This window comes from Shewanella sp. VB17 (genome assembly GCF_013248905.1).
GTDB lineage: Bacteria > Pseudomonadota > Gammaproteobacteria > Enterobacterales > Shewanellaceae > Shewanella.
Map to the genome: position 1 here is coordinate 4899537 of NZ_JABRVS010000001.1, position 57671 is coordinate 4957207.

Annotated in this window: 40 protein-coding genes, 1 tRNA gene and 3 rRNA genes (2 of these 44 cut by a window edge); 13 read left to right on the forward strand and 31 right to left on the reverse strand. The window is 41.4% G+C overall.

Features of this window, described 5'->3' with window-relative positions; translation table 11 throughout:
• From argH to argC, 5 genes are all read right to left on the reverse strand, one after another.
• Positions 1-1268: the 5' portion of an argininosuccinate lyase gene (gene argH, locus HQQ94_RS21150; protein WP_173296275.1), read on the reverse strand. 103 nt of this gene lie to the left of the window's left edge; the window shows 1268 of its 1371 coding nt (coding positions 1-1268); it begins with the start codon at positions 1266-1268; its stop codon lies beyond the left edge, outside the window.
• A 74-nt stretch (positions 1269-1342) separates the two neighbouring features.
• Positions 1343-2566 (reverse strand): argininosuccinate synthase, encoded by a 1224-nt coding sequence (locus HQQ94_RS21155; protein WP_173296276.1) that lies wholly within the window; start codon positions 2564-2566, stop codon positions 1343-1345.
• A gap of 69 nt (positions 2567-2635) precedes the next feature.
• Entirely contained in the window at positions 2636-3544 is a 909-nt protein-coding gene (locus tag HQQ94_RS21160) for an ornithine carbamoyltransferase (RefSeq protein ID WP_173296277.1), read from the reverse strand.
• A 105-nt stretch (positions 3545-3649) separates the two neighbouring features.
• On the reverse strand, positions 3650-4438 hold the full coding sequence (gene argB / locus HQQ94_RS21165; protein ID WP_173296755.1) for an acetylglutamate kinase: 789 nt from the start codon (positions 4436-4438) through the stop codon (positions 3650-3652).
• 20 nt (positions 4439-4458) lie between these two features.
• A complete protein-coding gene (gene argC / locus HQQ94_RS21170) occupies positions 4459-5439 on the reverse strand; it encodes an N-acetyl-gamma-glutamyl-phosphate reductase (RefSeq protein ID WP_173296756.1) in 981 nt (326 codons plus the stop codon).
• Between the two features lie 261 nt (positions 5440-5700).
• On the opposite strand from argC, the gene argE reads away from it, so the two are divergent.
• The 3 genes from argE (at position 5701) to HQQ94_RS21185 (ending at position 10177) form a co-directional block, all read left to right on the forward strand.
• Positions 5701-6852 carry an acetylornithine deacetylase gene (gene argE, locus HQQ94_RS21175; protein WP_173296278.1) on the forward strand — a complete coding sequence of 384 codons (1152 nt, stop codon included), beginning with the start codon at positions 5701-5703 and terminating at the stop codon, positions 6850-6852.
• Positions 6853-6998: 146 nt separating this feature from the next.
• A complete protein-coding gene (gene ppc, locus HQQ94_RS21180) occupies positions 6999-9635 on the forward strand; it encodes a phosphoenolpyruvate carboxylase (RefSeq protein ID WP_173296279.1) in 2637 nt (878 codons plus the stop codon).
• On the forward strand, positions 9635-10177 hold the full coding sequence (locus HQQ94_RS21185) for a DUF1439 domain-containing protein (RefSeq protein WP_173296280.1): 543 nt from the start codon (positions 9635-9637) through the stop codon (positions 10175-10177). The genes ppc and HQQ94_RS21185 overlap by 1 nt, the downstream gene beginning before the upstream one ends.
• Before the next feature lie 65 nt (positions 10178-10242).
• Here HQQ94_RS21185 and HQQ94_RS21190 read toward each other — a convergent pair whose 3' ends face one another.
• From HQQ94_RS21190 to HQQ94_RS21215, 6 genes are all read right to left on the reverse strand, one after another.
• Entirely contained in the window at positions 10243-11517 is a 1275-nt protein-coding gene (locus tag HQQ94_RS21190; RefSeq protein ID WP_173296281.1) for a CinA family nicotinamide mononucleotide deamidase-related protein, read from the reverse strand.
• Positions 11518-11989: 472 nt separating this feature from the next.
• Positions 11990-12105, reverse strand: a 5S ribosomal RNA gene (gene rrf, locus HQQ94_RS21195).
• A 167-nt stretch (positions 12106-12272) separates the two neighbouring features.
• Positions 12273-15190, reverse strand: a 23S ribosomal RNA gene (locus HQQ94_RS21200).
• A gap of 476 nt (positions 15191-15666) precedes the next feature.
• Positions 15667-17211, reverse strand: a 16S ribosomal RNA gene (locus tag HQQ94_RS21205).
• The 16S, 23S and 5S rRNA genes sit together here, the layout of an rRNA operon.
• A gap of 677 nt (positions 17212-17888) precedes the next feature.
• Positions 17889-18758 (reverse strand): cation diffusion facilitator family transporter, encoded by an 870-nt coding sequence (locus HQQ94_RS21210; protein ID WP_173296282.1) that lies wholly within the window; start codon positions 18756-18758, stop codon positions 17889-17891.
• Between the two features lie 88 nt (positions 18759-18846).
• Entirely contained in the window at positions 18847-19335 is a 489-nt protein-coding gene (locus HQQ94_RS21215) for a Spy/CpxP family protein refolding chaperone (RefSeq protein ID WP_173296283.1), read from the reverse strand.
• A 234-nt stretch (positions 19336-19569) separates the two neighbouring features.
• On the opposite strand from HQQ94_RS21215, the gene HQQ94_RS21220 reads away from it, so the two are divergent.
• The 3 genes from HQQ94_RS21220 to trmL all read left to right on the forward strand — a co-directional run bounded on the left by HQQ94_RS21220 (position 19570) and on the right by trmL (position 22220).
• Positions 19570-20253 (forward strand): response regulator, encoded by a 684-nt coding sequence (locus tag HQQ94_RS21220; RefSeq protein WP_173296284.1) that lies wholly within the window; start codon positions 19570-19572, stop codon positions 20251-20253.
• Positions 20241-21623, forward strand: a complete 1383-nt coding sequence (locus HQQ94_RS21225) for an ATP-binding protein (protein WP_173296285.1) — start codon at positions 20241-20243, stop codon at positions 21621-21623. Before HQQ94_RS21220 ends, HQQ94_RS21225 begins: the two co-directional genes overlap by 13 nt.
• 129 nt (positions 21624-21752) lie before the next feature.
• The gene (gene trmL / locus HQQ94_RS21230) at positions 21753-22220 is read left to right on the forward strand and encodes a tRNA (uridine(34)/cytosine(34)/5-carboxymethylaminomethyluridine(34)-2'-O)-methyltransferase TrmL (protein WP_173296286.1); all 468 of its coding nucleotides are present in this window, start codon (positions 21753-21755) and stop codon (positions 22218-22220) included.
• 49 nt (positions 22221-22269) lie between these two features.
• Here trmL and HQQ94_RS21235 read toward each other — a convergent pair whose 3' ends face one another.
• The 8 genes from HQQ94_RS21235 to HQQ94_RS21270 form a co-directional block, all read right to left on the reverse strand.
• Positions 22270-22758: a hypothetical protein gene (locus HQQ94_RS21235; protein ID WP_254304119.1), complete on the reverse strand. Its 489-nt coding sequence runs from the start codon at positions 22756-22758 to the stop codon at positions 22270-22272.
• 4 nt (positions 22759-22762) lie between these two features.
• Positions 22763-23335 carry a hypothetical protein gene (locus HQQ94_RS21240; RefSeq protein WP_309247264.1) on the reverse strand — a complete coding sequence of 191 codons (573 nt, stop codon included), beginning with the start codon at positions 23333-23335 and terminating at the stop codon, positions 22763-22765.
• Between the two features lie 163 nt (positions 23336-23498).
• Positions 23499-24944 (reverse strand): pitrilysin family protein, encoded by a 1446-nt coding sequence (locus HQQ94_RS21245; RefSeq protein ID WP_173296287.1) that lies wholly within the window; start codon positions 24942-24944, stop codon positions 23499-23501.
• Positions 24941-26269 carry a pitrilysin family protein gene (locus HQQ94_RS21250; RefSeq protein WP_173296288.1) on the reverse strand — a complete coding sequence of 443 codons (1329 nt, stop codon included), beginning with the start codon at positions 26267-26269 and terminating at the stop codon, positions 24941-24943. The genes HQQ94_RS21245 and HQQ94_RS21250 overlap by 4 nt, the downstream gene beginning before the upstream one ends.
• A gap of 166 nt (positions 26270-26435) precedes the next feature.
• Positions 26436-27074: a class I SAM-dependent methyltransferase gene (locus tag HQQ94_RS21255; protein WP_173296289.1), complete on the reverse strand. Its 639-nt coding sequence runs from the start codon at positions 27072-27074 to the stop codon at positions 26436-26438.
• 258 nt (positions 27075-27332) lie between these two features.
• Positions 27333-27689, reverse strand: a complete 357-nt coding sequence (locus tag HQQ94_RS21260; RefSeq protein ID WP_173296290.1) for a hypothetical protein — start codon at positions 27687-27689, stop codon at positions 27333-27335.
• 51 nt (positions 27690-27740) lie between these two features.
• Positions 27741-28334: a tRNA-uridine aminocarboxypropyltransferase gene (locus HQQ94_RS21265; RefSeq protein WP_173296291.1), complete on the reverse strand. Its 594-nt coding sequence runs from the start codon at positions 28332-28334 to the stop codon at positions 27741-27743.
• Between the two features lie 168 nt (positions 28335-28502).
• Entirely contained in the window at positions 28503-29705 is a 1203-nt protein-coding gene (locus HQQ94_RS21270) for a multidrug effflux MFS transporter (protein WP_173296292.1), read from the reverse strand.
• 106 nt (positions 29706-29811) lie between these two features.
• On the opposite strand from HQQ94_RS21270, the gene HQQ94_RS21275 reads away from it, so the two are divergent.
• Entirely contained in the window at positions 29812-30774 is a 963-nt protein-coding gene (locus tag HQQ94_RS21275; protein WP_173296293.1) for a LysR family transcriptional regulator, read from the forward strand.
• A 92-nt stretch (positions 30775-30866) separates the two neighbouring features.
• Here the strand turns inward: HQQ94_RS21275 and HQQ94_RS21280 are convergent, their stop codons facing one another.
• Positions 30867-32738 (reverse strand): methyl-accepting chemotaxis protein, encoded by a 1872-nt coding sequence (locus HQQ94_RS21280; RefSeq protein ID WP_173296294.1) that lies wholly within the window; start codon positions 32736-32738, stop codon positions 30867-30869.
• 81 nt (positions 32739-32819) lie between these two features.
• Positions 32820-34691: a methyl-accepting chemotaxis protein gene (locus HQQ94_RS21285; protein ID WP_173296295.1), complete on the reverse strand. Its 1872-nt coding sequence runs from the start codon at positions 34689-34691 to the stop codon at positions 32820-32822.
• Between the two features lie 434 nt (positions 34692-35125).
• On the opposite strand from HQQ94_RS21285, the gene HQQ94_RS21290 reads away from it, so the two are divergent.
• Positions 35126-35470 (forward strand): hypothetical protein, encoded by a 345-nt coding sequence (locus HQQ94_RS21290; protein ID WP_173296296.1) that lies wholly within the window; start codon positions 35126-35128, stop codon positions 35468-35470.
• Positions 35471-35588: 118 nt separating this feature from the next.
• On the opposite strand, the gene HQQ94_RS21295 is transcribed toward HQQ94_RS21290, so the two are convergent.
• From HQQ94_RS21295 to HQQ94_RS21310, 4 genes are all read right to left on the reverse strand, one after another.
• Entirely contained in the window at positions 35589-39116 is a 3528-nt protein-coding gene (locus HQQ94_RS21295; RefSeq protein WP_173296297.1) for a methyl-accepting chemotaxis protein, read from the reverse strand.
• 215 nt (positions 39117-39331) lie between these two features.
• Complete coding sequence (locus HQQ94_RS21300) at positions 39332-39775, reverse strand: type III secretion system chaperone (RefSeq protein ID WP_173296298.1); 444 nt, start codon at positions 39773-39775, stop codon at positions 39332-39334.
• Between the two features lie 43 nt (positions 39776-39818).
• Positions 39819-42569, reverse strand: a complete 2751-nt coding sequence (locus HQQ94_RS21305; protein WP_173296299.1) for a hypothetical protein — start codon at positions 42567-42569, stop codon at positions 39819-39821.
• A 498-nt stretch (positions 42570-43067) separates the two neighbouring features.
• Positions 43068-43158, reverse strand: a tRNA-Ser gene (locus HQQ94_RS21310).
• Between the two features lie 264 nt (positions 43159-43422).
• Between HQQ94_RS21310 and HQQ94_RS21315 the strand changes: the two genes are divergently transcribed.
• Positions 43423-43932: a TlpA disulfide reductase family protein gene (locus tag HQQ94_RS21315; RefSeq protein ID WP_173296300.1), complete on the forward strand. Its 510-nt coding sequence runs from the start codon at positions 43423-43425 to the stop codon at positions 43930-43932.
• Positions 43933-43968: 36 nt separating this feature from the next.
• Here HQQ94_RS21315 and HQQ94_RS21320 read toward each other — a convergent pair whose 3' ends face one another.
• Positions 43969-45405, reverse strand: a complete 1437-nt coding sequence (locus HQQ94_RS21320) for a PLP-dependent aminotransferase family protein (RefSeq protein ID WP_173296301.1) — start codon at positions 45403-45405, stop codon at positions 43969-43971.
• Between the two features lie 120 nt (positions 45406-45525).
• Between HQQ94_RS21320 and HQQ94_RS21325 the strand changes: the two genes are divergently transcribed.
• Positions 45526-46044, forward strand: a complete 519-nt coding sequence (locus tag HQQ94_RS21325) for a GNAT family N-acetyltransferase (protein WP_173296302.1) — start codon at positions 45526-45528, stop codon at positions 46042-46044.
• Positions 46045-46543: 499 nt separating this feature from the next.
• On the opposite strand, the gene HQQ94_RS21330 is transcribed toward HQQ94_RS21325, so the two are convergent.
• Together HQQ94_RS21330 and HQQ94_RS21335 are read right to left on the reverse strand one after the other, a co-directional pair.
• A complete protein-coding gene (locus HQQ94_RS21330) occupies positions 46544-47518 on the reverse strand; it encodes a chemotaxis protein (RefSeq protein WP_173296303.1) in 975 nt (324 codons plus the stop codon).
• 367 nt (positions 47519-47885) lie between these two features.
• Complete coding sequence (locus HQQ94_RS21335) at positions 47886-48359, reverse strand: hypothetical protein (protein ID WP_254304120.1); 474 nt, start codon at positions 48357-48359, stop codon at positions 47886-47888.
• A 226-nt stretch (positions 48360-48585) separates the two neighbouring features.
• Between HQQ94_RS21335 and ubiD the strand changes: the two genes are divergently transcribed.
• From ubiD to HQQ94_RS21350, 3 genes are all read left to right on the forward strand, one after another.
• Positions 48586-50067: a 4-hydroxy-3-polyprenylbenzoate decarboxylase gene (gene ubiD / locus HQQ94_RS21340; protein WP_173296304.1), complete on the forward strand. Its 1482-nt coding sequence runs from the start codon at positions 48586-48588 to the stop codon at positions 50065-50067.
• A 56-nt stretch (positions 50068-50123) separates the two neighbouring features.
• Positions 50124-50834: an NAD(P)H-flavin reductase gene (gene fre / locus HQQ94_RS21345; RefSeq protein WP_173296305.1), complete on the forward strand. Its 711-nt coding sequence runs from the start codon at positions 50124-50126 to the stop codon at positions 50832-50834.
• 211 nt (positions 50835-51045) lie between these two features.
• Positions 51046-51636 carry a GNAT family N-acetyltransferase gene (locus HQQ94_RS21350; protein WP_173296306.1) on the forward strand — a complete coding sequence of 197 codons (591 nt, stop codon included), beginning with the start codon at positions 51046-51048 and terminating at the stop codon, positions 51634-51636.
• A 5-nt stretch (positions 51637-51641) separates the two neighbouring features.
• Here HQQ94_RS21350 and HQQ94_RS21355 read toward each other — a convergent pair whose 3' ends face one another.
• The 3 genes from HQQ94_RS21355 to HQQ94_RS21365 form a co-directional block, all read right to left on the reverse strand.
• Positions 51642-55967: a PAS domain S-box protein gene (locus HQQ94_RS21355; protein WP_173296307.1), complete on the reverse strand. Its 4326-nt coding sequence runs from the start codon at positions 55965-55967 to the stop codon at positions 51642-51644.
• A gap of 130 nt (positions 55968-56097) precedes the next feature.
• On the reverse strand, positions 56098-56487 hold the full coding sequence (locus tag HQQ94_RS21360; protein WP_173296308.1) for a hypothetical protein: 390 nt from the start codon (positions 56485-56487) through the stop codon (positions 56098-56100).
• 172 nt (positions 56488-56659) lie between these two features.
• On the reverse strand, positions 56660-57671 hold the 3' portion of the coding sequence (locus HQQ94_RS21365) for a response regulator (protein WP_254304121.1). Its footprint extends 107 nt past the window's final position; 1012 of the gene's 1119 nt are visible here — the last part of the coding sequence; its start codon lies off the right edge, out of view — the gene reads right to left on this strand; the stop codon is at positions 56660-56662.

A 57671-nucleotide genomic window follows, 5' to 3' on the forward strand; every position in this document is an offset into this window, starting at 1 on the left:
TCGTATACATCTTGTTCTATAATGTCCGCAAAAGTTTGCAAGCGTTCAAGAGAGAAATCCTCTAACGCAACTTTCTCTTTTAGCGCATACACTACGACTTCACCGACCACATGATGTGCTTCTCTGAAAGGCATACCTTTAGCCACTAAATAGTCTGCTAATTCCGTTGAATTCGCATAACCTTGTTGAGCAGCCTGTAAGGTATTGTCGCGATTAACTTGTAAACCTGCCAGGACTAATGCTGCCATCTCCAAACAAATAGCCCAACTGTCCATCACATCGAATAAGCCCTCTTTATCTTCCTGCATATCTTTATTGTAGGCAAGAGGAAGGGCTTTCATCGTGGTTAAAATACCAATCAAACTACCATAAACTCGGCCAGTTTTACCACGGATAAGCTCAAGAGCATCTGGATTCTTCTTCTGTGGCATTAAAGATGAACCTGATGTCACCTCATCGTCAAGATCGATGAATCCAGCTTCACCGCTATTAAAAAAGATCAAGTCTTCAGCCATACGACTCAGATGCATCATGCTTATCGAAGCATCTGAACAGATTTCAACAACATGATCTCTGTCAGACACACTGTCTAAACTGTTCAATGTCGGGGATGCGAACCCTAGCGATGCAGCCAACTTATATCTATCCATTGGATAAGCGGTTCCCGCCAATGCTCCTGTGCCTAATGGGCAAGTATCTGCACGCTTAAGTGCATCTTCAAGACGGCTGATATCACGTTCAAACATTTCTACATAAGCCAAGCACCAATGACCAAAGGCAATCGGCTGGGCGCGCTGTAAATGAGTGTAACCTGGCATCACTGCATCAAGTTCACGTTCAGCCAAGGTGAGTAATGCTTTTCTTAGCTTCCCTAATAACTCAAGTTGCTGTTGTCCCTCTTTTTTGCACCAGAGCTTAAGATCTGTGGCCACTTGGTCATTACGTGAACGGCCAGTATGTAGCTTTTTACCTAAATCGCCCACTTTGGCAATCAAAGACTGCTCGACAAAACTGTGAATATCTTCGGCGCCGGAAGTCAAAATAAGCTCCGGTTTATCTTCAACTTCGCTCAACAGATCTTTCAGTGCCTGTTGAAGTTCATCACACTCAACTTGAGTCAATATGCCCACTTGTGTGATCGCACCAGCCCAAGCGATAGAGCCAACAATATCTTGCTCTATCAAGCGATAGTCTACCGGTAATGAATCATTGAATAATGTAAATAACGCACTGCTTTCTTGACTGAACCTTCCACCCCATAACGCCATACTGACTTCCTCTCTTTTCTGTAAAAAAGGGCGCCTAGCGCCCCATTAAATTCTATAGTGCTAAAACGGGTGAGCTATTTTGTATTAAGCGCTCTAATACGGCTCGCTAATGAATAAAGACGAATGAAACCTTCAGCATCTTTCTGGTTATAAACATTATCTTCACCAAATGTGGCAAACTCTTCGGAATAAAGGCTATTAGGTGAGCGCTTTTTAACAGCTTGGGCCTGTCCTTTGTATAGTTTAATGACCACTTCACCATTCACTAAGTTCGCTAATGGCTGAGATGCACCAAGCAAGGATTCACACAGGGGGGTAAACCAACGACCATCATAAACAAGATGCGCCATCTGGGCCCCAATCTGTTCCCGCCACTCACGACTACTCTTATCGAGTACCAATTCTTCAATGGCACGAAGTGCTGCAAACATCACTGTACCACCCGGAGTTTCATAACAGCCACGTGACTTCATACCAACTAATCTGTTCTCAGTAATATCGATTCGACCAACACCGTGAGCACCAGCAATATCATTGAGCATCATAAGCGCAGCATAAGGAGTCAATGCTTGGTCATTTACTTTGGTGATTCTTCCTTGCTCAATCTCAAGCGAAACATACTCTGGCTCATTGGGCGCCTCTTCAGGCGATACTGTCATGGTCCACACGCCCGCTGTAGGCTCGTTCCATGGATCTTCCAATTCGCCACCTTCATGGGAAATATGCCATGCATTAGCATCACGACTGTAGATTTTAGTCGCTGAGGCTGTTGTTTCTATATTACGTTCGGCAAGATAATCGAGTAAATCCTCACGACTGACCATTTCCCATTCACGCCAAGGTGCTATCACTTGTAAATCAGGAGCAAGAGCGGCGAAACAACCTTCAAAACGAACCTGATCATTTCCCTTACCAGTACAGCCATGACAAACCGCATCTGCACCGACTTTACGTGCAACTTCGACTTGAGCCTTCGCGATAATAGGCCTTGCCATCGACGTACCTAATAAATAAGTGCCTTCATAAATAGCCCCTGTTGCAATGGTTGGATAAATATAATCAGCAACTAACTCTTCCTTAAGATCGACAATATGGCACTCAGATGCTCCTGAAGAAATAGCCTTTTCATACAGGCCTTCCAACTCAACCTCTCCTTGGCCCACATCAGCACAAAATGCAATGATCTCACAATCATCATATGTCTCTTTCAACCAAGGGATAATAGCCGAAGTATCCAATCCACCTGAGTATGCTAGCACGACTTTTTTAACCTTGTTTGCTTTCATTTCTACTGACATCTTTTATTTCCTAACTCTTTAAATTTTGCTCACAAAGTGCCTCTGCGAGCCATGAATAGTGGGGGGAGATTACTGACCTAATAAAGTCACCAACACTGCATTTTGTGCATGCATACGATTTTCAGCCTGTTGCAGTATAAGCGACCCATCACCATCGACCACATCTGCGGTCACTTCAACGCCTCTATATGCTGGTAAGCAATGCATAAAATAACTGGCACCCGCTTGTTTCATCATGGAGCCATTGACTTGATAAGGCTTGAATTTCGCTTTTATTTCATCCAAATCGGTCTCATCGCCCATGGAAATCCAAGTATCTGTGTAAATAGCATCTTGCTTAGCTAATTGTTCAACATCCGATGTGAGTATTAGCTTACCGCCATGTTTAGTCGCTAACGCTTGAGCTTCGACAACAACTTGACCATCAGGAAAATGGCCCGGTGGACAAAGCACTGTCATCGTCGCACCTAAAATTGCTGCACCATACATCAAAGAATGAGTAACATTATTGCCATCCCCTACATAAGCAAGCTTTATTTGACTTAAATCATCAAATCGTTCTGATAAGGTCAAAAAGTCAGCCAATCCCTGACAAGGATGATAAAGATCAGACAGCGCATTAATAACAGGAACCGTACCGTGTTCAGCTAAGGTTTCGATTGTTGAATGTAGAAAAGTTCTCGCCACGATGGCATCCGCCCAACACGAAATATTAGCAGCAAAATCTGATACTGGCTCACGTTTCCCTAAAGCACCATTTTGTTGATCTAAATACAAACAGTGACCGCCTAGCTTATTTATACCAATATCGAAACTGACACGCGTTCTTAATGAAGGCTTTTCAAATAACATCACAACACTTTTACCGTCCAACGCGTGACGATATTGAGCAGGGTTGGACTTAATATTCTTCGCTAACACAAGTAACGCTTTGAGCTGCGCTTGAGATAGGTCTTTAATCGATAATAAATGGTTCATTGATACAATCCTCTAGCTGGTGATGTCACCGAGCTTTTCACTATACATCCCAAAATCACCTTAAAATGCTTAAGATTGCACCTTAACGTCTTTGGTATAATCTTATTAATTAGGTTGGATCTGCGTACCAACACTTTGTCCGTTCAAAAGAGCAATTAATTGTTCTGCACTTCGCCATGAAGCAACCTGCACAGTCTCCCCCATCAGTTCTGCAACATCTAATGCAGCTTCAACTTTCACCCTCATGCCTTTTTCAATCACACCTTTATGTATTAAATCATCGACTTGAGCTCTATTTAGGCTATGAATTAACTGGCCTTTACCATCGAGAACACCTGATACGTCCGATAGTAATATCAACTGGGCATCAACAAGTTTAGCGAGTACTGTTGCCGCTTGATCTGCATTGACATTGAGCTGCTGGCCACGGTCATCGATGGCTATCGAACTCACTATGGGTAACCAACCTTGAGATAAAATAAACTTGAGATAAGTTGCATTTTTAGGGCTAACCTCTCCCACAAAACCCAGATCAGCATCTTTAATTTTAGCCGTTACCGTATCACCGTCACCTAAGCTCATACCGATAGCAGCGACTCCAGCTTTGATCGCAGCAGCTTGTAATAACTTATTTGAGGTTCCAGCCAGCGCGCCAACGATCACCGGAATTTGTTCAGCAGGAGTGACTCGTAATCCATTGAGTTTTTGAGTCTGCATCCCATTTACCGTCAGCTGTTCATCAACCAAGCAACCACCACCATGGACTAAAATGAGTTGCTGTCCTTTAGCGATCATTTTAGCTGCGGTATCCATCAATCTTGCCATGCCCATTTCACACTGCAGTAGAGCACCGCCAACCTTTATAACCAATGTTTTATTATTTTTTTTCAGCATCATCGACTCGCTTATCTAATTTAATATTTAAAATGAATCTTTATGCATTGGTGGGCTTGACTTGCTGCCCCCTTCATCAAATTATCAATCGCACTCGCAACAACTAAATAACCAACCTTAGGATCAAACTTCCATCCAAGGTGACAGTTTGGCGTATTCGTCACATCATCAATCTTAGGAAATTGGTTATGCTTAACGGTGATAAGTGGGGCAGTATCATAAATGGCATAAGCTTTTTTGATATCCTCATCAGTAACGCCAGCCTTAAGCTGCACAGTTATCGTGGCTAAAATACCACGTTTAAAGTTACCTAAATGGGGAGTAAATATCACTTCCTGACCCAGCTGGGTGGCGATCTCTGGCTGGTGCCTATGACCCAGTACGCCATAAGGACTCAAACTCACTTCACAAAAGCTGGTATTTAATTGTGCCTTTCTGCCAGCCCCCGTAACCCCACTGACAGCATTGATAACAGGTAAAGCTGATGTTAACAAAGCACTCAAAGGTTTAAGTGCTGTTAATGATGCCGTGGGATAACAACCCGGAACGGCGATCATTTTACTATTGGCTATGTCAGCCGCATTCCATTCAGCTAAACCATAAATAGCATGAGATAATACATCAGGGTAATCATGCTCAAACCCATACCATTTTGGATATTGTGCCTTATCTGAAAATCGATAAGCACCACTGAGATCAAATACAGTTAAACCTTGCTCGAAAAACCAAGCCGCTAAATGTAAACTCACGCCATGATCAGTTGCAAGTACAACACCATCAGCTTGTTCAACAATCAGTGCTTTCGCTTTATCAGACAGAGGAGACAAAGACAGTGAAATATGACTATATGCAGGATAGAGACCTGACAGAGGTTTGCCCTTATCTGCACTATTTTCTGATACATACAAACCTTGAATCACTAAATTTTCATCAGCATCAATGAGTGAGGTAATTTGTGCACCCGTGTAACCACTGGCACCAATAATCGCAATGCTTTTCATAATCAGTAACTTCTTCATTAGGGGTTAATCATTTAAAATAAAAGAGGGGCAAACTTAAGCCTAGTAGAAATACCACTTTTGACTGTTTATCGTCGCAGGAAGTTTTTACGTATCGCTTTAATCATACATTTTTGTTGTAGGTGATTCATTTATACTCTCAATAATGACATTGTATTCTGGTGCTTATCCTAGCACTTTGATAGACTAACACAATAAACTAATTATGCAATATATTTGAATATGTATTTCAGTGGGATATTTATGAATTCATTCGCAGATCTAAAAAGTAATTTTAGCCAATTAATTGCCTCTCCTTCAATAAGTGCACTTGAAGAAAATCAAGACATGAGTAACCAAGGCGTTATTGACCTCTTGCAAACTTGGTTTGCAGAAGTAGGATTTACATGTACAGTTCAGCCTGTTGAGGACTCCCGAAATAAGCATAATTTAATTGCTACCTTCGGCTCAGGTAAAGGTGGGTTACTGCTGGCAGGCCATACCGATACCGTCCCTTTTGATGAAGGGCGTTGGAGCCAAGATCCCTTTACCTTAACCGAAAAAGACAACCGCTGGTACGGTCTAGGCACCTGTGACATGAAAGGGTTTTTCGCTCTCGTGCTTGAGGCCATTAAAGATATGCCACTGGCTCAATTTAAACGCCCACTTCATATTCTCGCCAGTGCAGACGAAGAGACAACCATGAATGGCGCAAAAGCCTTCGCACAGAAAAAGTCTATCGCACCTGATTATGCCATTATTGGTGAACCTACCAGCCTTAAGCCTGTATATATGCATAAAGGTCATCTCGCCCAAGGGATCCGAGTCATAGGTAAAAGCGGTCATTCCTCTGATCCTGCTAAAGGTATTAATGCCATTGAAATAATGCATCAAGTCATGGCACAGCTACTCAAACTTAAACAACATTTAGCAGATAATTATCGAGAAGAAGCGTTTAGCGTACCTTACCCTACGATGAATTTTGGCCACGTACATGGAGGGGATGCAGCAAATCGTATTTGTGGTTGCTGTGATCTTCATATCGATATTCGTCCACTTCCAGGACTTGAACTCGAGGTATTAGAGCAGTTAGTCATCAACTACCTTGCTCCCATAAATGAACAATATCTTGGCTGTGTCACCGTAGCCGCACTTTATCCTGGATCAGAACCTTTTGCAGACAATGCAGAAAATAGCTGGAGTAAACTCGTGGCAGAGCTGTCAGCAAGTGCTCCAGAAGTTGTAAATTATGCCACTGAAGCCCCCTACATCTCTAAGCTCGGATGCCAAACCTTGGTACTTGGACCTGGCAGCATCGAGCAAGCACATCAACCAGACGAATACTTAGAAACTAAATACCTAAACAAAACAGTGGACTTAATTAAACAACTTATCTATCACGCATGCATTAAATAACGAATAGCAGTAACACTTAATACCATCGCCTACCGATAAGTGGTGTAAAACACATAAGTTCACAATATCTCACACGCCAATATTGACCTTGACCATCAAGCCTAGGTATTGTGATAGATTAAGGTTAATTTTTTACTGGAGCGATAATGGCAGATATGTATGCGTCTTTAAGATCCAACGTCGGCACCTTGGGGCAAATCCTTGGTGAAACTATACGCACAAACTTAGACGATGCTTTTCTTGATAAAATTGAACAAATTCGTCAACTCGCTAAAAGCTCAAGACAAGGCGATGAAGCATCACGTGCAGAAATGCTTAAACTGCTTACAGCACTTCCTGACAATGAACTCGTTCCTTTCGCTAAAGCGTTCAATCAATTTCTCAACTTAGCTAACATCGCCGAACAGTTTCACACTATCAGCCGTAACTGCGATGAGTTTGTTTGTGTCCCAGATCCTGTAGAGCAACTATTAGGCAGAGTACTAAGCAGTAACATCGAACAAGATAAGATGCTGGAATGCTTACAAAACCTCGATATTGATCTGGTACTGACAGCACATCCAACAGAAATATCCCGCAGAACCTTAATCCAAAAATATTCATCAGTCATCGATAGCTTGACTGCTTTAGAAAACCCACAACTCACTGAGCGCGAGAAAAAGCAACAACACCTTCGGCTGCGTCAACTTATTGCCCAAATCTGGCACACGAATGAGATCAGGCACGAACGACCGACTCCAGTTGACGAAGCACGATGGGGATTAAGTACTATAGAGGTGTCACTGTGGCAGGCCATTCCCGACTTTCTTAGACAGCTCAATGAGCAAGTCGAGAATAAAACGGGTAAGCAGCTCCCAATTGATATTGCCCCAGTTCGTTTTTCAAGCTGGATGGGCGGCGATCGAGATGGTAATCCCTTTGTCACAGCCAAAGTAACCCAAGAAGTACTTAGCAGAAACCGTCATAGTGCAGCTCGTCTATACCTGAAAGATGTCGTCTTACTCGTTAACGAACTTTCAATGGAAGAAGCAAATGATGAACTATTAACATTGACTAATAATAGCCATGAACCTTATCGATATATGCTACGAGAAATCAGGCAGAAGCTAAGAAACACTATCGATTATTTAAATGAGAGATTGGCAGGTCACCAACCTGAGATTAACCTAAGTACTATAATCTGGCATGAAGACGATCTTAAAGCACCTTTAATGACGTTATATCAAAGCCTGACCGATTCTGGCATGAACTTAATCGCGAACGGTTTACTCCTCGATATGCTACGTCGTATCTCCTGTTTTGGTATCCATATGTTAAAGCTGGATATAAGACAAGATGCAGCACGGCACAGTGATGTTGTTGCAGAGCTAACTCGCTATTTAGGCATGGGAGATTTTAGCCACTGGGATGAGAGTGAGAAACAAGCTTTTCTTCTCAGAGAGCTCAGTAGTAAGCGGCCATTGATCCCACCCAACTGGCAACCGAGCGCCGAAGTCACAGAGGTCATCAGTACTTGCCGCCTAATAGCAACTCAACCAGCTCGTGCACTTGGCTCCTATGTGATCTCCATGGCTGCTAAACCATCAGATGTATTAACGGTTTTGTTGCTACTCAAAGAGACTGGCTGCCCCCACCCAATACGTGTTGTGCCATTGTTTGAAACCTTGGACGATCTGAATAATTCAGCTAACTGTATGTCTGCTCTATTTGCCATAGATTGGTACCGTGATTATACCAAAGGCCACCAAGAAATTATGATAGGTTATTCTGACTCAGCCAAAGATGCTGGTGTAATGGCAGCAGCCTGGGCACAATATCATGCCCAAGAAAAACTGGTGAAGATCAGTCATCAAGCCAATATAAAGCTCACTCTCTTCCATGGGCGAGGCGGCACAATTGGACGCGGAGGCGGACCGGCACACGAAGCTATACTGTCACAACCTCCAGGTTCGGTAGACGGACGTATTCGAGTCACTGAACAAGGTGAGATGATCCGCTTTAAGTTTGGCTTACCTAAACTCGCAGTACAAAGCCTAGCACTCTATACCTCAGCGGTAATGGAGGCTACACTACTGCCCCCTCCAGCACCTAAACCTGAGTGGCGGGCATGTATGCTACGACTCGCAAAAGAGTCTGTCGCTGCATATCGAAAAATAGTCCGAGAGGAACCTGATTTTGTTGCCTATTTCCGTGCAGCGACTCCTGAAGTCGAATTAGGTAAATTACCATTAGGTAGCCGTCCAGCAAAGCGTCGTGTTGATGGTGGTATTGAGTCACTACGTGCTATTCCATGGATCTTTGCCTGGTCACAAAATCGCTTAATGCTCCCAGCTTGGCTTGGTGCAGGCGAAGCATTACAAGCGGCCAGTGATAGAGGAGATATGGCACTGCTACAAGAGATGGAACAAGATTGGCCCTTCTTTAAAACAAGAATATCTATGCTAGAAATGGTTTATGCCAAGGCTGAGCCAAACTTAGCTAAGTACTATGAAACTTGTTTAGTTCCTGAAAACCTGCATCATCTTGGTGATGAATTGAGAGCTCGCTTGGCTACTGGCATTAAAGCCGTACTAACACTAACTCAGTCAGAAGCCCTAATGGAGCACACACCATGGAACCGAGAGTCGGTGGCATTACGCAACCCCTACATAGATCCACTTAACTTTATGCAAGCAGAGTTATTAGCCCGTACACGTAAAGATAAAATACAATCATCCAATGTTGAGTTAGCTCTGATGCTAACCATTGCAGGGGTTGCTGCTGGTATGAGAAATACAGGCTAATGGCATTATTACGCAACCTCATCCCTTACATGTTTTTACTACTAACAGGATGTGTTAGTCAATACAGCATCACAGAGAAAGAATTAGCAGGCTATCTTAATGATGAAATCCATTTCGAAGCCAAGGAAGGTAACCAACTCTTTGGGATCGAAATTAGGCTTAATAATATCGATGTAAAGCTAGGACATAAGACTGACACTATGTCAGTCACCGCTGACAGTCTCATTAAAGTTAACAGTCCACTCATGCCATTTAAAGCTGAGATGAAAACCACCTTTGAAGCCAAGCCTTGGTACGATGCTCCAAGCCATAGCATCTATTTAAAGCAGCTTAAACTGGTTAATATCGAATCTAAGCCTAAAGATGTCGGAAAGGCCATTAAACACATCACTCCACAAATGATGACTTTCCTGACTAAGTTCCTAGAAACTCAACCAGTTTACATACTAGACATCTCTAAATCTAATCAAGCTTTAATCGCTGAAATGACCAAAGAAATAGAGGTGCAACCTGGGAAATTAAAACTGATATTTAATAAATAAACTCAATTATATGTAAACTAAATGCAATCAACTTAGTTGATTGCATTTTTTATTTGACTGAAAGATCATTGGCTAAAACGTGAATAAGAGGAGTAATCAACAATAACGGCTTCACCTAACAACTCACGCCTCAGCATGTCATAAGCCACTGCTGTACTTAAAGCCTGCACTAAAGATCGAGAGCGGCTAGGAAACTTAAGCATCTGAGTGTACACACCCTCTTTAGTCGCCAAAGCAATGGCAACTGTGCCTACCGGTTTTTCATCACTCCCACCTTCAGGCCCTGCTATACCGCTTGTGGCGAGCGCATAATCACTGTCTAAAATTCCACGAGCACCTTTCGCCATTTCCTCAACAGTAGTGGTTGATACCGCTCCATAATCCTCTAACGTTTGAGGACTTACACCTAACACTTTCACCTTAGCCTCATTGCTATAAGTAACCAAACCTTGATGAAAGTAAGCAGAACTGCCAGCAAAGGCAACTAAACCGCTTGTTATCATGCCACCGGTGCAAGATTCAGCAACACTCAAACTTAAATTTGAATCAATAAGTTGATGATGAACGACTTTAGCTAACGTAGTGGTGTCTACAGCGACAACGCTATGACCTAATATTTGTCTCACTTCCGCTTCTATTTTTATAAGCGGGTTAATAGCAAAATACCCACGTGCAAATAATTTAATTTCGATATAAGGCATATGAGAGCGGTAACCTAGAGTGATCCCCTCAGGTAAAGAAATCACCTTAAGCTTATCCTCAAGTGCCGATTCACCTTGCCCTAAAGTCAAAAGTTTCTTAACACAAACCGGAGCTGATAGCGGAAATTTACTTTCAACGAAAGGAATAAATTGCTCTTTCACCATATGTTTGAATTCGAAAGGAACACCCGGCGTAAAAAATAACCAAGCACGATTAAATTTAACCGCAAAACCACATGCCGTCCCTACAGGGTTATCAATCATAATCGCTCCCTCAGGTAATAACGCCTGTTTAAGATTACTCACCGGCATCACTCTAGCACTTTTGGTAAACCACGCTTCCAGCTTAGTGCGCCACTCTTTACTCTCAATCAGTGGCACCCCCATTGCCAACGCCATTGCTTCGGTAGAGAGATCATCACTCGTGGGTCCCAGGCCGCCGTTGACCATAATAATATCAGCCTCGGTGCTACGCTCTTTAAATACTGCAATAAGATCTTCCAAACGATCACCCACAGTCATTCGCCGTTGGGACTCAATCCCCCTCTCCATCAAAGCATTGGCAAACCAAGCTGCATTGGTATCAACAATCTGTCCTGCTAATACTTCTTCACCCGTACAAATCATCTCGAGTTTCATTAATCATCCTTAAATTAATATTCAAAAATTTCAGCTAAAATAAGTAATCACTGGACGAATAGCAATACCTATTAACTTTTATCTGGCTAAAACGAAAAAAGCCCGTTGCGTTAGCAACAGGCTTTTTTGATTCTCGTTAAGAGAATTTTGTTTTCACTACTTTCTCTAACAAAGAGTCAAAGTGAAAACGAATTAGGCGCCTGGAAATGACCTACTCTCACATGGGGGTGAAGAAGTAGTGATTTGAATGCATAGCATTCAGCTACTTTGTAACGAGAGGCGGCACTGTCGCTGAACTGGGGAGCCCGCTTAGCGGCGGGTTGACATCGAGGTAGGCATTGCACGTACGTGCTTAAGTGGATAAGCCACCTGCCTAGAATAACATTAGATACGCCAAATGAAGTGTCAAACTATTAACAGTCCAAACGCAAAAAAGCCACCTTAATTAGGTGGCTTCTCTACTTAATTAGGCGCCTGGAAATGACCTACTCTCACATGGGGAGACCCCACACTACCATCGGCGCGATTGCGTTTCACTTCTGAGTTCGGGATGGGATCAGGTGGGGCCACAATGCTATGGTTTCCAGACTAAATTTGCGACTACTTTCAGCTTTTAAAAAGCTAAAGGTAAAAGAATTCGAAAAGCTGTTAAATAAATATAATTGAGTGTAACTTAAATCAAATTGGTATTCTTTTTCGCTCTGTAATCACTCATTAACCACAAACTTCTTAGAAGTAAAACCCATCTGGGTTGTATGGTTAAGCCTTACGAGTCATTAGTACAGGTTAGCTCAACGCCTCACAACGCTTACACACCCTGCCTATCAACGTCCTAGTCTCGAACGGCTCTTTAAAGGGATTAAATCCCTAGGGATGACTCATCTTAGGACTCGCTTCCCGCTTAGATGCTTTCAGCGGTTATCGATTCCGAACGTAGCTACCGGGCAATGCTATTGGCATAACAACCCGAACACCAGCGGTTCGTCCACTCCGGTCCTCTCGTACTAGGAGCAGCTTCCTTCAATCATCCAACGCCCACGGCAGATAGGGACCGAACTGTCTCACGACGTTCTGAACCCAGCTCGCGTACCACTTTAAATGGCGAACAGCCATACCCTTGGGACCGACTTCAGCCCCAGGATGTGATGAGCCGACATCGAGGTGCCAAACACCGCCGTCGATATGAACTCTTGGGCGGTATCAGCCTGTTATCCCCGGCGTACCTTTTATCCGTTGAGCGATGGCCCTTCCATTCAGAACCACCGGATCACTATGACCTACTTTCGTACCTGCTCGACGTGTATGTCTCGCAGTTAAGCTGGCTTATGCCATTGCACTAACCGTACGATGTCCGACCGTACTTAGCCAACCTTCGTGCTCCTCCGTTACTCTTTGGGAGGAGACCGCCCCAGTCAAACTACCCACCAGACACTGTCCTCAACCCCGATTCAGGGGCCAGAGTTAGAACATCAAAACTACAAGGGTGGTATTTCAAGGTTGACTCCATCAGAACTAGCGTCCCAACTTCATAGTCTCCCACCTATCCTACACATGTAGGTTCAATGTTCAGTGCCAAGCTATAGTAAAGGTGCACGGGGTCTTTCCGTCTAGCCGCGGGTATACGGCATCTTCACCGCAATTTCAACTTCACTGAGTCTCGGCTGGAGACAGCGTGGCCATCATTACGCCATTCGTGCAGGTCGGAACTTACCCGACAAGGAATTTCGCTACCTTAGGACCGTTATAGTTACGGCCGCCGTTTACCGGGGCTTCGATCATGAGCTTCTCCGAAGATAACCCAATCAATTAACCTTCCGGCACCGGGCAGGCGTCATACCGTATACTTCCTCTTGCGAGTTTGCACAGTACTGTGTTTTTGATAAACAGTTGCAGCCACCTGGTATCTGCGACTCCCGTCAGCTTAAAGAGCAAGTCTTATCACCAACAGGAGCGTACCTTCTCCCGAAGTTACGGTACCATTTTGCCTAGTTCCTTCAGCCGAGTTCTCTCAAGCGCCTTGGTATTCTCTACCCAACCACCTGTGTCGGTTTGGGGTACGATTCCTACTAACCTGAAGCTTAGAAGATTTTCCTGGAAGCATGGCATCAACTACTTCATCACCTTAGTGACTCGTCATCAGCTCTCAGCATCGCAATTTAATGCGTATTCCCGGATTTGCCTAAGAATACTGCCTACTACCTTAAACGCGGACAACCAACGCCGCGCTAGCCTAGCCTTCTCCGTCTCTCCATCGCAGTTAGCAGAAGTACGGGAATATTAACCCGTTTCCCATCGACTACGCCTTTCGGCCTCGCCTTAGGGGTCGACTCACCCTGCCCTGATTAACATTGGACAGGAACCCTTGGTCTTTCGGCGAGGGAGTTTTTCACTCCCTTTATCGTTACTCATGTCAGCATTCGCACTTCTGATACCTCCAGCGTGGGTTACCCCTTCACCTTCTACGGCTTACAGAACGCTCCTCTACCGCGTACATCAAAGATGCACACCCGTAGCTTCGGTGTATTGCTTAGCCCCGTTAAATCTTCCGCGCAGGCCGACTCGACTAGTGAGCTATTACGCTTTCTTTAAATGATGGCTGCTTCTAAGCCAACATCCTAGCTGTCTAAGCCTTCCCACATCGTTTCCCACTTAGCAATAACTGGGGACCTTAGCTGACGGTCTGGGTTGTTTCCCTTTTCACGACGGACGTTAGCACCCGCCGTGTGTCTCCCGAGTAGTACTCATTGGTATTCGGAGTTTGCAAAGGGTTGGTAAGTCGGGATGACCCCCTAGCCTTAACAGTGCTCTACCCCCAATGGTATTCGCTCGAGGCGCTACCTAAATAGCTTTCGAGGAGAACCAGATATCTCCCGGTTTGATTGGCCTTTCACCCCCATCCACAAGTCATCCGCTCATTTTTCAACATAAGTCGGTTCGGTCCTCCAATTGATGTTACTCAATCTTCAACCTGCCCATGGATAGATCACCGGGTTTCGGGTCTACACCTTGCAACTAAACGCGCAGTTAACACTCGGTTTCCCTACGGCTCCGCTATTCGCTTAACCTCGCTACAAAATGTAAGTCGCTGACCCATTATACAAAAGGTACGCAGTCACGGTTTCTTACCCATAAAGAGTTGAACCGCTCCCACTGCTTGTACGTATACGGTTTCAGGTTCTATTTCACTCCCCTCACAGGGGTTCTTTTCGCCTTTCCCTCACGGTACTGGTTCACTATCGGTCAGTCAGGAGTATTTAGCCTTGGAGGATGGTCCCCCCATGTTCAGACAAGATGTCACGTGTCCCGTCCTACTCGTTTTCATCTATGGTTAGTTTTCATGTACGGGGCTATCACCCTGTGCCGCTGTGCTTTCCAACACATTCCACTAACACCCCATAGACTTAAGGGCTAACCCCCGTTCGCTCGCCGCTACTAGGGGGATCTCGGTTGATTTCTTTTCCTCCGGGTACTTAGATGTTTCAGTTCCCCGGGTTCGCCTCACGACACTATGTATTCATGTCGTGATACATGCTTATGCATGTGGGTTTCCCCCATTCGGATATCGTTAGCTCAAATGCTTGTTACTAGCTCGCCAACGCTTTTCGCAAGTTACTACGTCCTTCATCGCCTCTGACTGCCAAGGCATCCACCGTATACGCTTAGTCACTTAACCATACAACCCACATAGGTTTTTATTCGCTTGCTACTTTGCCCTTATGCGGTGTTACTCAAGTTCGCTTGTCAGTTATGTAGCGTTGCTACATGCCTTTCTCGCTCACTTTCGCGCCTTGCCTAAGACCAAACTCGCTGCGCTAATATTATCTATTGTTCAAACGGGTAGTTTGAACGAGATGTATCGCAACTAATGGTGTTTACTTTCGCCAAAAGAATACTCTTGAACTCATTACCCTAAGGTAAATCATTCCGCACTTGATTTAAGTGTTTGAGAACTCAATTATTTATTTTCGCATTAATGCTATTAACAACAAACAACCTATAACATAAGCCATTCACTGTCCCTTTCACATTAACACTATCAGCTTTCCAAATTTTTAAAGAACAAGCATCACCGTAAAGGCGTGCCACTCGCTCTAACAAGAACAAGTTATCTGTGTGAACACTCAGCAAATATTGAGTTAGTCGTATAGGTAAGGAGGTGATCCAGCCCCAGGTTCCCCTAGGGCTACCTTGTTACGACTTCACCCCAGTCATGAACCACACCGTGGTAAACGCCCTCCCCGAAAGGTTAAGCTATCTACTTCTGGTGCAGCCCACTCCCATGGTGTGACGGGCGGTGTGTACAAGGCCCGGGAACGTATTCACCGTGGCATTCTGATCCACGATTACTAGCGATTCCGACTTCATGGAGTCGAGTTGCAGACTCCAATCCGGACTACGACCGGCTTTGTGAGATTAGCTCCACCTCGCGGCTTTGCAACCCTCTGTACCGACCATTGTAGCACGTGTGTAGCCCTACTCGTAAGGGCCATGATGACTTGACGTCGTCCCCACCTTCCTCCGGTTTATCACCGGCAGTCTCCCTAAAGTTCCCGGCATAACCCGCTGGCAAATAAGGATAAGGGTTGCGCTCGTTGCGGGACTTAACCCAACATTTCACAACACGAGCTGACGACAGCCATGCAGCACCTGTCTCTCAGTTCCCGAAGGCACCAAACCATCTCTGGTAAGTTCTGAGGATGTCAAGAGTAGGTAAGGTTCTTCGCGTTGCATCGAATTAAACCACATGCTCCACCGCTTGTGCGGGCCCCCGTCAATTCATTTGAGTTTTAACCTTGCGGCCGTACTCCCCAGGCGGTCTACTTAATGCGTTAGCTTGGGAACCCAGTAACTAAGTTACCAAATTCCGAGTAGACATCGTTTACGGCGTGGACTACCAGGGTATCTAATCCTGTTTGCTCCCCACGCTTTCGTACATGAGCGTCAGTCTTTGTCCAGGGGGCCGCCTTCGCCACCGGTATTCCTTCAGATCTCTACGCATTTCACCGCTACACCTGAAATTCTACCCCCCCTCTACAAGACTCTAGTTCCCCCAGTTCCAAATGCAATTCCCAGGTTGAGCCCGGGGCTTTCACATCTGGCTTAAAAAACCGCCTGCGTACGCTTTACGCCCAGTAATTCCGATTAACGCTTGCACCCCTCGTATTACCGCGGCTGCTGGCACGAAGTTAGCCGGTGCTTCTTCTGCGAGTAACGTCACAGCTAGCCGCTATTAACGACCAACCTTTCCTCCTCGCTGAAAGTGCTTTACAACCCGAAGGCCTTCTTCACACACGCGGCATGGCTGCATCAGGCTTTCGCCCATTGTGCAATATTCCCCACTGCTGCCTCCCGTAGGAGTCTGGGCCGTGTCTCAGTCCCAGTGTGGCTGATCATCCTCTCAGACCAGCTAGGGATCGTCGCCTAGGTGAGCCATTACCTCACCTACTAGCTAATCCCACCTAGACTCATCTAATCGCGGAAGGCCCGAAGGTCCCCTCCTTTCCCCCGTAGGGCGTATGCGGTATTAGCAGTCGTTTCCAACTGTTATCCCCCACGACTAGGCAGATATCTAGGCATTACTCACCCGTCCGCCGCTCGACGCCTGATAGCAAGCTATCTTCGTTTCCGCTCGACTTGCATGTGTTAGGCCTGCCGCCAGCGTTCAATCTGAGCCATGATCAAACTCTTCAATTAAAGTTTTTTTGCTAAACCCCGTTAAGGACTCAGCGGCTCAATGAATTCTGATGTCATTGACAACACTCATAAGAGCATTAACAACGATTGTACATATTGATTCAAACTACGTTCGAATCTATGAACACTCATTCATTGAGAAATTTTTTGACTGCCTCACTTTTTACTAGAAAAAAGAGGCAGTTTCGAATAACTCAATACCTGTGAGTGTCCACACAGATTTCTTGTCTCAAATTGTTAAAGAGCGTTAGTACCAATCTTTCAGATACTGCCGTTAGACGCTAGGTCGTTGGCTTGAGGAGGCGTATTCTACACTCTCCATCGTTGGCGTCAAGCGCTTATTTTAAGAAGATTTTCAATTGACGTTTTCTTGTACACTTTCGTGTTAGGCTACATCAATGAACCACTTAAACCGCTTTTCACCTGACTAAGCTTTCTATTGAAACTCAATCTCTAACACTGCTGCAAGTCCCTTACTCGTTAGCGTTTACGCTATCTCGTTGGCCTGCTGTGCCGTGTCAGTGGTTGCGCATTATAGGGATATCACCGCAGAGTACAAGCGCTTTTTTCACTTAAATATGATGTTTTTTGCAATAGCATCGTTAGCCACATCATACTCACTACTTACCCCCTAACTTATCCACAAAACGTAAATAATAGGTTGATAATCATACTGTTTAGACAGGATCTTGATGGATGATAACTTCAGCATGATCAAATGCAGATCGGATCCTTGCTGCTGTTTTTTCAGCAATCGCATGCGACTCTCTTAAACTTAAAGAGCCATCTATCTCTAGATGGCATTGAATAAAGGTCGTCTTACCTGATGCACGCGTTCTCAAATCATGTATCCCTCTAACCTGTGGGTCTTCTTCTGCTATTGCGACGATTTTTAAACGAACATCATTACCTAATTCCCTATCTAATAATGACTGTATGGAACAATAGCCTAACTGTAATGCTTGCTGCCCAATAAAAATCGCAATGAGAATGGCAAAGAGACCATCAGCCCACCACCAGCCATATTGTGCAAGTACTAATGCTAAAAGCACCGCTGCATTAAGAAAAAGATCTGACTTATAGTGTAATGCATCAGCCTCTATCACTGTGCTTGATGTCACAGCAACTGCTTTTTTTTGTAACAGTACTAATGCGAAAGTCAGTATTATTGCAATAACAGAGACTATTATACCTAATATGGCATGATTAATCGGAGCAGGGTTAATCAGTCGTTCACTACCATGGAATAGTAATAAGCAAGCTGAGCCAAGAATAAATGCAGATTGAGCTAATGCTGCTAAAGGTTCAGCTTTACCATGACCATAGCGGTGATCATGATCTGCCGGAACAATCGCATATCGAATAGCGACAAAATTAACAAGTGAGGCTAAGCCATCAGCAAACGAATCCGTTAGCGATGCCAACATACTTGCTGAGCCTGAATACATCCAAGCTGCCATTTTTATAATAATAAGGGTCAAAGCAGTCACCAACGCAGCGCGACTAGCTAGCTTGACCCAAAAATCGTATTGGGAAGTTTGAATCATAGGACCACATTACTACTAGCTTCTACTTAAGATAGCAGGGGAAGAAGATGATCCTAATTATATCTCAAATAATCTTGAAAGCCGCCCATTAATTTTCAATTTCACCTTCTCTATGATCCGGGCGACTTTTTTGAAATTTTTGATGAAATTTCTCTTTCTGCTCTGCCGTTAACAATTGATAAACCTCATTCTGAACTTTTAACATTGCCACCGCTTTTGACTGTTGATTCTGCTGTCGATGAACAACTAGCATTTTAGCTTGTTCTTCATCAAAATCTTCTCCGCTGATTAAAGCTAACAGCTTAGCTTTATGCTCCACACGTTCATCATGAGATGGTCGATTATCTTTCATCGATAACATTTGATTTTTAATTAACCCCTTAATCTCTAATTTTTGCCCATCAGTCAAATCTAAACCTTTAAACATCTTACGTATATCACCATGGTGACCCATACGATCATGTTTCATATGACACACTTGCTCATAAGTATCATCTCCGGCATACACTGCTGGTGCAGTTAATGCCATACTCGCCACTATGGCAAGCAATCCTGCCTTGAAGGTATTCTTTTTCATCATCCTAGCCTTATCAATTTAAAGGAGAGACTCTCTCGCCATTTTCAGAACCTAGTTTAGCGAGTCCAATGTAAGCTAGGGTTTCAATTTGGTAAAACACTGTAAATATACTGCCTTAGTCAATACGCAAAATAGACATAAGCATCTTTACCTAGACTTACATTGATAAACTGCAATTGACATCTAAAGAGGTATACTCATTCTGTGGGTATGCTGGTTAGGAGCAACGTAAAAATGAACCATATTTTATTAATTGATGATGATTTAGGCTTATCTGAATTATTAGCTCAGCTTTTAGAGCTTGAAGGCTATAAATTGGCATTAGCCCATGATGGGGAAGCAGGCTTAGCATTAGCCCTTGAACATAAGTTCGATCTCATATTACTTGATGTCATGCTACCTAAGCTTAATGGATTCGAAGTATTAAAAGCATTAAGAACCAAGAAGCAAACTCCAGTGCTTATGTTAACGGCTAGAGGTGATGAAATTGATCGCGTTGTAGGCTTAGAGATAGGCGCTGACGATTACCTCCCAAAACCTTTTAATGACAGAGAACTCGTTGCTCGTATTAGGGCTATTATTAGACGGACCAATATTCAACTTGATGAAATGCAAACTAATATACATGAATATGGTGATTTAAAGCTCGATCCGAGTAGACAAGAGGTATACTGTCAGGAAGTTCTGCTCATTTTAACTGGTACAGAATTCGGACTCCTCTTCGAAATGCTACAAAACAGTGGCGAACTTATCAGCAAAGACACCTTAAGTGAAAATGTATTAGGTAAAAAATTGATGCCTTTTGATCGCAGTTTAGACATGCACCTTTCAAATTTACGAAAAAAGCTCCCCGAACGTACAGATGGCCGACCCAGAGTCAAAACCATTAGAGGGAAAGGCTACATTTGGCTTCCATAATATCGCCTAAAAAAATCCCTAACCGGATTTTTATAAAGTTATTACTGAGTTTTTGGCTCTGTAGCTCTGTCATTATTACTGCGGTGGGCTTGCTGCCTTTATTGCAACAGAATCACGATCGCGGCCCTCTTCCTCCTCATTTAAAGGACCTGCTAGTCAGATTTGGCAGTCGTATTAGTGATTCGCCTGAACTGCTTAACACTCATAATCTCAAACATCTTACTCATCGTCGTGACTTCAAAGGCAAACCCATTATTATCTACATAGTCAACGATCAAGGGCTTGTCCTCAATAAGGACAACATTTCTCGGGGCATGAGAAGATTCATGTTGATGGCTGAAGAAGCTAATCAACCTATCAGTCACCAGTTTAAAAACGAGCTATTATTTGGCCCTTACAATTTTGAAGCTGCAGGAAAGCAATACTCTCTATATGGACGATTTGCCGATCACCACCGCCGGCCTTGGTTCTTCTTCTTAGCAGAAAATAAACTACTCACTTTAAGTCTGGCCATAACTTTATCTGGTTTGCTGTGTGGCTTACTTGCCTGGCACCTTGGTAAACCATTACGTACATTGAAACTGAGTGCAGATGCTCTCGCCAATGGCGACTTAACCAGCAGGGTAGATAAAGCAACTATCAAACGAAAAGATGAAATTGGTCAACTCGCTCAAGCATTCAATAGTATGGCTGACTCTGTAGAAAATATGCTCAATAACCAACAAAGGTTGATTAGTGATATTTCCCACGAACTCCGTACCCCTTTAACACGCCTACAACTCGCATTAGCGCTATCGCGTAAAAAAGGCCATGAGTCCACTGAAATAGATCGTATAGGCTACGAAGCTGAGCAACTTGAGCAAATGATTGCAGAGCTGCTTGAATTATCCAAGGTCAAACTTAATGTCAACGAAAGTAAACGACACTTAGGGCTAGCGGAAACATTAGGCCAAGTATTAGATGATGCTGAATTTGAAGCAGAACAACAACAGAAAAAACTGACCATCAATATTGATGAAGAAATAGAACTACCTCATTATCCTAGACCATTATCCAGAGCAATAGAAAACCTGCTTAGAAATGCGATCCGCTATTCAAGCACTGGCGTCTCAATTGAAGCCATTGAAACTACTCATAAAGTGAGTATTAATATTATTGACGATGGCCCTGGTATAGAACACGACCATGATCTTAAAGCTATTTTCAAACCTTTCTATCGACCTCAAAGTGCGCGCGAACGCGAATCTGGTGGATGGGGATTAGGGTTGGCTATCGCCGAAGCCGCAGTATTGGCACACAAAGGGAGCATTACCGCTAAGAATAGAACGCCACATGGACTGCACATATGCATCACTCTACCTAAAAAATAACCCTATGAAGACCAACACAGTATAATATATTGAACGCACTCAGCCGATCCTCCCGAACACTGGCCCAGTGTTTCACGATATCAAGTTTTACAGTATAATCACGGCCCACTATTTATTAGGCACAATCGCATGTTCCATATCGCACTTTATGAGCCAGAAATAGCTCCCAATACTGGTAACATTATTCGCCTCTGCGCTAACAACGGTTGCCAGTTACACTTAATCGAACCGTTAGGTTTTGATCTCGAAGAAAAAAAGTTAAGACGTGCAGGCCTAGATTACAATGACCTCACTCGAGTGACTCGCCATAAAAACTTTAACAGTTTTTTAGAAGCCATGAATGGCAAACGTATTATGGCTTGTACCACCAAAGGAAGTCGTCTCCATAGCGAACTGCATTTTGAAACTGAAGATGTATTACTCTTCGGTCCAGAAACTCGTGGGCTACCCATTGAAATAATTGAGTCATTACCAACAAACCAACGACTTAAAATTCCAATGATGCCAAGCAGCAGAAGTTTAAACCTATCAAATGCGGTCGCGATTATCAGCTACGAAGCATGGAGACAGTTAGAGTTTGAAGGGGCGGTATCGTAATAAAAATACTAAGCTAATGCAAGAAACTGTAATATTAAGGTACTTTATATCAATTGATAAGAGGTATCATCTCGATACCTCTATAGAAAAGATAACCGTCGGTATCATCATCTAAGTATTGTATATTTTGCAACCATAACCAACCATTCTTTTTAAGATCAAATCTAAGTTGAATAAGTGCGGGACGGCTATTCAACTCTCCCTCTCCCAATAATGAATAACTTCCCTTATGATTATAAAGACTAAACTCTTGTGTTTTATCTTCATCAACACCATCAAAATAAATCAAATGAATATTGTTAGTTCGAAATCGGAACCACCAAGTTTCACTCTGCAGACCTTTAACATTAGCGCTCACAGACAAAATCAACTGGCGCTTATCTGCTGAACAAATAGCATCAACATAAGTATGCTTAGGTTTTTGTTTTAGCTTAGCAGAACTCCCTTGCCATTGACCGGCTAACCCAACACAAAACTCAGTAAAATCAGCTTCATCAGCCCATATAGTATGCGGAAATAAAAGACTAAAAAGCGTCACATATTTAAAACAATTCTGTATTATCTTCTGTGGAATTTTCGTTTTGATGCTCCTGTTTATACAATTTCAACGCTTCATGAATCGGCATACCTTTTAGCAGAAGATCGAACATCTGCCTTTCACAGTCAAGAGAATAACTTTCCTGAATACCCTCTCTTAACTTTTCCCAGGCATCAGGAGAACCTCTTTGTTCTTGATTGCTTAGCACATCTTCCATCAACGCCAATCCCATGATCACATGTTGCAGGCGCTGTGAAATACGATCATAAAACTGAAATGCCACCACACCTTCATTGACAGAGTTAGCCAAAAAAGCACCATGCTCAAGCACCTTATCTGGCGTATCACTATGCAGAGACAAAAAACGGTTCACCTCACCCAGATGTTCAGCCATATCCGTAAACAATGCCCCTAAATTAGTCACGTTATGCTCACCATCACTTAATGACAGCTCTATTTGTGCCATCGCAAGTATCAATACTTTTATACTTTCTCGAATATGACACCAATCAACAGCATCATTATTTTCATATGCCTGCATGTTTTTAAACAGACTATCTGAACTCTTTGTGACCACGACTTTCTCCAATGCTTCAGATCTTTGAATAAAGTGTAGAACAGCAAGGTCAAAAGGAAAGGATCGCTAGGATCAAGAAACAATAAAATATCAAAAGGCTTAACGTTAATCCTTAAGCCTTTGATATCGTCAACAGACATCAATCAAGTATATTCAAAAAAGATTATTTTCCGAATCCAACTTGCTTAATATCGACCTGGGTCACCTCACCATAGCCAGCGGCAAGTGTCGCGATTTTATCCGCATTACCAATGAGTACGAATTGAAGATTTTTCTGAGGAAAATACTCTCTAATTAATCGTTTAGCTTCTACTAAATTCAAATTGTTTACGTTCGATTGAAACTCATTGATAAAACGATCATCAAACCGATAGAGGTACATATCAGACAATAAACTGGCCAACTGTCCATTCGTTTCAAACTGAGGAGGAAATTGCCCCTTTACATAAGCTTTAGCCGAATCCAAGGTTGCCTGATCAATTCCTTTTTCCCACAATCGAGCATAAGTTTTTAAGGCCAAATCAATGGTTTCTTTGGTTGTCTCAGACTTAGTGAAAGTACTGATCCTAAAAACACCACCTTCAGCATAAGGAATAAAACCTGAACGCGCTCCGTAGGTTAAGCCTGCATTTACCCTAAGTTCGTCATTAAGCCATGAAGTAAATCTGCCTCCTAGGATAGTATTGATCACTGTCAAACTAACATAATCAGGGTTATCTCTGGCGATCCCTTTACCACCGATAAGCAAGGTTGTTTCTATCGCGTCGCTTTTATTGACTAACAACACATGACTTGTAGACAGTGCTGGTTGCGTCGACTTAAGCTCGACTTTAACAATCGGATCGGCATTGTTCCACTGACCAAAAAGTTTATCCAAACGAGATTTCATCTGAGCCACATCAAAATCACCGACTAAGGTGATTGCGGTATTCGACGGTTGATAATAACGATCATAAAAATTTTTCAGTTGAGAGACATTAATCTCAGCGAGAGAAAGACGGTTACCCGAGCTGCTATTGCCGTAGGGATGTTGCCCAAATATCAATTTATCAAAATAATGACTGATCACTGAACGTGGGCTTTCCTTAGCTTGAGCAAGTCCAGCTATCTCGCGTTGACGCAGTTTAGCAAATTCTACCTCATCAAAACTCGGAGACAAAAGGAGACTCTGAACTAAAGGTAACATCACATCACTGTCTTTGACCATAAAGTCAGCACCTAAGTAACTCCCCTCTTTCCCAGCATCGGTGTAGATAGAAGCACCAAGGGAATCAACCATAAGTTCTATCTCAGTTTTACTTTTTCCATTAGCCCCTAATAACAAACTTTTTACTGTCATACCAGCCACTCCTGCGGCAGTATCATTAACAGATCCCACTCTTACAACAGCATTGACTGTTATCAATGGCACTTCTTTTTGCGGCATCAAATAAAATGTTAAGCCATTTGCTAATACATACTTCTCATAATCAGGAATAGCAAAAATACTAGTCTTATCAGGCTGACTTGGAACCGTATGCACACACGCCGATAACACCAATGTACACGCTAAGGTCACTGCTGCAATCAACTTATTTGAACGACTAAAGAATTGAATTAACGTATTCATTTATCAGCTTCCTCTGTGGCGGCTAAAACAGCAACGGTGCGATTAGCACGGCCTAGGTAAGTTTGTGCGACACGTTGCACATCCGCTGGAGTCACTTTGTCATACGCTTGTGGTGCACTAAAAAGTTTATCGACACTACCAAAATAGAGTTCATAGGTGCCGATAATATTAGCCTTGCCGTTAATGGTCTCCATCGAATGATAAAAATCCATTAGTTTAATATTTTTGACCTTCTCAAGCTCTTGCTCTGTCACGCCATCACGAGCAATTCTATTTATCTCATTCAACAAACTAAGTTCTAATTCTTTAGCTGTCACCCCTGGACTCGCCACTCCCATAACATACAGGAGGTTAGGATCAAAAGTCATTGGCAGATAAGTTTCAACTTCTAAGGCTAACTGCTTTTCAACTAATCCTTGATAAAGACGAGAACTATTGCCCGCCGACAATACTGAAGATAAAAGATCTAACGCATAATAATCTGCATCAGATGTCGCCGGAACATGATAAGCCAACATCACATTAGGGGTACTCGCCGATGTTTTTTGTACAAAAACTCTACGTTCACCTTTTTGCTGCGGCTCAACCGTTCTGACCTCTTTTGGTGGTGCTTGAGCTGGAATAGGAGCAAAATATTGATCAGCTAACCTTTTCACTTCTGCCAACTTAACATCACCAGCAATCACAACAACCGCATTGTTAGGGGCATAATATGTTTTATGATATTGAACTAAGTCATCTAATGTCCATGCAGCAATATCTGATTCATGACCAATCACAGACCAACTATAGGGATGAGCCCTAAATGCTGCTCCCTTTAACTCTTCTTCAAGCGTTCTCCAATTAGAATTCTCCAATCCGGTTGTGCGCTCAGATGCAACAACACCACGTTCACTGTCAACCATTTTGGGATCAATATCTAAGTAAGCAATTCTGTCGGCCTCAAGATCAAATATGGTCTCGATTGCATTTGAAGGAAACCAATCGGTGTAGACGGTAAGATCTTCTGTGGTATAGGCATTATTAGCACCACCTGCCGCTTCCATGGTGCGATCAAACATTTTTGGCGCATATTTAGCAGAACCATTAAACATCATATGTTCAAAAAAGTGAGAAATCCCCGTGATCCCAGGCACTTCATTCCGTGAACCCACTTTCCAAAATAAATACATATTAGCATTGGGGATCGAATCATCTTCCAACACCATTATTTTCATACCATTATTTAGGGTGAAGCTGGATATATCCTTTGCCTCCGTCGCTTGCGTGACTGGCGAAGCTAATAATAACCCCGTCATCATCAGCCTTATTAATCTGCTGCCCATTTACTATCCCTTATTCATTGTTATTATGTTTGAATCTGATACCGATTAAAATTCAAAACACTATAAGAAAGTATGTCATGGATAAAATCAAGCTAAAGAAGGGGATAACTTTGTAAGCAAATGCAGATGAGTTTTAGCTTTGCCACAAAAAAGCTGCTGACTAACACTATATTCGCTTATGAAAAAAAATGACATCAGAGTCAATGACCTCTAATCGCCAACCAAAATACAGCGCTATCCACTCAAAGGTTTCAAGAGCATAAAAGCAAATATGAGTCGGATCATCTTTGTAATACCACTGGCCAAACAATGGCCGCGCTACGACCCATTTGGTCATAATCGCTAAAATAGAACTGTCATTAAGTAAAGAATCAAGACGCTTTAACAATGCGTGCGGATCCGCAATATGCTCTATCACCTCCGTCATAGTGATAAAATCATAACGGCATGCTAAATTTTCAGGCACATTATGATAGTACAAATCAAAATTCTGCATAAAAAAACCAGCTTCTGCCGCCATAATACTAATTGTAGGACCTGAGCCACAACCGAAATCTAACCCTACAGCTTTAGCAGGAAGTTGAGCCAATAAAGGATAAACCGCTTTCCCCAAAAAATGCCGATATCGACTGTCATCTGGTTCATTTCGATGCTGATCGTACGTGGTTTTTTCTTCTTCCACAGATAAAAAATATGCGTTAGGCACTGTCACTAGCTGGCAATTTAGGCACCTCAAATAAACTCGCTTTTTATCTTGGTAAAAATAAGATAAAACATCACACTCACATAAAGGGCATCGGCTCAAAATGTTTTCTACCTCTATTAAGGTCAGTTGATCTTTTATACAAAACAGAACTTGTGTAGCCTCGTTATTCTACACAAACAAGTGACAACCCAGTAGCAAGGGCCAACAAAGCTTGCCTTAAGACTCATTTCAATGGCTTTATTGCTGTGTTGCAGGCTTTTTGCTTAACTCATTACCCTCATTCCCCAACGCCTTAAATTATATCCATTGAGATTGAGCAAAATTCAATCTCGAAAGGTAAAAAAACCTAAATAACCGCTAAGATTTGGGTATTTTGTGTTTTTGAGTTGCAGCTTCTTTGGCTTCCCTAAGATATTTATCTTCTCGAGATCCTCGCTCATTAAACTGTTTTTGTGTCTTCTCTTTCTGCTCTAATTCCCAATCACCCGCTCCTTGATTTTTTAAAATTTTATTTTCACGTTCTTGTGTCTCACCAGCAGCATCACGGGCTTTTTGTAACTGTTCTAACTCAGTTATTTCAAACTGCTTACCTGCAGTGGCAGTCACTGCTTTACTTACTCCTTCCTCAGCCAGTAAAGCAGTGGAATAGAGCCAGCCTAAAAAAATAACCACTGATAAAAATTTAATCGTTAATCTATGCCCTGAAAATCCCATTTTTATCTCCTCATTTTTGCTTAAAAAATGATTATCACAAAAAAATCATCATTACTCATAGCGCTTTCTCACTGCAGCAGGCATTGAGCTAATACGCTGCTGAACCATAGCATCAAGCGCTTGGGTTAATGGGGTTATCTTCAGGTCTGGTTCGATAGTTTTCAGCATCATAGCGGCCGCTTCCAAGGTCGATAAGCTGTCAGTTCTACTGGCCTTGCGTATCTTATAGTTTGATGCCGATGTTAACTCTAAATGCAATGCAGGATAATCTTGCAACCAAGGGTTGAGTTGCAGCAATTTATAAGCTTTTCGCCAAGTTCCATCTAGAAACAATAACACTGGGGGCTCATCAAATTTAGCCTCGGCAACATCGACACTCGTATCCGACGGATAAACGAGATAAATGGGCTTAGAGCAGCGTTTAAGATACTTGCGCAATGATATAAAATCATTCGGCACCTCACCAACATAAACACGAGTTTCAGGGATCACCAACTCCATCAAGCGTACACTATTTTTAGCGTGGCCGACTTCATTGGGATCTTGTAGCACAAGCAGTTCTGTCGAAATCTTCATCGGTATAATGCTTGAGCACAAGCAAGCGCTGAAAGGGTAATGACATTTAGGGCAAATAGAACGAGCCACAAGATTCTCTTACACAGTGATTTAAGTATTGAGTTTACCTCAAATCACTGCTGTGCATTCTGCTTATTTTTTACTAAAAAAAGCCCGCCTTCTGTGGTTAGCAGTTAGCGGGCAAAGGGTGTAACATCAGGTCATCAAACCCAATAAACAAAACCTAAGTTGCAACACTTAATGAGCGTAGTGCTCTTGATGCCAATGACAAAAACGCGGCATAGAAATGATAATCAATAAGCCTATGCTCAAAACGCCCATCACTAATGCAACTGCATAGGGTGCACTCAGATCAGTTTGCTGCACTAAACCTGCCAGTAATGAGGCACCACTCATCTGAATACAACCCAATATCGCCGCCGCTGTACCCGCACGCTCACCGAAGGCGGCTAATGCCATGCTCGTTGCAGGCCCGAGTAAAAGTGCAAAACCAATGCAAAGCAACATCATAGGTAACATAAAGCTAAATGCTGCAGCTAAACCTTGTGTCGGCCCCACTCCCTGTAATAACACTTGTATCAAGGCCGACATGAGGATACTCACCAGTGCCAATATTACCGTTGGACGATTACCCAATTTATTTATTACGATAGGAGCCACAAAACAGGCAGTAATGTTCACTACCGCATTAAGCCCAAATAGACCACTAAACGTTAATTCTGATACCCCTAAGTGATCAATAAGCCAGACTGGAGCATATGATACATAGCTTAATATTGACGCCATTCCAGCCATACAGCACAAGGCATAAAATACAAAATGTGGCTCAACAAGAATTGGTTTATAACGTGACCAATGGTAGAGAGGCCCTGTTGTTACTGTGTTGTCTGGACGAGTCTCTGGTAAACGATAACCCACTAAAATCATCATGACTACGGCATAAAGTGTCATGAACACAAAAGTCGAACGCCAGCCAAACTGTAATGCTAACAAACCACCCAAAGTTGGCGCTAACGCTGGGATCACACAGATAACGCCATTAATATAGCTATAATAGCGGGCACTCTCTTTAGGTGTAAAACTATCTCGAATAGCGCTAAAGACCACAATAGACGTTGCACACGCAGCCAGCCCCTGCAGAACCCTTGCAAACTGTAACCAATGAAACTCAATGGCGACAGCTGCCAGTATGCTACTCACGATATAAAACAAAATACCACCGAGGGCTGTGGGGCGACGTCCAACACGATCGGCTAAAGGTCCTATCACTATCTGGCCAACCCCCATAGCAAACAAAAAAAGCACCAAAGTTGACTGTATATCACTGGCAGACACAGAGAACTCAGCTGCCATCGTTGGCATGGAGGGCAAATAAATATCAATGGCTAAAGGGCTTAACACAACCATAGACATTAAAATAGGTAACAACTGACGACGCATGACTTCTCTCTAGATGGCACAAATTCAATAAGCCTATTTTAGCTCAACCATGTTATGAACAGAAATGGTATAATTTCAGAAATGAATTTCCTTTAAGGAATATCTAATGAATTTAGATAATCTGGCCAAAATCGACCTTAACCTACTTGTTATCTTGCAAGTTTTACTTGAAGAACTCAGTGTCACTCGTGCAGCCAGTCGACTTCATCTTAGTCAATCAGCCTTAAGTAAGAGCCTTAATCGCCTACGAGATACCTTAGGGGATCCTCTTTTTATTCGCACTTCCCATGGTCTGAAGCCAACTGCACATGCCATGCAACTTGGTCATAAGTTGCCCAATTTACTACATGATTTCTATCAACTCACTCGGCCTCCTAGCTTCGAACCTCTAACCAGTAACCGCCAGTTTTCATTTGCCATGGTCGAAAGCGCTTATGAGACTTTGTTGCCCTATTTCCTCGGCCCTATCCTTAACAATGCACCCAACCTCAAATTGGACACCTATGTGTGGATGGAGCAATCCATGACAGCACTTCAAAAAGGTCAGATTGATTTCGGAATATCAGGCAGAGACCTACAGCCCCAATCAGATCTTCAAATAGATAACTTACCCACTGGTATCGCCCATAAAACCTTGTTTACCGATCATCAGATATGCCTAGTGAGAGAAAATCACCCTATTATTACTGCTGTCAATTCAGGTCAGTGGGATATTAAGGTTTATCTTGAGATGTCTCATGTACAGGTACGTTGTGAAGGTAATGATTGGTGGGCATTAGATTACTATCTTGCCAATCTTGGTCATCGGCGCCGCTTAAGCACCACAGTGCCAGATTTCTATGGTGCTGCAAGTGTCTGTGCCCATAGCGATCTCATTTTCACTTTACCTTCCAGCTTCGCTCGACATGCAAGAAAGCTATATCCCCTCGTAGCAGTACCACTGCCATTTGAATTTATTCCTTTAGCCTATGTGTTGTTGTGGCATGAAAGAAACACTGAGGAACCAGGACATCAATGGGTAAGAAAAACCATATGCAAGACAGTGGCAGATGCATTTATACCCAAGTGACGAAAAATGCAGGGTTCGCTATCGCGACACTTGGGTATAGTGGTGGTTAGATTAATCAAAAAATCATTCCAATAACACTCTCCACCCAGTAGCTACAAAATAAAAGTGGCTACCTGTGCGTTAAGATCATTCGCACGCTGTTTAAGCTGCTGCGCATGGGCTAAGGTATCCATTGCTGAGCTGGTAATATCATCAGTGACATCTTTAATCGCGATGGTATTTTGTGTGATCTCACTGGTCACTTGAGTTTGCTCCTCAGCGGCTGTCGCTATTTGACCCGCCATATCTGAAATAAGCGACACTGCCTGAGTGATCTCTTCTAACGCAAGCGCAGCTTCATCAGCATCACTGACACTATTACTGGCTAACTCCTGACTTGTTTGCATCAATAGTACTGCTCGAGCCGTCATTTGCTGCAAAGTCTCTATCGTCGTATGGATCTCTTGAGTTGAATCTTGAGTTCGACGTGATAAAACCCGTACTTCATCTGCTACCACAGCAAAACCACGGCCCTGCTCACCTGCCCTTGCGGCTTCAATTGCAGCATTAAGTGCTAATAAATTCGTTTGTTCTGCAATCCCTTGTATGGTTGATAAAATACCTGAGATCGACTTAGCATGTTGACTCAAATCCCCAATAACGTCTGTTGCCAACGTCACCTCACTCGCCAAAGAGTTAATAGAATGACGCGTTTGATCTACCTGATTACGCCCAAGATCACTGCTTAATGAAGATTGCTGCGCCGCCGTTGCTGTGTTTTCTGCATTGGTGGCTATTTCTTGGGTTGCGCACGCCATCTCAGTTACCGCGGTAGCAACCATAGTGACCTCTTGCTGCTGCCGCTGTAATTCCTGTACAGCAAGCTGATTAGTATCCAAACTTCGCTCTGCATCGGCATCCAATTCACTCGCTAGCTGACGAATATGGCTCACTAATTGATGTTGGCTATCGACAAAACGATTAAAGCTTTCAGCCAACACCCCCACTTCATCTCGGCTTTCAATGTCTATTCTACGCGTCAGATCGCCACTGCCGTCAGCAATATCAGCTAAGGCTTGCGATACCTTAGTTAACGGCCCAAATAAAATGTTCATCAAGGCTGAAATGGCCAATACACTGGCAATCAAAATAATCAGCGATAAGCCTAATTGGGTCAACAACAGTGACGATAATGGCGCGGCTAAGGTTTGCTCGTCCAATACCAACAATAGCTCCCAATCGGTATCTGGAATATTAACCGCCCAAAGTAATTTATCACGACCTTCATTTTCAAAATAAGCAGAAATGAAACGTTTGCTAGCAGCATTTCGAACAGGTAAATTAAGCGTTAAATCATTGTCTATTTCATAGCCAGGACGCATGGATTTACTCGGATCTTTATAGGCAATTACAGTCCCATCCTTGTGCATCATCACAGCGTAACCATTCGCAGGCAAAGCCATACCATTAATATCATCAACTAAACCAGTAATAGAAATGTCACCGCCGATAACCCCACCCATCATTGGCTGCGCCAAGGTCACGACAACAATGTTATATGCAACATCAATATAAGGCTTAGTGACAATGATGTCTTGCTTTGTCATCGCTTCTTGATACCAACCACGACTACGCGGATCATAGCCGTCACGGTTAATGCTAGGATCGGAATCATGCATCACACCGTCACTTGTACCAAAATAGGTCAACTCAAAATCGCCTGAGACTAATGCCTGCTTGAGAGGACCCACAGGCGCATCTAATGTCTGGGCAGCTAAGGCCTTTATCATGTTTTTACGAGCAATAAACCATTGCTGGATATTGTGAGCCTGCTGATCTGCTAATCGTTGTACTTGCTCTAAGCTCGTCTGCTCTAATAATAATTTTTGGCTCGAATAGCTTCGCCACGAAAGTAAAACCGTCACTAATGAAAGTGCGATAACAACGGAAAATAGAATTTTTTTCTTCAACGAATAGTCTTTCATAATTTCTCTAATAAAAATAGAAGTAAAAGGGTAGGTAATAGGTTATGAACGCCCAATAACAGACGTACCTCACCCTATTATTTACAAAATAAAAGTGGCTACCTGTGCGTTAAGATCATTCGCACGCTGTTTAAGCTGCTGCGCATGGGCTAAGGTATCCATTGCAGAGCTGGTAATGTCATCAGTGACATCTTTAATCGCGATGGTATTTTGTGTGATCTCACTGGTCACTTGAGTTTGCTCCTCAGCGGCTGTCGCTATTTGACCCGCCATATCTGAAATAAGCGACACTGCCTGAGTGATCTCTTCTAACGCAAGCGCAGCTTCATCAGCATCACTGACACTATTACTGGCTAACTCCTGACTTGTTTGCATCAATAGTACTGCTCGAGCCGTCATTTGTTGCAAAGTCTCTATCGTCGTATGGATCTCTTGGGTTGAATCTTGAGTTCGACGTGATAAAACCCGTACTTCATCTGCTACCACAGCAAAACCACGGCCCTGCTCACCTGCCCTTGCGGCTTCAATTGCAGCATTAAGTGCTAATAAATTCGTTTGTTCTGCAATCCCTTGTATGGTTGATAAAATACCTGAGATCGACTTAGCATGTTGACTCAAATCCCCAATAACGTCTGTTGCCAACGTCACCTCACTCGCCAAAGAGTTAATAGAATGACGCGTTTGATCTACCTGATTACGCCCAAGATCACTGCTTAATGAAGATTGCTGCGCCGCCGTTGCTGTATTTTCTGCATTGGTGGCTATTTCTTGGGTTGCGCACGCCATCTCAGTTACCGCAGTAGCAACCATAGTGACCTCTTGCTGCTGTCGCTGTAATTCCTGTACAGCAAGCTGATTAGTATCCAAACTTCGCTCTGCATCAGCATCCAATTCATTCGCTAGCTGACGAATATGGCTCACTAATTGATGCTGACTGTCGACAAAACGATTAAAATTTTCAGCCAACACCCCCACTTCATCTCGACTTTCAATGTCTATTCTGCGCGTCAGATCGCCACTGCCGTCAGCAATATCTGCCAAGGCTTGCGACACCTTGGTTAATGGTCCAAATAAAATGTTCATCAAGGCTGAAATGGCCAATACACTGGCAATCAAAATAATCAAAGATAAGCCTAATTGGGTCAGTAACAGTGACGATAACGGCGCGGCTAAGCTTTGCTCATCCAACACCAACAACAGCTCCCAATCGGTATCTGGAATATTAACCGCCCAAAGTAATTTATCACGACCTTCACTTTCAAAATAAGCAGAAATGAAGCGTTTACTAGCAGCATTTCGAACAGGCAAATTAAGCGTTAAGTCATTGTCTATTTCATAGCCAGGACGCATGGATTTACTCGCATCTTTGTATGCTATGACAGTCCCATCCTTGTGCATCATTACAGCATAGCCATTTGCAGGTAACTGCATAAGCTTGATATCATTAACTAAGCCAGCAATCGAAACATCTGCACCAACAACTCCTCCTGTTGTTGGCTGTGCCAGGGTCACCACAACGATATTATACGTAACATCGATATACGGTTTAGTGATAATGAATCCTTTTTTTGCCATTGCTTCTTGATACCAACCACGACGACGGGGATCATAGCCGTCACGGTTAATACTGGGATCGGAATCATGCATCACACCGTCACTTGCACCAAAGTAGGTCAACTCAAAATCACCAGAAACCAATGCCTGCTTAAGAGGACCCACAGGCGCATCTAATGTCTGAGCTGCTAAGGCTTTTATCATGTTTGTACGGGCTAAGAACCATTGCTGAATATTGTGAGCTTGCTGTTTACCTAATCGTTGTACTTGCTCTAAGCTCGTCTGCTCTAATAATAATTTTTGACTTGAATAGCTTCGCCACGAAAGTAAAACCGTCACTAATGACAGTGCGATAACAACGGAAAATAGAATTTTTTTCTTCAACGAATAAGCTTTCATAATTTCTCTACTACAAATCGGAATTAAGGGTAAGTCATAGGCAGTTAACTCCCCTATAACCCTAAATTTGGCATACGTGGCATTATCTATAGTTAAAGCGACCACAATGCATAATCACATAAATGCTTTCGACAAAATAACCATCCAATACAACCTAATATGCAAAGCTAATGAATGATGAATGATGAATGATGAATGATGAATGATGAATGATGAATGATGAATGATGAATGATGAATGATGAATGATGAATGATGAATAATGAATAATGAATGAAACTATTTAGAAACATAAAAAATCTAACTGGAAACGAATAAGATTTAATTTGACAAAATTAGGATTAAAAGAGGTGATCCCTGAGGTTAACTGAAATTAACGTGATCTTAGATTAATAATTATGCAAACTAGAGATCAGTTAATCTTTTGGAGTTCTTATGATTTATAGTCAATTTCAACAATCACCTTTTCAAACTAGATTCTCCGGCAGCAGAAGCTGGATGACATTTGCCATTGGGATCGCTGTGATCACATTGACCTTAATTGCGCTGCCTTTTGTACTTTTATTCGGTGCAATCAGCTTTATTTTTCTGAGTCTATTTGGCCGTCTCTTTATGAAAAAACAATTGGCTCGCTTTCAGCAGTCACAAGCAGAGCGAGGGTATAGCCAAAGTGAGTCTCCTGCTCAATCTGTATTTACAGAAGCTAAATTTGGTCATCAAGCATGTGAAAATAAAGGTCGTCAAGGACGTACCTTCGATCATGATCCAAGTGAAAGCTAATTATTCAGGTGAGGTTTTTCAAACGACAATATTGAGTTGCGGCACTTCAGTATTTACCCTCACCAAAAAGACAGTCACCGTTCTCTCAATTACTGTCTTATTCGGCTATCCTAATAGATCACTTTCGGCTTGAGGTATCATGTGTGGTAAAAAATGCCACGTGGTTCAGCAGTGCTTTAGCCTGCATCTCTATTGCTTGACTTGATGCCGTTGACTCCTCCACTAATGCAGCATTTTGCTGAGTAATGTCATCTATTTGTGCCAGAGCGATACTCACTTCATTAATGCCTAACGCTTGCTCTTTACTGGCGCTGTCTATATTAGAAATCATCGTCACCACATTTTGAACAGCATGTATTAATTCAGAAAATGTTGCCCCTGTATTACCCACTAATTTACAGCCTTTAGCAACAGCACCAACACTCTCATTGATCAAAGCTTTAATCTCTTTCGCAGCTGAAGCGCTACGCTGCGAGAGGTTTCTAACTTCGGCTGCAACGACTGCAAAACCTCTTCCTTGCTCACCAGCTCGTGCAGCTTCAACGGCAGCATTAAGTGCCAAAAGATTTGTTTGGAATGCTATTTCATCAATCACGCTAATGATGTCAGAGATTTTTTTACTTGAAGTTTCGATTTCTTCCATGGCTGTTACTGCATTCTCAACAACGACTCCACCCTTACTGGCTTTATTCATCGCTTCATGAGTAAGAGTTGTCGCTTGTGAGGCATTGTCAGCATTTTGCTGTACTGTTACCGCTAATTGTTCAATTGTTGTCGAGGTTTCCTCAAGGCTTGCTGCTTGCTCTTCAGTACGTTGGCTCAAATTAATATTCCCTTGAGCAAGCTCGTTTGATGAATCAAACACATTGTTTGAAACGTCACGAATTTCACTTATCATATTGTTAAGATTAGCCAGTAAATCATTCATGATGTTACCAAGCACACTAAAATCACTACCCAGTACGGTATCAATAGTGGTTGTCAAATCCCCTTTTGACATAGCAATAATAACCTTACTGATTTGACTAATCGCCTGTTTTCGTTCGGTGACATCGGTGGCATATTTAACAACTTTAACAGGGCGTCCATTGAGATCCATAATCGGATTATAGGATGCTTGGATCCAGATTTCCTTACCGCCTTTACCTACACGTTGGTACTCATTTGAATCAAACTCACCTCGATTAAGCTTTTTCCAAAACTCTTGATATTCGGTACTTGCTTTAAAAGCGGTTTCAACAAACATACTATGATGTTTCCCTTTTATTTCATCTAACCTGTAACCCATAGCATTAAGGAAATTATCATTGGCTTGGATGATAGTACCATCCATATTAAATTCTATCACGGCTTGGGATTTGCCTATCGCATCTATTTGCCCAAGATAATCTGCATTCTGTAATCGTTGCTCAGTAACATCAGTAGCAAATTTAACCACTTTAAAGGGTCTACCATTCAAGTCAAAAATAGGATTATAACTGGCTTGGATCCACACTTCTTTGCCGCCTTTACCCAACCTTTTATACTCAGCGCTTTGAAATTCACCACGATTAAGTGTTTCCCAGAAAAGTGTATATTCACGACTTTGGCTAAGTTGAGGATCAACAAACATCCTGTGATGTTTTCCCTGCACTTCCTCTAAACTGTAACCCATCACACTGAGAAAATTGTCATTGGCTTTGAGGATTGTCCCATCCATATTAAACTCAATAACTGCCAATGCTTTACCAATTGCATCTATTTGCCCTAAATAATCTGCATTTGCTAAGCGCTGCTCTGTAACATCGGAGGCAAATTTAACCACTTTAAACGGTTGACCATTTAAATCAAAGATAGGGTTATAGCTTGCTTGGATCCACACTTCTTTGCCCCCTTTCCCCAACCTTTTATACTCAGCAGTTTGGAATTCGCCTCGATTAAGTGTTTCCCAGAAAAGTGTATATTCACGGCTTTGACTAAGTTGTGGATCAACAAACATCCTGTGATGTTTTCCCTGCACTTCCTCTAAACTGTAACCCATCACACTGAGAAAATTGTCATTGGCTTGGAGGATTATCCCATCCATATTAAACTCAATAACAGCCTGAGCTTTGCCTATCGCATCTATTTGCCCTAGATAATCAGCATTTACTAAGCGCTGCTTTGTAACATCGGTGGCAAATTTAACCACTTTAAACGGTTGACCATTTAAATCAAAGATAGGGTTATAACTGGCTTGAATCCACACTTCTTTGCCGCCTTTACCCAACCTTTTATATTCAGCACTTTTGAATTCACCGCGATTGAGCGCTTCCCAAAAAAGAGCATATTCTTGGCTTTGGCTAAATTCGGGAGAAACAAACATGCTGTGACGTTGACCTTGTACTTCATCTAAGCTGTAACCCATTACACTGAGAAAATTGTCATTGGCTGCGAGAATCGTCCCATCCATATTAAACTCAATCACGGCTTGAGCTTTGCCAATGGCATCAATTTGTCCGATGTAATCGGCAGTCTGTCGTTTTTGCGCTGTCACATCGGTGGCAAATTTAACCACTTTAAACGGTTTACCGTTTAAATCAAAAATAGGGTTATAAGTGGCTTGGATCCACACTTCTTTACCGCCTTTACCCAACCTTTTATATTCAGCACTTTTGAATTCACCGCGATTGAGCGCTTCCCAAAAAAGAGCATATTCTTGGCTTTGGCTAAATTCGGGAGAAACAAACATGTTGTGACGTTGACCTTGTACTTCATCTAAGCTGTAACCCATTACACTGAGAAAATTGTCGTTCGCTTGAATAATAGAACCATCCATATTGAATTCTATAACGGCTTGAGATTTACTTATTGCACTAATTTGGCCAGAAAAGTCTGCATTCTTTACACATTGTTCGGTTATATCTATGGCAAATTTAACCACTTTAAACGGTTTACCATTCAAATCAAAAATAGGGTTATAACTGGCTTGGATCCACACTTCTTTGCCCCCTTTCCCCAACCTTTTATACTCCGCACGTTGGAATTCACCACGATTAAGCGTTTCCCAAAAAAGTCTGTATTCCTGGCTTTTACTAAATTCGGAATCAACAAACATACTGTGATGTTTTCCCTCCACTTCATCTAAGTGGTAACCCATCACATTGAGAAAAATATCATTGGCTTGGATAACGGTGCCATCCATATTAAATTCAATCACAGCGTAGGATTTTCTTATAGCGCTAATTTCTCCTGTTCTATCAGCTTCTAATAACCTCTGCTGAGTCACATCTGTAGCAATTTTCATTATTCTGTAAGGCTGTTTTTTATCATCCAATAACGGATTGTAAGAGGCTTGAAGCCAGACTTCCTTGCCCGATTTTCCAAGCCGCTTATATTCTCCAGTGTCAAGCTGCCCTTGATTAAGCTTCTTCCAAAAATCATTGTACTGCTGACTCTTAGCAAAGAGAGAGTCTACAAATATACTATGGTGCTTACCGACAATATCTTGCAGCTTGTACCCCATGACACTAAGGAAATTATCATTAGCGGTAATAATGGTACCGTCTAATTCAAATTCAATGATGGCTTGCACTCGATTCATCGCTTCGATTCGATTTTTTGATTCTATTTCAGGAGCCAATTTTTTGCGCTGGCTTGCATTTAGCATCCCTAAATTCAGATTCATTGCTTAAATCCTTATCAAAAATAGTTCAATACAAACAAGTTTTATTCGTATATCAATACTAGTCGATAAAAAGTCGGTAGGAAGTAAGGAAATAAGTTTGTCGCTATAATATCTTAAATTAATTTTCTAAAACGATATTTATGAGAAAGTAGAACTGTCTTGAATTCTACTGACAATGAGCTTGTCAACGAACAAGCTCATATTCAGATAACTCCTTATACAGCTAACCAAGGCGATAATGGGTTATCTAACTTGGTAGCTAATAATTGAGGAAATTTTTCTCGCCATTCTTTTCCTTGTTGAATAAAGCCATTAACTAAATGACAAAAACGTAACCCATTCATATCTGCAATGAAGCGTTTAGTGCATAATTTTAATGAACTCCCTTCCAAAGCAAACCAACAACCTTTCATATCACCAATAAGAAAATTTTGTTGCATTATCTGTTGATACGCCTCAATAGTCAGCTCCTCATTCACGCTGAATAACTCACAATGCAGGATGATCATTTCACTATTTTTAGGTATTTCAATAATTGCGGCTTCATGACCATCCTGATCATAGAGTGCGCAAATCCCAGTTTCTATATCTAAATCACTTCCTACTGAGTCACTCAATTCAACAAAAAGCGCTTTTATCTTAATTTCTATCTCATTCATTCGCTTTAACCATATTAATTTTTATTCATCGTTTAACTTAAAGTTACACTCTTATTGGCTCTTGCCTATGAATCGCAGTTTGTTCTTTTACTCGTTCATGAAGATGAAGTCCTTTTTTAATTCTAGTCCCCAAGTCTAATCCAGAATCTGATTTCTGTTTGAAAGGTAAATCCGTCCAAGAGCTAGTATGATCTGCCCACCATGGCTGAGTTTGCTGCTCAAGAAAATCATTAAAATACACTTTAGCATCATTGAATTTATCTTCACTCGTTGGATCTGCTTGAAAATCATTCATCGCTTGATTGAACTTATTAGACAAAGATTGTGCTTTACTTTTACTTGCTTCATCTGGTGCTTTATCCACCAGCTCATTCAGAAAATGTTGTGCTTCTTTATTAATCTGGTGTGTCTTGTCACCAAGATGGCTAAACATTTTTTGATATTGAACTTTATTGTCATTTGCAAATGACTGCCATTCTTTATTCGCAGGATCTTTACCCGCGTTACGGAAAGCTCGATTATAACGCGTCATACTATAGGTAAGATCTTCAGTGCCTATTTTTTCACCTGACACTGTCGTTTTACTATAATTAAACGCCACATTAGCACCGACATTTACCGCAGGTGCAATCATAGCACCTGCGCCTAATCCGCTTCCTGCTGAAACCGAGCTTAAATGACGAACAAATTGACGCCTATAACCTTTATCTCCGTCAAAATCAGATTCTTTAGCGTAATTAGGTTTAAAGAAACGTATCAACACAGTACCTGACTTTCCACCGCTTAAATCCGGAGAAAACTCGAATTCTTGTGGTAATTGCACACCCTCTTTAGCGGCGGCATCATTAATTTTTGCCGTAATACTGGCTTTATCCACAAGACCTTGTACAGATCCAGATACCTTCCACGTTAGATTAAGATCGACATAACTACCATCACGTATCCGGCTTGGGTGAATACGTTCTCTTTGTAATACATCTAACTGAGCAGAAAAGGGGCCTGCAGAGATATTAATACCTGTTTTCTTGTCAGTGATTTTCAAATATATCTGCTGTGTAAACGTCGCTATTTTATCTAAACGCTTCCTAGAATGTGTGATAGGAGGAGATTGGGTTTTGATTGCCACATTAGCAATCAAATCCATCTTATTCTTTGATTGCTCGTCAGTTAATGCCTTTGATTGTGGATCTTCAGCCACAGCTTTATTCGCTAAATAGGCATGAGATGCATTAGCAAACTGGACAAACTGATGCCGCCCAATGGCTCCCCAACGATTTTCAATCGTATGCTTATCTATCCTGCATTGTTTAAATTGCTTAATCGCATCAGGGTTTTTATTTTTTGCTGATTTAAAATAATCATATTGTTGCACGGTTTTATAATAACTATCTAGATCTTGCGATAAGAGCTTCAAACCTTTCGTTGCTGCGTTTGAACCAAAATTTTCAGGAACGATTTCTTTTGCATGCCGAGTCATATTAGCGGGTAATTCATCTAATTTATCAGCATTTCCTTTAATAACATCATAAAATTGACTAGGCACGAATTCATAAATATTAGTCACCGCTCTTTGATGACTGGCTCCTGCACCAGCTGCTAATTTTATCCCCGAATCACCTATTTCAGCTGTCATTCCTGCATTAGCTTCTAATTTAACTTCTCCAACCCAAGTGTTGTAATGCCCCATAAGAGGTTTACTTCTCTCAATGGGAGCAGCCTTAATATTGACTTCTATATCTAATACCGTTTTTAGTAAATCATTTAAACGATGTTGGCTATTGGCAGCTTGTTGACGCTCTGACTTTAGGTCCTTTAATTCAGATCCAAGATTAAAAGGCAGGTGATTTCTAATAAAATTAGTGGCTTTATTAGGCTTGATGCTATCAATGTATTGTTTACGATTAGCGCTATTGAGCTTATGTCCTTTTCTATCGACATACTGTTCAACACTGTCATATTCTTTAAAGGTGGTTCTAGTATGACTTAATTGAGCATTAGCCCCCAATTTAGCCCCTATTTCCTCGGTTATTTGCGCTTTTACCCCCGCACCCACTTTGACTTTACTTCCAGCCCCAGAGTCTATAAAAAATAAGGTCTCATCATCAGATGAGTAGCCTGTGCTTTTCTGAATGCCGCCAGATAAATCAACAGAAGGGCCTATTGAACCAACCTCTCCAGATGAAGGCAACAAACTGACTCCAGTACTGACTCCAACAGAAACACTTTTAGTTTCTGATGCGCCGGGGGTACCTAGAGGCGCAAGCTGTTGTTTTTTTTCTGAGTTTAACTCTTGATTCTTTTGGGTTATCCAACCACTTTTCATATTTTGACCGAGCAAGCTACAGATTTCTCTTACCTCACCTTTGGGTAATAACTTTGCCAACTTTTCAAATTGGTAAGATAAATTTGCAGTATCATTAATTGACATAATGCCCGTCGGCTGTGGAGGTTTATCCATGATGATGCGTATTGCTAAAAGCGGTTTTTTTACAGCAGGATTTGAATTGCTAATAACTTCTGTTGCGTTTAACTTATCAACAATAGCAGATAAATTGTCAGTAATAACTCTGCCCTCTTTGTGTAAGTTACCTTCTGATTTAGACAGCCTTAGCCCTGTTAAATGCTGTTCTTGCATACCTCTTTGTTCTAATGTTGAGCTAAATCTTTGCAAAGAAGGAAGCGAACGAGATTTTTGAAGTACGACTGGAGTTGACTCTATATTATTAGATTCAACATAAGAGATTGTCGAGCGAATGGCACTATTTTGAATACTATTTGGTATACTTACTGGCATAAACGTCCCTTCCTTCAGATTTTAATCCATTTTTATAATTATATTGATAACTAAAGCCTTGTTTTTTATTGTATACAAAGTAGTTAAATCACTAATAAATACTTATACTTATCCAAGTTATGCTTTAGTTATAGCCTCTCTATACTTATTTTTTATGGCTGTTTAATCTATCAATAAAAGTTGTATCTTTTTATGTTTATATGTTTTTAACTTGCATAAAATAGCACTGGCACGACTAGCAGTCTATTCACTGCAATCAATGACATTAATTGTTCACATTACAATAATACAAATTGCATTAAATATATGAACAATTTAGAGGCGCATGATGAAAGAATGGTTATTTCCTTATGAATCGATGCAGAGCAGAAATGGGATGTTTGAGAGCCTTCCATAGGACGGGTTTCAAAGTCTTGCATGCTGTATTGAATGATATAAATAATAGGAATATTTCAAACGAAAAAAGGCTACTCTTTCGAGTAGCCTTTTTTCTTAATGTGGCGGAGGGATAGGGATTTGAACCCTAGACGGGCTATAAACCCGTGCCGGTTTTCAAGACCGGTGCATTCGACCACTCTGCCATCCCTCCGAACGCCGCTGATAATAGGGATTGTTGACGGCAATGTAAAGCCCAATGTGTTTCAAATGCATAAAAAATAGCCCATTAAGCTAATTAAGTGTTTAACGGCACATTTTTTATTCAAATCAGCAATTAAAATAACCTCTATCCAAAATCACGACTTAAATGCAATACTGTAAAACCACTTCCTTCACTCTCTATATACCACACAGTATAAAAAAGTGATAACTTAGTTCGACTTTATCTCACTACTGTTAAGAGAATCTATACTCTATGAAAAGGCTCATTGCTATTAGTTTATTTTTCACCACTCTCTCCATCACAGGTTGCACCAGCTCTCCCACGCTACAACAAGATGTGCACCAAACAGAATATCAAACCTATGTAAAAACTGGCGAAGGTGTACCAATGACCCAGTTTACCGATACACAAGGTAATCAAATAAATTTAAATCAATCCCAAAATGTTAAATTACTGGTATTGTTTGCAACTTGGTGCCCGGATTCCCAAAGAGCCATCAAAGCCTTAATAGGATCGGAATTCAACCTTGATCCCAACATAGACATTATCGCTATCGGCCGTGAAGAAAATAAACAAACATTAGATAAGTTTGCAGCTGAATATGAGATCAACTTCCCTCTAGTTACAGATACAGATAGAAGCATTTATGCCAAATTTGCCAATGCGGGGATCCCTAGATTGATATTGTTAGATAAAGATAATCGAATAGTCAAAACCATTATAGCGGAAGGCGAAAATCCTCTCGCTGAGGTTCAGTGGTAAGCTATGCCAGCTGTTACAACCAATAAAGCACAATAGTTAATGCTTATTTTCCATTAGGTAAGCATTAATCACCTCAGCCAATCGTAAAATGCCCTGCTCCATTTTTTCATCCCAAGGCAGGGCAAAGGTGATCCGGAAATAACTATCATAACGCTTGTCAAAAGAAAACATGGCTCCAGGTGCAATTGATACCTTTTCTTTTATAACGTAACCCCATAAATTTTCACTCGAATAGCTAGCTGGCAATTTACACCAGATGCTGGGCCCACCCGATGGCTGGCTCATATAAATTGCATCAGCGAGCACTGTCTTCATTAAATTTTTCATTTTAAGGTAATTAACGCTCATCAGAGCTCTCAGCTTACCCACTAAGGTGTGGTATTCACCCGATGACATTACATTTGTCACCATATATTGCAATGCAATATTTGGCTCCTCTGCCATCGTTTGCTTGGCAAACTGACATGATAAAAAGGTATTAATACACAATAAATAACCTAAGCTGATTGCTGGCGAAATGGTGTCAAAGAAGTCAGCTATGCTAATCACTTTACAAGGCTGAGCCTGAGTGACTAAACTAGCAATGGTTACTGGGCGAGAGGGCCCAAAAGAAAGTTCTCCACGATCATATTCAATTAAGGTAACATCATGCTCATTCGCCCACTCAATCAAAGATTGTTTATCTTCAACTGATAATACACGCCCAGTAGGATCGGCAAAGTTAGGATTGACTAAATAAGTGTCAAAACACTGAATTTTATGTGCCTTAGTAAGCAATACTAACTCATCAGTATAATTTTCCTGCATGGGCACTTCAATCACATCACTATTTAATTGTGTTAACACGGTTTGAAAGAAAAATGATACCGGAGACTCTACAGCGACTGTTTTCCCTATGGTTTTAGCCGCGGCTAATGCCAATAATAGTCCTTCTTTCCTACCATTAGTCACCAATACCTGATCTTTAGAAAATACTTGGCCTGAACGCAATAAGTGACGACAGATTTCATGCCTAAGCTCTACAATCCCTTCGATAGGTGTTTGCATCATCAGTTTATAGGGACGCTGTCTAATCACTTGTTTATGTAAGCGGTTAAGCAATAGCTCTTGATTGATAACCGTGCTGGGAGCCGTACATGATAAAGCCAGGATATCTGGATCATTAAAGGAATATTGTACCGCATTCGCTAAATCTAACTGGGCATGTACCCGATTAATCTTACGTCCATAATCGGGTTGCTTAGATTCTTTTTTTAAGGCGACAAAATAACCTTTTTTAGGCTCGGAGTAGATCCACCCTTGTTTTTCAAGCTCAATATAAGCTTGACTCACTGTCGATACGCCAACCCCTTTATTTTTAGCGTAACACCGCAATGAAGTGAGTTTATGGCGACCCGTTTTATCTGAAAAAATACCAGACTCGATAGCCCGAATCATTTCATCGACAATATTTAGATATTTAAATTCGGCCATACGCTCAAAATCTGTATTGGGTTTTATTAAGTGTAACTGTATCTGTTTTGGTTTTTACACTCAAGATAAACTAAAAAGCAAGACAGTTAGCCAGGCTAACAATAAAAAGAGAGTCCCCTAATGAGCAAGATTATAACCGAGACGCAACGCCTAATTATCCGCGAGTTTAATCTCGATGATGCAAAGGCTGTCTATCACTTTAATGCCCCTACTGAGGTTAATCGCTTCACTGGTGATGCAGGCATGTGTGAAAGCCTGACTGATGCTGAGAATATTATTCGAGATCGCTGGTTAGTAGATTATAAAAAATTCGGCTTTGGTCGCTGGGCAGTGGTACTCAAAGAGAGTAATGAAGTGATTGGTTTCTGCGGTTTTAAGAATGAAAGTCGCATTAATGCCATTGATATTGGCTACCGTTTTCACCCTGAATATTGGGGTACAGGTTATGCGACGGAATCAAACTTAGCTTGCATTGAATATGCGAAAAAGCATATGGAACTTGATCAGGTTTTTGGCGATGCTGTCGATGAAAACATAGCCTCAATCAATGTATTAGTGAAATTAGGTATGCATTATCTCAGCCAATATCAACAAGGGGAATTTACCTTTCATCGATATGAAATATTTTTAAAGTCTTAACCCCTTACATGCATAGTTAGTAAAACAGAATGGAATGGATTGCTTTCTTGTACTAGAAACAAAAAGATTGATATTCAATGAAACAACACTCAATGACAGCGGCATTAAATGATTTAGATTTAGAATAACGATTAGCTTCAATCATCTGCTAGCCACATGGATGTGGCGAATGTCTGTATTGCAGGAGCAAATGCAGCCCTTACTTTCAGTGCTTTGAACTCCCACTGAATGAACAATTATTTAGATGCAATTACTGTTAGGGCTATAGGCCAAAAAGAGACGGGTGAGTATATTGGGGAGCCAAGTCGTTAATCGGCCTGACACTTATACCATGATAGGCAATCACGCCTCAGAGACGGCGTTAAAAAATTATTAACCGTATACCAACATTTTTGTCATTACTTATTATTAAAAGTAAGACGGAAACCATATACGCCCTTGAACTAGACCACTAATAGACATGATAAATACTGTATTTATAGCTACTTATGTATAAATGTTAAAGTACAAAACTATCAATTAAAGACACCATACGGCCTATTTCTGGTTTTGTAATAGTATCATTGGCACCTAGTGCTAATGCCTTGCCTCGATTATCCTCACTCATCAGAGATGAAAACATCACTATCGGTATCACTTTATAAACAGGTATTTCTCTCAGGCGTTTAACCAGATGCAATCCATCCATACGGGGCATCTCAACATCAGAAATCACGCCACTCACCATGTCATCAACTGACGCTCCAGCTTCTGTTGCCAACCTATAAAACTCTTCCATCATTTCTAAGGCATCACCGCCATCTTTAGCCGTAATGATATTGTACCCCGCGGTTCGCAGTGTATTTTCAATCATCTTACGAATAAATGCCGAATCATCAACAATCAATATTGTTTTAGCTTCACGCTTTGCCACCATTTCATCATTAATAAGCACGCTTTTATCTAATGTGACATCGTACTTGTCCATGCTCAATTCAGGATTAATATCGGCAATAATTTTCTCGAAATCCAAAACCATAATCAGATGACCTTCACGGCGTACCACTGCAACAACGCAATCTTGCTCTCCGGCTTCAAGAAATTGGCTGGGAGATTCAACTTGCTCCCATGACACTCGATGAATACTACGAACACTATCGATTAAAAAACCATTAATCATTTTATTAAAATCGGTGACAATGACCACTTTATGAGCCAAATCATCTGCCGTTGGGATCCCAAGCCAACCAGCCAAATCTACCAAAGGAATGAGATTGTCACGTAAGGAGAAAACTCCGACCATATGGGATTGAGCATTAGGATAATCCGACGTATCTGGCACTCTGATCACTTCTCGGACCTTGGCCACATTGATGCCATAATGGCAAACTTTATAGCCACCAGCATCTAATGTCTTATGTAAATGAAACTCGATAATTTCAAGTTCATTCGTTCCGCTTTCAGTAAGAATTTCCGATTTCTTTATTTCACTCATACTCAGTACTCAAATGGGCTCAAAGCTGCTTAAGCTTGAAGGAGAAATACACAACTACTAACTAGTATAGGAAGGGAATGATGCTTTATGCATTATTAGTTAAAAATTTCAGGCAACAAGCAGAAAAATAGCTAACTTATCGCCTCATTTTTATACTTGAAGAGGAACTTAGTTGCGATTACATATGACTAGCTGAAGTATAGAATATCTGAAAGCGGCGAAAACAAGGTTAATATTAGCCACAAAATCCTGCTCTATACTCACAGATCCTCATTTTAAACACATCGAGTCATTCGTCTAGGAGGCAAACGATAACAGCAAATGACCAATACCAGTCAATGTACAAAAATAGCCATCGATATAAATACTACTTTACCTCCCGATAAGTCTCACTGCTCCAATCAAAAATATACTCAATACCTTGCCACTCATAAATAGTCCGTCCGTCTTTTTGACTCACTCTGGTATTGTCAGGGAGTCTCTTAAGACCTTCCGCATATTGAATACTTGTCGTCACTCTTTGCGGTGCAATAATCGGTTTAGATTGCTCAGTTTGATAAGTCACACTATTGTTGCGACGATAATAACGATCAGGATAATTCCCATAGGGGCGGTTCCAATGATTAACCCAGTAAGGACGATAACCATAATGATTAAAGTAAGGAGAACCTCCCCCCACTCCCCAACTATTATTCCAATTAGGTTGCGCCCAAATATGACTGCGCCAATGCAATCTATCATACTCATTCGCACCAGCAGCTAAGCTTAACATTGAAGCAAATAATATGACTACACTGATAAAAAGTTGAACTGCGCTAGATTTACTAAAAAATAACCCCATAATAAACGCCTTTTTAACCTGTATTTAAATCCTATACTACGCCTGTTAACTCATATTCCCAAACCACATCGAATACTCCAAACTCACGCAGATAGGCACGATCTGAAATCATGCAAACAATGCTAATATTTAACCGTTAATAATCTTCATTGCCAGTAGTGAAATATAAGGGCTAAAAATGCTATAGTGCCCGCCATACAACATTTATCAGCAGGATTATTTCCACATGAGTTTTAAGGATTTGCGCAGTTTTATAGACCACCTGGAAAGCAAAGGTGAACTTAAGCGTATTAGCCATCCGGTTGATCCTCATCTGGAAATGACAGAAATTGCCGATCGAGTGTTACGCACACAAGGCCCTGCTCTATTATTTGAAAACCCAGTGGGTAACACAATGCCAGTGTTGGTGAATCTTTTTGGCACTCCAAAGAGAGTGGCGATGGCATTAAGCAAAGAAGATCCTCTTGCATTAAGAGAGGTAGGTGAATTGCTCGCTTTTTTAAAGGAACCAGAACCCCCAAGTGGCTTTAAAGATGCGATGGCTAAAATACCCATGTTCAAACAAGCCTTAAATATGCCGCCCAAGACAGTGCGTAATCCCCCTTGTCAGCAAGTGATAAAAACAGGTAATGATGTCGATCTGACTAAACTACCTATTCAACACTGTTGGCCCGGTGATGTTGCCCCTCTGGTCTCTTGGGGGTTAACCATCACTAAGGGACCACGGCAGAAACGTCAAAACTTAGGTATTTATCGCCAACAACTACTCGGCAAAAACAAACTCATTATGCGGTGGCTTGATCATCGCGGTGGCGCCCTCGACTTTAAAGATTTCAAGGAGCAGTTCCCTGGTGAGCGTTACCCTGTTGTTGTCGCATTAGGCAGCGACCCAGTCACCATTTTAGCCGCCGTAACCCCTGTGCCTGACTCAATGAGTGAATACGCCTTTGCTGGACTCCTTCGTGGCGAACGCACCGAGGTATGCAAAGCACTCAGTTGTGATTTAGAAGTTCCAGCCACCAGCGAAATCATTTTAGAAGGGTATATTGATCCAGAGGAAACGGCCGAAGAAGGGCCTTATGGTGACCACACTGGCTATTATAACGAAACAGACACATTCCCCGTTTTTACTGTAACTCACATTAGCCACAGAAAAGACGCCATCTACCACAGCACATATACAGGACGTCCACCAGACGAGCCTGCTATGTTAGGTATGGCACTAAATGAAGTATTTGTGCCTATTTTACGTAAACAGTACCCTGAAATTATTGATTTTTATCTGCCGCCTGAAGGTTGTTCATACAGGATGGCGGTGATTTCAATACGTAAACAATATCCAGGTCATGCTAAACGCGTAATGATGGGCGCTTGGTCCTTTCTACGTCAATTTATGTATACCAAGTTTATCATTGTGGTTGATGACGACGTCAACTGTCGTGATTGGAATGATGTGATTTGGGCCATCACAACACGTATGGATCCTAAACGCGACACTGTGCTGATAGAAAACACCCCGATTGACTACCTCGATTTTGCTTCACCTGTAGCAGGATTAGGTTCAAAGATGGGCATGGATGCGACCAATAAATGGCAAGGGGAAACCAATCGTGAATGGGGCACCCCGATAGTAATGGATCAAGCGGTTAAGGATAGGGTTGATAAAATCTGGGCTGACTTAGGCATAGATGCTACCCCTACCTTATAATTCTATAAGTAGATATTTATTGAACCTCCACTAGAGAGGGACAAAAAGGATGTTAAATGAACACAATTCGTTGCCAGATAAAGCAAGTCACTCCGTTTAATGATGCGGTATACCAAATCATTTTGAAACCAGAAATAGCGTTCGACTTTAAGGCCGGTCAATACCTTTGTGTTATTATGGGTGACACTGACAAACGTCCGTTTTCTATCGCATCAGCACCTGATTCAGAACACATCGAACTTCATATTGGGGCCGCCGTCAGTGAGAGCTACCCTATGCAAGTCGTAAAGCGTATGCAAGAAAGCTTACAAAATGGAACATCAATAGAAATTGAAGCACCAGGTGGCGATGCACATCTGCGTCATGAAAGTGGACGTGCGCGCTTACTGATTGCAGGCGGCTCTGGTTTCTCTTACATTAAAAGTATTATTGAACACCAGATAGCACTACAGCAAAAGATCCCAACCACACTTTATTGGGGCTGCCGTACTCAAGATGCAATGTATTACGAAACCATTGCTCGTCAATGGCATAACACTTACCCGTGGATGAACTTCGTCCCAGTCATTGAACAAGCCTCTGCTGGATGGGATGGCAAAGAAGCCAATTTACTCGAACAACTCAAATCTGATTTTATCAGTTTAAATGGTTACGATATCTATATCGCTGGACGTTTCGATATGGTCGGCACCGCCCGCGAAGTATTTCGTACCATGGGAGTTGAAGAAGACCACCTTTATGGCGATGCCTTTGCATTTATCAAATAACCTGATGAATACCATGTCATCCATCACACTCAAGGGCTGAGCAACACCGCGACTCGATGACTAACGTGGTGAGTAATATAGGCTTATAAAATAGAGCACCTTACTCATCACCACCGCCTACAATGGTACATACTTATCCCCTATAAAAAATTCTTGTTTGGGAAAAATGTTGTAGCCTAATTAGGGAAAATCAACAATTAAGGTATATCGTATGAAGTGGTTGTCTAATAGCCAACTTACCGGTGATTTTGTGACACTCGAACCATTGAGTGTTAGTCACATCCAAGATTTACAACAAGCTGTGTTAGATGGAGAATCTTGGAAATTATGGTTCGCAAGCGTTCCCTCCCCAGATGCTATGACAGCCTATGTAGATGACGCTATTTTAGCGGCGAAAAATGGCGATATCGCCTTTGCTGTTAGGTGTAACCAAACCAATAACATAGTGGGTACTACTCGGTTTTACAATGTAGATTCAAAACATAAACGTGCAATGCTTGGATATACCTGGTATTCATCATCAGTAAGACGAACCCCCGTCAACACTGAATGTAAACTTCTGTTATTAAGCTATTTATTTGAAAAACACTCAGCAATAGCTGTTGAATTTAGAACACATTTTTTTAATCACAACTCCAGAAAAGCCATTGAAAGACTAGGGGCTAAGCAAGACGGTATTTTACGTAACCACCAAATTTTAAAAGATGGCTCTATTAGAGATACCGTTGTTTATTCGATAATAGCAACAGAATGGCCTACAGTAAGACGACACTTGCAAAGCAAGCTTATTATACCTAACTGATTTTATTATACTTTATCATTTTTAGTTAACTGTGGGGTTGATGCTAGCCACAACTTTAACTTTGAAATAAGTTTATCTGGATCGATAGGCTTAGATAAATAATCATTCATACCAGACTCAATACATTTTTCTTTATCACCTATCATTGCATTCGCGGTCATCGCAATGATAGTTGTATCAATATAATGATCACCCGCTTCACCTAAGCGTATCGCTTTGGTGGTCTGATACCCATCCATTTCAGGCATCTGACAATCCATCAAAATGATGTTGAACACATGCTCACTATTACTGAGTTTTTCTAACGCTTCGACACCGTTAATAGCCAGAGCGGGCGTAATATCAAACTCTTCCAAAATACCTTCAACAACAAGCTGATTAACACGGTTATCTTCAACTAAAAGTATTGAAGCAAGTTGATTCCAGCCCTGTGCCTCTTTTATTCGATGATGCTCATTTTCTTGGGTAAGTCCAATGGGATAATCATGGTTAACTAAAGGATCTACAACACCTAACGTCTCACAAAACTCGACAACTGATAGTGCTTTGAATAAATCTTCGGTAGTCGCTGGCTTAGGAAAATAAGTGTGGAAACCTAAATTGGCAAAGTATTGGGTATCATCTTGTTGTGACATTGACGTCATCATGACGAGTTTGATGTCATTAAAGTGAGGCGATGTTTGTAGCAGCTTACCTAACATTACACCATCCATTGTAGGCATCTGCATATCCAGAAATGCAATATCAAAAAATCGCTTCTCTTGTTGCGAAAACCGAGATCCACAAAGCTTAAGTGCCTGCTTACCACTATCGGCTTCACATACATCAGCTCCCCACAATTCAAGCTGGGCTTTTAGCATTTTTCTGTTTGTAGTGTTGTCATCAACAATTAACACACTAAGGGCACTAATATCGACTTTAGGCAGTACGGGTTCAGAATAATCACTTTTACCTAAGTAAATATAAAAATTAAAACAACTACCTTGATTCAATTCGGTGGTCACATTAATATCACCACCCATTAATTGGCAGAGCTTTTTAGCTATCGCTAATCCTAGACCCGTACCGCCAAATATACGAGTCGTTGAACTATCCGCTTGACTGAACGAATCAAATAAGCTCGATACTTTATCCTGAGGGATCCCTATACCGGTATCGTTAATTGAACACTCAAAGTACCAACTCACATCATCAAAATTGCTTAACTTTGCTTTAATAACAATCTCACCTTGTGAGGTAAATTTAATCGCATTACCAACAAAATTACTCAATACTTGTCTGAGCCTACTAGGATCTCCTTTTACTAAGGTATGTGCGATTCCAGAGAGGTCAAGGATCAACTCCAGCTCTTTTTCTTCAACTTGAATCGCAACTGACTCAGCAAATTCTCCCATCATCTGGCGTACATTAAAATCTAAATTCTCAAGCGCTAACTTTCCAGCATCCACCTTAGAGTAATCTAAGATATCATTAATTAACATCAGCAAAGATCTAGCACTAGATTGGGCTAACGACGCTTTTTTTCTTTGCTCTTCTTTTAGATCACTTTTGAGCAATAAGCTCAGCATGCCTAGTACGCCATTCATTGGTGTTCGAATTTCATGACTCATATTAGCTAAAAATGCCGATTTAGCCTCACTGGCCATATCGGCATTCTTTTTCGCATCCCGCAGCGATGTTTCTAACTCATATTGTTCAGTAATATCGAGATTAATACCTATGACTCTGGTCGCTTTACCGTTTTTATCTCTTTCAATCTGCGCTCCAGCCTGCACATACCTTAAGGTTCCATCGGCTTTTATAATCCTAAAGTGAGGATCGTATTGACCATGACCTTCCACAGCATCTTTCAATTTTTGCTGCGCAAATGCACTGTCATCAGGATGAATACGCATCAACCAATGCTCATAATATAAGCCCTCTTCTTTTAAGCTTTCTGGCTGATCGTAAAGCATAAACATACGATCATTCCACACCAATGTACCGTCATCTAAATTCCACGTCCAAATACCCAATTGTGCAACTTCAGCCGCCTTACTTAAGTGATTACTGGCAGTTAACAATGCCTCCTGTTGTTGCAAGTTTTGCGAAATATCGGTTGCGATCCCTAAGTAACCAATTAGCACACCGTCACTGTCACGCATTGCCGTGACAGACAAGGACACTTGGCACTGAGAGCCATCTTTACGAATATAGATCCAATTTCTCGTCTCTGGCCCCTCGGTTCTCGCTTTATACACAAAAGTATCGAACTCTTGGATAACAAAACCATATTCGGCCGTTAACTCTGCCGCTCGCTCCTCGACTTCTTGCGCTTCGTGTAAAGGTGCGGGACTTGATTTACCAACCATCTCACTTGCTGCATAACCCAGTAAGTTCTCAGCACCACGATTAAAGATAGTGATCAGTCCATTTTCATCTGTCGCTATTATCGATATTTCGGTGGCAGCATCAAAAAGGTTACTTAATAGAGCGCCAAGTTCATTCTTGGCAATTTGCGCCAATTTACGATCGGTAATGTCTGTCCTTAATGCGACAAATCGCTCAATAATACCGGTATCACCCAACATAGGACCAATAACAGTATCGAACCACCTAAGCTCTTTATCTTTGTTTTTATTGCATATTTCACCATGCCATGACTGACCAGAATTAATTTTAGTCCACATTTCCTGCCAAAAAACAACATCGTGCTCCCCTGAATTCATCATGGCATGGTTGTGACCAATAAGCTCTTCTTTGCTATAGCCAGTGACACGACAAAAATATTCATTCACATCGAGAATAACGCCATTAACGTCAGTCACAGAATACAGTAACTGCTCATTGATAGACTCAAGTAGGGCGTTATTTTCTGACAAGGCTTGTTGCAGCGCTCGGGTACGATCGGTAATTTTACGTTCTAGGCTCTCATTTAACTTTACAATCCGTAGCTGTGCATCTTGCTGATCTGTGATGTCGCGAATAGTCTGGCTTAAGCCAACAATCGCCCCATGATCGTTATAAATTGCCAACATGGTGGTTGAAGTCGATAGCTCAATACCCATTTTATCTTGATGACGTGACACCTGATTTAATAACACCTCTCCAGTCAACACTTTAGCCAACCAAGCTTCTTCTTCCGCGACCTCACTTGGCGGTACAATCAACTCGATGCCACGCCGACCTATGACCTCGGATTCTGCGTAACCAAACAGCGACTTAGCGCCTTGATTCCAACTCGTAATATAACCCGTAAGATCGTAGCTGATTATCCCATCTAAAGAATGTTCCAGCATATTTGCACGCCTTGTTTGATCAGCTAACACCTGTTTTTTACGTTGTAAACCTAAAGACAAAACCACAACCAAAATAGCCAGTAAAAAGCTAAACATGCACCCGAAAAACAACACGACACTCGGCTTGAGTAAATGGAGGTTAGCCATAAATTCAGGATAAGCCATCACTTCAATCTGCCACTTTCGACCGAAAATATCTCTACTCACTTGATGTTTAAACTGCGTTAGCTGCCTTGCATCATCTAGGTGTGTTTCAAAAAAATGAATCGCTTGTGCTGAGTTAGTCACATCACTGAGGATCAATTTAGTGGATGTTTGGTTAATCGCTAAACCTGCTAATACTTGATCAATCACTAAAGGCGCATAACTCCAACCAAATCCAGCAGCGTCACGTTCATCAAGAGTTTTAGCTACATCATCAGTGCGATAAATAGGCAGTAAAATAAGGAAAGACTGCAAAGGATTACCCGTTGCCTGCACTAAGGTAATAGGGGCTGATAATCTAACTTCACCTGACAATAATGCTGAGCTTGCCGCTTCTTGACGACGGGATTCTGACGCTATATCCAAACCAACAGCCGCCCTGTTGAGCTCAACAGGCTCAATATATTCAATAATGTACTTTTCATCATAATCATGAGAATTAAGACCACGGATCTGAAAATTAGGCCAGTTATCTTGGCGTACCTTAGCTAAAAATACAGCTTCATTAGATCGAGAAACTCGTCGAATAAAGCCAAATCCAAGCGCGCCAGGAAATTCAACATCAATATCGCGTGTTAGACTGTAACGGTAAAACATATCTCGAGTGATCATGTCCTCACCAGCAGCAGAGATCATGCCGCGCACACCACGAAGTCCATACTGATATAAGGTAAAGCGATTCAATACAATATCACTAATTTCTAATGACTTAGCATGCAATGATTCTTCAATAATGTCAGCATTATTCGTTTGAACGAACCAAGCAGATATGGAGCTTAAAGTAAGCCCCACAAGGAAAATAAAACAGCCCAATTTAGAAGCATTTTGATAAGAATGAGACAGATGCATTAGCACCTACTAATTAAGAATCAGTGAGTTAATAGTCTGGACCAGTCCTGACTGTTTTTCCACCTAAATTGTACAAATAAGCTCAGCGGTAATACCATCACTCATTAAAAATTAATGGTGGTAAATCATCCTATAAACGAAATGCAGGAGAAGTATTCTGCCCATTAATATTTTTATGTCCAGCAGCAATAATACTGCCATCTAGGTGTAAAATATTAAATACTTCCCAAGATGACGTATTACGATCGCCAGGTTGAGCCACCTCTCCTAATGGGCATCGTGAGTTAACGGATTGATATTGAGCGTTTGACACATTAAAATAATTGAAATAAGCACCATCAGAGTAAGTATATCGCCCCCATGACCCTTCTACTGTCACGTAATTATTCGATCTATCCACCAACCAATCCCAATCACTACCATCAGGTACAGCGCAATAAACATAAGTGGTATCAGCATGCGCTACAATGCTATTCACAAGCCCTAAAAATAAAATAAACGCTCTTAATATGTGAATCATGTTTCAACTTACCCTTAATTGTTATAATTTTAATTCGACACTATAGAAGGTAACCAAAAAAATGATCTAGATCAATGATTTGCTGAATTAAAAATGTTATGGGTATAAAGTTAATTAACAAGTAATTGAGTACGTCACATCATCTTATTTATCGTTATGAATGCTAACAGAGCTAATTGAGAATTTTATTAATGGTTCCGAGTATCTCTTTTTTAGTTGAGGGTTTTATAATATAGCCTTTTATTCCTTGAGCGACCCAATTTTTAATTAACTTCATATTTTTGTTACCTGTTAATGCAATGATAGGCGGTGATGTACTATCACAAACAGATTTAATCTGCATCGTCGTATGAATACCATCTAATTTAGGCATAAATAGGTCCATTAATATCAGTGAATAATCGTTACTTTTTATTTTATGTAGTGCATGTAGACCGTCATCTGCAAAATCAACATGATAGTGCTCTTTTTCTAATATTTTAATCAACATGTTTCGATATAGCTCATTATCATCAACGACCAAAATTCTTTTAGCATTACGTTGCTCTATATCATCAATAAGTGGAGATGTTAACTTATCTTTGCTAATCAAATTTTTACTAGACTTACCCGAGATTGTTACGTCTACATTATTTTCAACATCCTCTTCAAATTCATCTACTGAAGGCACTATATGCTGCTGATTAATGGTATTGAAGTCTTGTTTAATTATAACATCGCTTGCAATCTCCATATGATTAGATGGGTTTAGATCATGATGATATTTTTTAACTGAGTTTAAAAAAGACTTTTTAATATTTCGGCTATTATCTATCAGTTCAGTAAGGTCTTTAGCAATTTTTTCCAATTTATCCTGTTGAAATACTCTCTCAACGCTGGAATTTTGACTAATGAATAAACTATTATGCACTATGATTTTTAGACGTAATTTTTCATACAATGGTTGATAGACAAAATAATTATCGAATACTCCTTTGATACAACAATGAAAAGCGACATTTAAATCACAGTTTTTACACAAGAGTACGCTTTGATGAGGATAGTCTAAGTGCTGATCTTGAATGAATGCCGTGTACAATTCAATACTTTTTTGTGCTGTACTGAGCGCAAACAGTATGACTAAAGGTTTAACCTCTTGTATTTTAGTATAAATACTATCGGTTAATAAAAATTTTTGATAGTCT

Bases quoted from the DNA above. Each gene is read 5' to 3' on its own strand.
- HQQ94_RS21245 (WP_173296287.1), bottom strand. From the start codon at position 24,944: ATGAATACGTTAATTCAATTCTTTAGTCGTTCAAATAAGTTGATTGCA.
- HQQ94_RS21155 (WP_173296276.1), bottom strand. From the start codon at position 2,566: ATGTCAGTAGAAATGAAAGCAAACAAGGTTAAAAAAGTCGTGCTAGCA.
- HQQ94_RS21160 (WP_173296277.1), bottom strand. From the start codon at position 3,544: ATGAACCATTTATTATCGATTAAAGACCTATCTCAAGCGCAGCTCAAA.
- HQQ94_RS21210 (WP_173296282.1), bottom strand. From the start codon at position 18,758: ATGATTCAAACTTCCCAATACGATTTTTGGGTCAAGCTAGCTAGTCGC.
- HQQ94_RS21335 (WP_254304120.1), bottom strand. From the start codon at position 48,359: ATGGGGTTATTTTTTAGTAAATCTAGCGCAGTTCAACTTTTTATCAGT.
- HQQ94_RS21275 (WP_173296293.1), top strand. From the start codon at position 29,812: ATGAATTTAGATAATCTGGCCAAAATCGACCTTAACCTACTTGTTATC.
- HQQ94_RS21290 (WP_173296296.1), top strand. From the start codon at position 35,126: ATGATTTATAGTCAATTTCAACAATCACCTTTTCAAACTAGATTCTCC.
- HQQ94_RS21305 (WP_173296299.1), bottom strand. From the start codon at position 42,569: ATGCCAGTAAGTATACCAAATAGTATTCAAAATAGTGCCATTCGCTCG.
- HQQ94_RS21280 (WP_173296294.1), bottom strand. From the start codon at position 32,738: ATGAAAGACTATTCGTTGAAGAAAAAAATTCTATTTTCCGTTGTTATC.
- HQQ94_RS21355 (WP_173296307.1), bottom strand. From the start codon at position 55,967: ATGCATCTGTCTCATTCTTATCAAAATGCTTCTAAATTGGGCTGTTTT.
- HQQ94_RS21320 (WP_173296301.1), bottom strand. From the start codon at position 45,405: ATGGCCGAATTTAAATATCTAAATATTGTCGATGAAATGATTCGGGCT.
- HQQ94_RS21250 (WP_173296288.1), bottom strand. From the start codon at position 26,269: ATGGGCAGCAGATTAATAAGGCTGATGATGACGGGGTTATTATTAGCT.
- HQQ94_RS21260 (WP_173296290.1), bottom strand. From the start codon at position 27,689: ATGGGATTTTCAGGGCATAGATTAACGATTAAATTTTTATCAGTGGTT.
- HQQ94_RS21315 (WP_173296300.1), top strand. From the start codon at position 43,423: ATGAAAAGGCTCATTGCTATTAGTTTATTTTTCACCACTCTCTCCATC.
- fre (WP_173296305.1), top strand. From the start codon at position 50,124: ATGAACACAATTCGTTGCCAGATAAAGCAAGTCACTCCGTTTAATGAT.
- HQQ94_RS21190 (WP_173296281.1), bottom strand. From the start codon at position 11,517: ATGAAACTCGAGATGATTTGTACGGGTGAAGAAGTATTAGCAGGACAG.
- argE (WP_173296278.1), top strand. From the start codon at position 5,701: ATGAATTCATTCGCAGATCTAAAAAGTAATTTTAGCCAATTAATTGCC.
- HQQ94_RS21350 (WP_173296306.1), top strand. From the start codon at position 51,046: ATGAAGTGGTTGTCTAATAGCCAACTTACCGGTGATTTTGTGACACTC.
- HQQ94_RS21330 (WP_173296303.1), bottom strand. From the start codon at position 47,518: ATGAGTGAAATAAAGAAATCGGAAATTCTTACTGAAAGCGGAACGAAT.
- HQQ94_RS21300 (WP_173296298.1), bottom strand. From the start codon at position 39,775: ATGAATGAGATAGAAATTAAGATAAAAGCGCTTTTTGTTGAATTGAGT.
- ubiD (WP_173296304.1), top strand. From the start codon at position 48,586: ATGAGTTTTAAGGATTTGCGCAGTTTTATAGACCACCTGGAAAGCAAA.
- ppc (WP_173296279.1), top strand. From the start codon at position 6,999: ATGGCAGATATGTATGCGTCTTTAAGATCCAACGTCGGCACCTTGGGG.
- argC (WP_173296756.1), bottom strand. From the start codon at position 5,439: ATGAAAAGCATTGCGATTATTGGTGCCAGTGGTTACACGGGTGCACAA.
- argB (WP_173296755.1), bottom strand. From the start codon at position 4,438: ATGCTGAAAAAAAATAATAAAACATTGGTTATAAAGGTTGGCGGTGCT.
- HQQ94_RS21220 (WP_173296284.1), top strand. From the start codon at position 19,570: ATGAACCATATTTTATTAATTGATGATGATTTAGGCTTATCTGAATTA.
- HQQ94_RS21325 (WP_173296302.1), top strand. From the start codon at position 45,526: ATGAGCAAGATTATAACCGAGACGCAACGCCTAATTATCCGCGAGTTT.
- HQQ94_RS21215 (WP_173296283.1), bottom strand. From the start codon at position 19,335: ATGAAAAAGAATACCTTCAAGGCAGGATTGCTTGCCATAGTGGCGAGT.
- HQQ94_RS21360 (WP_173296308.1), bottom strand. From the start codon at position 56,487: ATGATTCACATATTAAGAGCGTTTATTTTATTTTTAGGGCTTGTGAAT.
- HQQ94_RS21285 (WP_173296295.1), bottom strand. From the start codon at position 34,691: ATGAAAGCTTATTCGTTGAAGAAAAAAATTCTATTTTCCGTTGTTATC.
- HQQ94_RS21270 (WP_173296292.1), bottom strand. From the start codon at position 29,705: ATGCGTCGTCAGTTGTTACCTATTTTAATGTCTATGGTTGTGTTAAGC.
- HQQ94_RS21295 (WP_173296297.1), bottom strand. From the start codon at position 39,116: ATGAATCTGAATTTAGGGATGCTAAATGCAAGCCAGCGCAAAAAATTG.
- HQQ94_RS21185 (WP_173296280.1), top strand. From the start codon at position 9,635: ATGGCATTATTACGCAACCTCATCCCTTACATGTTTTTACTACTAACA.
- trmL (WP_173296286.1), top strand. From the start codon at position 21,753: ATGTTCCATATCGCACTTTATGAGCCAGAAATAGCTCCCAATACTGGT.